We start from the raw sequence: 55581 nt of genomic DNA, 5'->3' as shown, positions 1-55581 counted from the left end.
AGAGGCGCATCCGCTGGCCCCGACTGCAATGGCTCCCGGGGTTAACGTCGAGCCAGATTGAGCCACGGGGCCGCTGAGCGGACCGCAGGGGGTCACCGCTGTCAGGTACAGGGCAGTATCCACTGACTCCAGCTTGGCCGTGATGGCTCCCGGAGTCATCCACGACAGGTCGCCGCCGTCATCGCGTCCTGAGACGCTCACATAGGTGGTGCATGGGGCGGTCGGAACAAACGGTGCACAGGCCACGATCGGTGCCGCGCGGGTCGTCGATAAGGCGGACGGTGAGGGTGACCGCGCTGGCGATGCCTGGGTCTGCGTCGGGTCGGCGCGCCCGGGCTCGGGCGTGGCCACAGGGCCGCTGCCGCACGCCGACAGGAACTGCACCATGGTGACAACGACCAGTGCCATCCACGCTCGGGCAGCCTTCATCTTTCCCCCCTGATGCCGTGTCTGTCCGCGAGAGTATATGGGCCAATCCTCTTCCGCTAGATGCGGTGGCCAGGACAACTGCAGAAGTCGTCCCGAGCCAGACCGTCATCCTGGTCCTGGTTGGTGTTGACGTAGCCAGCCGGACTCAGTCGTCGCGCGGGATAACGAGGTCCTTCAGGGGCGCCGGGTCGGTGTTGGTGGCCTGCTGGAGGAGCCGGTAGAACAGCAGACCGCGGCTTCTGGCGGTGCGCCGGTTGAAGCGGAAGGTGAACTCGTCGAGGTAGTAGGCCAGCTGCTCCCGTGAGATGCCCTGGTGCAGTGTGCCGTCGATCCAGCGCTTGAGCTGGGAGGCAGCCATGTGGACCGCCGGCATGTTCACGTGCGCGGGGATGTCCGAGCCGAGCTGGGTGAAGTACTCGTGCTCGTAGCCGAGGTCGGCGAAGCGCCGCAGCTGCCTCGCCCCGTCGGTGCGGATCGTGGAACCGGGGGCGACGACGCGCTGGCCGAACTTCACCACGGCGAGCCTGCGGTCGAGCGGGCCGGGCTCGAGGCGGATGCGTCCGATCCGGTTGTGGCCCAGGTGCTCGGCGGCGATGAGGACCGAGATCTTGTCGGATCCGAGGCCGGGCATGTCTCGGTGGACCCCGCCGATGAAGCTCTCGTCGACCTCGACCAGCCCAGAGAGCATCTCCCGGTCGGGCCGGACCATGGCCCGGCGGAGCTTGTGCATCCACGCCCACGCCGTCTCATAGGACTTCAGCCCCAGGACCCGCTGCAGCCCAAGGGCGGACACGCCGTTCTTCTGCGAAGTCACGAACCACACCGCGGCGAACCACGTCCGCAGCGGCGTGCGGGTGCGGTCGAAGATCGTCCCTGCCGTCACCGACGTCCGCCGCGAGCAGGCCTTGCACATCCACAGCACAGCGCCCGCGCGCCAGTACTCCCGTCCGCCACACTTCGGGCAGACGAACCCCTCCGGCCAGCGCAGCCTCGCCAGATACTCGAAGCAGGCCCCGTCAGTGCTGAACCAATCCTGGAACTGCCCGAAGTTCTTCGGGTAGTCCACGCCCGCCCGCGGCATCTGCCGCGACAATTCAGCCATGGCCCAAACCTACTTCATCTAAGCAGATACCCAATAACTCAGTTCGATCAGCTGTCAGAGCCGAGAACGGGCGACGCCGGCACCCGGGTGAGTGCCGACGTCGTCCGCTCTTCGCCGCCGCCCCCTACGCATCGACGGCCGGAATCCCCAAGTCGGGGCTTGAAGGCGTGCGCCTCGGCGCCAGCCTCCGTGCTACGGCCGGACGAGCACCTTGAGGGCCTCGCGTGCGTCCATGGCCTTGTAGCCCTCCGGCACCTCGTCGAGGCCAACGGTGCGGTCGAAGACCTTGCCGGGTTGGACGGTCCCGTCGAGCACGGCCGGCAGCAGCTCTTCGATGTACGCGCGGACCGGCGCCGGCCCGCCCGTGAGCGTCACGTTCGGCCCGAAGAGGCTCGCGAAGCCAACGGCGGCGTCGTCGTACTGCGGCACCCCGACGCGGCTGATGACGCCGCCGGGGCGGACGATCCCCACGGCCTGCTCGTACGCGGGCATGTGCCCTACGGCCTCGAGGACCTTTGCGGCGCCGCGGCCGCCTGTGAGCTCGCGAACCTTCGCGATGCCCTCCTCGCCGCGCTCCGCCACGACGTCGGTGGCGCCGAACTCGACGCCCAGATCCGTCCGGACCGTGTGGCGGCCCATGAGGATGATGCGTTCGGCGCCGAGTTGCTTCGCGGACAGGACCGCCATGAGGCCCACCGCGCCGTCGCCAATCACCGCGACAGTGTCGCCCGAGGTGACGCCCGCCCGGATCGCCGCGTGATGGCCGGTGCCGTACACGTCCGAGAGCGTGAGCAGCGCGGGGTACAAGGCCTCGTCGACCGGTTCGGGGACCTTGACGAGCGTGCCGTCCGCGAGCGGGACGCGCACGGCCTCGGCCTGGCCGCCGCCGATCCCGTTGCCGCCCCAGAAGCCGCCATGGAGGCACGACGTCTGGAGGCCCTCGCGGCAGAACTCGCACGTCCCGTCGGACCACGCGAACGGCGCGATGACGAAGTCGCCCCTGCGCAGGGTCGCGACGTCGGAGCCCACCTCCTCGACGACGCCGATGAACTCGTGTCCCATCGGGCGCCCTTCAGGCGCGCTGGGCAGACTGTGATACGGGTGGAGATCGGAGCCGCAGATGCACGCCCGGAGGACGCGCACCACGGCATCGGTGGGCTGACGGATGGCGGGATCGGGGGTCTCCTCGATCCTGACGTCGCCCGCGCCGTACATGAACGTTGCTCGCATGAAGCCTCTCCCAGTGAGTGACCGGTCTGAGTGACCGTAAGTGATCGACCCGGGTGGTCGACGGCCGCCGCGGCCTGGTGGGGCTGCGCGGTCAGGCCACTTCAAGGAGACCGCAGACGACGACGGCGGGGGAGACCCTGCTGAGACAGGTACCGCCAGTGCCTCCTTGCTCAGCCCCCCGGCCGCGCGAGGTACGTGTTCACGGGCCGCCCCGTGGTCCCGTACTCGAGCTTGAGCTCGAGCCGGCCCTTGCGCTCGAGCTCGCTCAGGTAGCGCTGCGCGGTGGGGCGCGAGATCCCCACGAGGTCCGAGACGTCCTGGGCACCGAGCGGCCGCTCCGCCGCGCGCACCGCCTCGAGCACCTTCTGCATGGTCGGCGGGAGGGTGCGCGAGGTGGGTCCCGGGCCGGTAGGGGCGTGGCGCGAAGCGAACAGCGCGTCGACGTCCGTCTGGCCGCCGATGTGCCTGGATTCGGCCTCGGCGCGCCACCGTCGGTACGCGAGGAGCTGGGCGGTGAGCTGCTCGAAGCCGAACGGCTTGACGAGGTAGTACACCGCGCCGCCGCGCATCGCGGCGCGCACGGTCGCGACGTCGCGCGCGGCCGTGATGATGATCGCGTCGACGTCGTGGCCCTCCTCGCGCAGCGTGCGAAGCAGCGCGATCCCGTCCTCGTCCGGGAGGTACACGTCGAGGAGGAGCAGGTCCGGGGCGAGCCGATCCACGGCCTCGCTGGCCTCCGCGGCGGAATGGGCCTCGCCCACGCATTCATAGCCCGGCACGCGCGCGACCTGCGCGGCGTGCAGCCTGGCCACCCGGTAGTCGTCATCGACCACGAGGGTACGGATCATGCCTGCGCCTCTCCTTCGGCTCCCTGCCCCGTTGCGGGGACCCACACCTCAAACCGTCCGCCTGGACCGGCGAACACATCCATCGTCCCACCGGCCCGCCGCACGATCCGCGCGACGAGCGCGAGCCCGATCCCACGTCGCATGCCCGGCCGGGCCTGCTTCGTCGTGTAGCCATCGCGGACGACGTCGTCCACCGCCTCTGCGGGCACGCCCGGACCGCTGTCGGTCACCGAGACGAAGATCCCGGACGAGTCGTCGAGCTGGAGCGTCACCTCGCGCGGTTCGGGCTGGCCGACGACGGCGTCGATCGCGTTGTCGAGCAGGTTCCCCACGATGGTGAGCAGCTCCTGCGCGCCCAGGAACGGCTGGCGCAGCCGGGAGTCGTCCGTGATGGTGAGATGGACGTCCTGCTCGGCCGCGATGGTCACCTTCGCGAGGATGAGGGCGGCGAGTTCGGGCGGCTCGATGCGCGCCCGGAGCCCTTCTCCGAGGGAGCGGGACGTGTCTGCGACGCCCGAGATGAACGTGCGGGCCTGGTCCACCTCGCCGAGCTCGAGCAGCCCGCTCACCACGTGCAGCCGGTTCGCGTACTCGTGCTCCTGGGCGCGCAGCGCCTGGATGAGGCCCTCCATGGAGCGCAGGTCCCGGACGAGCGCCTCGACCTCGGTGCGGTCCCGGATGGTGACGACGGCGCCGACGCTCCGGCCGCCGACGCTCACCGGCATGCGGTTGGCCACCAGGAGGGCGTCGTCGGTGATGACCGCCTGGTCGGCCCCGGTCGCCTTGCCGGTGAGGATGTCGCGAAGCCGCCCGTCCGGGAGGAGCTCCTGGATCGGCCGACCGAGAGCCGTTCCCTCAATGTTGAGCAGCCGCCGGGCCTCGTTGTTGATGACCGTGATTCGTTGGTGGTCGTCGAGGCCGACCATGGCCTCGCGGATGCCGTGCAGGAGCGCCTCACGGTCCTGCAGGAGCGAGGCGATCTCTGCCGGCTCGAGCCCGAATGTGGCGCGTTTGATGCCGCGGGCGAGCAGTACTGAGCCCGTGCTGCCGATCAGGAGGATGAGCGCGGAATAGCCCACGATGAGCCAGGCCTGCTGTCCGAGCTGGGTCAGCACCGCCGTCTCGAGGATGCCCACGGAGACCTCGCCGATCACGTTCCCCTCGGCGTCGAAAATCGGGGCCTTGGCGTTGGCGGAGAGCCCGAGGCTGCCTGGGTCGGTGCCCACATGGGTCTGGCCGTCAAGCACCTCGACGGGTTCCTCGAGCTGCTTGCCGATGAGGGCGGCGTTGGGATGCGAATATCGGATCCCGTCGCGGTCGGTGACGACGACGTAGTCCGTTTGCGCTTGGGAGCGGACCTGTTGCGCGAGGGCTTGGATGCGCTTCGAGGGGTCGTGGGTCTGGAGCGCCGCGGCGATCTCAGGCATCTGGGCGACCGTCGTCGCGACCCCGAGAGCGCGCTGACGGAATTGCTCATCGAGGACCTGCCCCGTGATGCGGTTCGTGACGAATCCGCCCAGGGCGACCGTGAGGAGGAGCAGGCACAACGTCCACACGAGGATCTGGGAGGCGAGCGGGCGCGCCCGCCACCATGTTCGAGCCGGAATCACGTGGTTCTCACCAAACGATCAAAAGGCTCAAAACATGAATGAAAGCTATTAATCCTCGCAATCCGCGCAACTCTGGCTGCACCTCCGCGTCCTTTCTACCGTAGTACCAGACGCTGTGATTCAGCTCACTGGGCATGAAGAAAGGATCCCGCAGGCAATGGCGATCACGCAAATTTTGCCTGGCGCTTTGCCGGTCGAGGCGTAGGAAAGAAATTCCGTCGTTTAAATATCGAAAGACGTAGACGTCTTTCCCACAGGACAGAGAGGTCTTTGAACATGGGTGTGAATCATCCAGACCGCTCCGCGGCCCGAGAGGGCGCGGACGGGCGAGCGCGGATCGACATTGCCGGTCTGACCAAGCGCTACCTGACGCCGAAGGGCGAAACCTTTACCGCCATCCGCGACGTGACCCTCGCCGTCGAGCCGGGCCAGTTCTGCTCGATCGTCGGCCCAACCGGCTGCGGCAAGTCGACTACGCTCGCGCAGGTCTCCGGACTCGAGAGGCCGAGCGCGGGCGGGGTCCGGGTCGGCGCCAACATCGTTGACGGCATCACTGACGGCGTGAGCTACATGTTCCAGGCCGACGCACTCTTCCCATGGAAGAGCGTGCTGAACAACGTGATGATGGGTCCGATCCTGCTCGGCACCCCGAAGAAGGAAGCCACCGTGCTGGCGCTCGACTGGCTCCGCCGCGTGGGGCTCGCCGGCTTCGAGGACCGCTACCCGCACCAGCTTTCGGGCGGTATGCGCAAGCGCGTTGCCATGGCGGCGGCCCTCATCAACAACCCGCGGATTCTGCTCATGGACGAGCCGTTCGGTGCGCTCGACGTGCAGACCAAGGCGATCATGCAGAACGAGCTCCTGAAGCTCTGGGAAGACCTGCGCCCCACGGTGCTGTTCATCACCCACGACCTCGACGAAGCTGTCGCTCTCTCCGACCGGGTCGTCATCATGACGACTAGCCCGGGCACGGTCAAGGACGTCTTCGACATCGACCTTCCTCGCCCCCGCGGGAACGTTCAGCAGATTCGCCACGAGTCCCGCTTCCTCGAGCTGCAGGAGCAGATCTGGGAATCACTCAAGGACGAAGTAACCCGCGCCTATGCGCGAACGGCAGGTGCAGCATGACAACTCTCGCCCAGGGCAGCGCGCAAAGTGGCGCCCCCAAGACCGAAGAATCGGCCGCCCAAATCGCCGCTAGGGGCCGCCAGGCGAGCCAGCGCCGCCAGATCCTGATTTGGGTTGGCAGGGTCCTGCTCGCCGTCGTCATCATCGGCGGGTGGCAGCTGTGCACGAATCTGAAGCCTGATGGCAAGCACCCTTTGGTTGACCCGTTCTTCTTCGGCATGCCGAGTCAGATCTGGGACAGCCTCGTGACGCTCTTCACCAACACGGAAGACGCCTCGTTCGGCTCGATCTGGGAGAACATCTGGGTCACCGGCCAGGAGGCCATCCTCGGCTTCCTCCTCGGAACGGTCGCCGGAATCGTGCTGGGTCTGCTTCTCGGCTCCAACAGATACCTCTCCTCGGTGGTCGGCCCGTACATCCGGATCGTCAACTCGATCCCCCGTATCATCCTCGGCTCGATCTTCATCGTCGCGTTCGGCCTCGGGACCTTCCCGAAGGTCCTCCTCGCCGCCGTGCTCGTCTTCTTCGTGGTCTTCTTCAATGCGTTCCAGGGCGTCCGCGAAGTCGACCAGAATCTTGTCGCGAACGTCCGCGTCCTCGGCGCCTCACCGCTTCAGGTCGCAATTCACGTGACCATCCCGTCCGCCATGACGTGGATCATCGCGAGCCTCCATACGGCCTTCGGCTTCGCGATCATCGGCGCCCTCGTGGCCGAGGTGCTCGGTGCGCAGCAGGGGCTTGGCCTCATCATCAGCCAAGCTCAGGGGAAGTTCGACCCAGACACGGTCTTCGCGTGCATGATCATCATCGCCGTCATCACGCTCCTGGCCGAGTACCTCATCGGGCTTCTCGAGCACTCGCTCCTCAAGTGGCGGCCGCCGAACAAGTCTGAGGCCCAGAGCATCTGAGGCTGCGCACGGCCAGACCAGCAGGGCTGATCCCGAGCAACTTCGGGATCAGCTCCACAATCCCCAGTAACAACAGCCATCAACCAACCGATCCCTCGTGGACCAACAAAGGATGCGTAAAACAATGATGAAGCGCACTATCTTTGCCGCTGCTGCAGTCACCGCCGTGGCTCTCAGCCTCACCGCTTGCGGCGGCTCTAGCAGCCCCGCCGCAAGCGCCGGCGCCGCGGGCAGTTCGGGTGCCAGCGGCCCGATGCCCACCGTGAAGATGATGATCGGCGGCATCGACAAGCAGATCTACCTCCCCTACAAGCTGGCAGAGCAGCTCGGCTACTACAAGGAGCAGGGCGTCGACATGCAGCTTTCCACCGAGCAGGACGGTGGCGTCGGCGCGGAGGACGCTATGGTCTCCGGCCAGGTCGACATGTCGGGCGCGTGGTACAACCACACGTACGACTTCCAGCTCGAAGGCAAGGACGTCATCAGCGTCGTCCAGCTCTCCGGCGCTCCCGGCGAGCGGATCATGTGCAGCCCCAAGGCCAACGTCCACTCGCCTGCCGATATCAAGGGCAAGAACATGGGCGTCACGGACCTCGGTTCGGGCACTGACACCCTCACGCAGTTCATCGCGTCGAAGGCTGGGCTCAAGTCCGGCAAGGACTACAAGACCGTCAAGGCGGGCGCCGGCGCAACGGCGATTGCGGCGATCAAGAACGGTCTCGCCGACTGTGTCATGACCACCCAGCCCACGGTTGCCGCGATGGAGAGCCAGGGGGTCGCCGAGTCGGCGATCGATCTTGCCACGACCGACGGCGCCAACAAGACCGTGGGCGGCAACTGGCCGGCCGCGAGCATCATCGCGAAGAAGGAATGGGTCGACGCCAACAAGGACACCGTCCAGAAGGTGGTCAACGCCCTCGTCAAGACGATGCACTGGATCAACACGCACTCGGCTCAGGAGATCGCGGACAAGCTGCCCTCGGACTACACCACGAACAAGAACGTCACGAAGGCGGACTACGTCAAGGCCCTCACGGCGGACAAGGGGCAGTTCCTTCCTGATGGCCTGATGCCGGCGGGCGGCCCGAAGACGATCGCGGACATGTTCACGACGCTCGGCAAGGACATCTCGAAGATCAAGTACACCGACACGTTCGACAACAGCTTCGCCACCAAGGCGAACCAGACGCTCGGTGAGAAGACCACGACGACGCCTGCCGGCGACAACGGCTAAGCAGCGCGTCATCGAGGCGACTCGGGTCATCTAGGCCCCTCGGGGCGACGCCCCAAGCGCCCCGAGAGAAGAGGCGGGCCCGCACCACAAGGTGCGGGCCCGCCGTCGTTCGTTGAGGCAGAGATGAGCGGCTAACCCTGGTCGATGTGGCTCATGTCGCCGTACCGGGGGCCGACGACGGCGCCGCGCGGCACCGCGTCCTCGAGGGCGGCGACTTCGCTCGGCGAGAGCTCGACGCTCCGCGCGGCAGCGTTCTCCTCGAGGTACTTGACCCGCTTCGTGCCGGGGATCGGCACGACGTCCTCGCCCTGCGCGAGGACCCACGCGAGGGCGATCTGGCCCGGCGTCACGCCCTTCTGCTCCGCAAGCGCCGTGACGTTCGCGACGAGCTGCAGGTTGGCGTCGAGCGCCTCGCCCTGGAAGCGCGGGAAGTACGGCGACTGGCGCGCGTCGGCCTCCCGCCCGACCGATTCCGCGGTGAGCCGCCCCGTGAGGATGCCGCGGCCCAGCGGGGAGTACGGCACGAGGCCGATCCCGAGCTCACGGATCGTGGGCAGGATCTCGTCCTCGAGGTCGCGGGTGAACAGCGAATACTCGGTCTGGAGTGCGGTGATCGGGTGGACCGCGTGGGCCCGGCGGATCGTCGCGGGCGCCGCCTCGGAAAGCCCGAGGTGCCGGACCTTGCCGGCCTGGACGAGCTCGGCCATCGCGCCCACGGTCTCCTCGATGGGGACGTTCGGGTCGACCCGGTGCTGGTAGTAGAGGTCAATGTGGTCCACGCCGAGTCGCTGGAGCGAGGCGTCGCACGCGGAGCGGACGTACTCGGGCGTCCCGTTGATGCCGAGGCGCTCGCCGTTCGGGCCACGCATGTTGCCGAACTTGGTGGCGAGCTGTACCTCGTCCCGTCGGCCCGCGATCGCGCGGCCCACGAGCATCTCGTTCGTGAACGGGCCGTACATGTCCGCGGTGTCGAGGAACGTGACTCCAAGGTCGAGTGCGCGGTGGATGGTCTCGATGCCCGCGGCCTCGTCCGGGAGGCCGTAGAACTCGGACATGCCCATGCAGCCGAGTCCCATCGAGGAGACCGTGAGGGGAGAGGCCGTGCCGAGCGTCCTGGTCCGGGCTGCGGCGGTGTTCTGTGCTTCGGTGTTCTGGGGCGTGGCGTTCTGAGGCGTTGCGTTCTCTGACATGCCTTCAGCCAACCCCTTAGAGCGCGCTCTAAGTCAAGGACTTCCGGTAGAGCTCGATCTTGGACTCCACAGCGCGCAGGTTCTCGGTCACCTCCGCGAGCTGCGCGAGCACGCGCTCGCGGTGCGCCTCCAGGATCTTGAGCCGCTCCTCCTCGTTGCCCTGGCCGTTCCGGACCAGCTCGGCGTACCGCCGGACCTCGCGGACCGGCATGCCCGTGGCCCTCAGCCGCGCGACCATGAGGATGCCGTTGACGTCTTGGTCGGTGTACTCGCGGCGGCCCGAGGGCGTGCGGTCCACGTCGTGGAGCATGAGACCGTCGCGCTCGTAGTAGCGCAGCGTGTGCGGGGTGAGGCCGGTGCGTTCGGAGACTTCGGCGATCGTGAGACCCATGGACCCATTCTGCGCCCCCCGTTCTGTGAAGCGGGTTCGGGAGTGTCAAAATGGCCGCATGCGGACCTTTGGGGCGGAGGAGGAGCTGCTCATCGTGGATCCCTCCACGGGTGCGCCCCTCGCGCTCGCGGACCGGATGCTCGCCGTCGCCGGCCGCCCGGCCGACATGTCCCACGAGTTCAAGCTCGAGCAGGTGGAGGTCCAGACCGCGCCGTGCCGGGACCACGACGAGCTCCTCAGCGGCCTCGTCGTGGGGCGGCGGATCGCCGACCGCGCCGCGAGGGCCTGCGGGGGCCGCGTGGTCGCGATCGCGACGTCGCCGCTGCGGATCGCTACCTCGCTCACACCGGACGAGCGCTTCGCCCGCATGGCCCAGGAGTTCGCCCTCACCTCGCGCGAGCAGCTCACGTGCGGGCTGCACGTGCACGCGGCCGTGTCCTCGGCCGAGGAGGGCGTGGCCGTCCTGGATCGGGTCCGCGAGTGGCTTCCAGTGCTCATCGCGCTCAGCGCGAACTCGCCGTATTGGTTCGGTGCCGACACCGGCTACGCGAGCTACCGCACCCAGGCCTGGAACCGCTGGCCCACGTCCGGGCCGCAGGAGCTGTACGGGAGCGTACAGGCCTACCGCGAGCGGATCGACTCGATGCTCCGCACCGGCTCGATCCTCGACGAGGGCATGGCCTACTTCGACGCGCGCCTCTCGCGGAACCACCCCACGGTCGAGATCCGCATCGCGGACGTCCCGCTCGACGCGGGCGATTCTGCGCTCATCGCCGTCCTGATCCGCGCTCTCGTCGAGATGGCGGCGCGCGAGGCGGACGACGGCGCGGCCCCCTTCGCGACGTCCGTCGCCGTGCTGCGCCTCGCCGCGTGGAGGGCCAGCCGCTCCGGCCTGGGCGGCGAGCTCGTGCACCCCCTCGAGGGGACCCACGTGCCAGCGGCCGTCGCCGTCCAGGCGCTCCTCGAGCATGTGGGGCCCGCGCTGCGCGATTCCGGGGAGCTCGCGCGGACCGAGCAGGCGCTCGCCGAGCTCCTCGCCCGAGGCACGGGGGAGAAGGCGCAGCGGGACGCGGTCGCCACTGGTGGCGGGCTCTCCGCGGCCGTGCGGATGGCGGCGGCGCACACCGTGACGCGCGACGGCAGCTGGGACGACGGCGCCCGGGCCACCCTGAGCTTCGTCCGGCGCGGCTGGGAGCGCGGTCCGGCCATGGCTCCCCGCCGGCGCTGAGCTTCGCGCGGCGCTCGGTGAGCGGCGCCGTCGTCGTTCGCTGGCGGGTGCCGCGAAGGCGGCTACCCCCGGAGCAGGCGCCTGAGCGTCGAGCGGTAGGCGCGCGGCGCGATCCACGCGGCGGCGCGCCCGACGGCGGCCGGGAACCTCGCGAGCCCGAAGTCCTGGACCCAGCGGACGGTCGAGCCGGATGCGCGCGGCGCCACCGAGACCATGACGCCGCCGTGGATGAGCTTGCCGGACTTCGCGATCCGCGCGTGGCCCTCGGTGGCGGAGGTGGGCGGCTCGACTTCCTCGACGGTCATGACGTCGTTGAACCCGAGCCGCCGGCCGCGGAAGCCGACGCCGGGCAGCATCGTGCACGCGACGAACCGGTGCCCCGGCCGCAGCTCGGCCGCCGGGACCATGCCCTCGGTGATGTGCGTGAACGGGATGAGCCGATCGTGGGCCCGGAGATCGAGGATCCGGGCCCAGGCCTCGTGCGGCGGGAGCGGTGTGTCGAGCCGGAACTCGAACCGTCGCAGCTCGCGCTCGGGGTGGCCCTGTGGCTTCTGCCGCACCGTCTCGCCTACCCCCGGAGCGCTCGTTCGAGGTCGCCGACGAGGTCGCCGACGTCCTCGAGCCCCACGCTCAGCCGCAGCACGCCGTCGCCCAGGCCGATCGCGGCCCGGCCTTCGGCGCCCATGGCGCGGTGCGTCGTCGTCGCCGGATGCGTGATGAGCGACTTTGCGTCGCCGAGGTTGTTCGAGATGTCGATGACCCGAAGCCCATTGAGGAGCCGGAACGCCGCGTCCTTGCCGCCGCCTTCGGGCGCGTTGAGCTCGAACGTGAGCACCGTGCCGCCCGCGCTCATCTGCTTCCGTGCGAGCTCGTACTGGGGGTGCGACTTCAGGTGCGGGTACTTGACCCACCTGACCTCGGGCTGCGCCTCGAGCCATTCGCCGATCGCGAGAGCGTTCGCCGACGAGTGCCGCACCCGCAGGCCCAGCGTCTCGAGGCCCTTCGTGAGGACCCACGCGTTGAACGCGCTGAGCGACGGCCCGGTGTGGCGCATGAGCTGCTTGACCGGGCCGTCGATGAAGTCCTTCTTGCCGAGGATCGCGCCCCCGAGCACCCGGCCCTGGCCGTCGATGTGCTTCGTCCCCGAGTACACGATCACGTCCGCGCCGAAGCCGAGGCTTCGCTGCAGGATGGGCGTCGCGAACACGTTGTCGACCACGACCGTCGCGCCCGCGGCGTGGGCGAGGTCGGAGACGGCCTGGACGTCGACGAGCTCCTGCATGGGGTTCGACGGCGACTCGAAGAACACCGCCGTGGTAGGCGCCGAGAGCGCCTCGCGCCACTGATCGAGGTCGGGACCGTCCACGAAGACGGTCTCGACGCCCCAGCGGGGCAGGATCTCGTTGAGGATCACGAAGCACGAGCCGAAGAGGCTCCGCGCGGCGACGACGCGGTCGCCCGCGGCGAGGAGGGCGCCCAGCGCCGTGAACACGGCGGACATGCCGGACGCGGTCGCGAAGCACGCCTCCGTGCCCTCGAGCAGCCGGAGGCGCTCCTGGAACGTCGCGACGCTCGGGTTGCCGTAGCGGGAGTAGACGAAGCGCTCGTCCTCGCCCGTGAACGCCCGCTCGGCCGCCTCGGCCGACTCATAGACGAAGCCCGAATTCAGGAACAGCGCCTCGGACGTCTCGTGGAAGTTGGTGCGGTCAAGTCCGCCGCGCACGGCCTGGGTGTCTTCGCTCCAGCCGGCGGCGTCGATGTTGAAGGTCACTGACTACTCTTGTCCTACGTTCGTGGGGAGCCCCCGGTTCTTCCAGCCGTTGACGTTCCGGAGGCCCTCCGGCCCCGGGGCGCCCTCGAAGCCCTCGACCACATTGAACGCCGTGAAGCCGAGGTTCGTGGCGGCCGACGCGGCGGCAGCCGAGCGCTGGCCCGAGCGGCACAGGAACACGAGCTCCGTGGCGCGGTCCTCGGGCCCCTGCAGCTCGAGCTCGTTGATGAAGTCGGGGTTCGGGATTCCGCCCGCGAAGACCCACGGGATGAAGAGCGGATCGTTGTCCGTCTGGCGCGTGTCCGGGATCCCGATGCTCGCCCATTCCTCCTCGGTGCGCACGTCCACGAGGACCGCGCCCGACTTGAGCTTCTCCCACGCCTCGAGCGGCGTGATGTCTCCCGCGTAGCTCACGCGTGGCCCTCGCCGTCGTACTCGCCGTCGCTCGTGACGCCCTCGGCGAGCTCGTCGACGGCCGACGCCACCGCCGCGTCCGCGCGGGCCACGGCGTGGGGAAGGATGATGGCCTGCGCGACGATCACGTCGGTGCCGTTGAACGTCGCGGCGGGGCTGCCGTGGAGCACGTAGCCTTCCGAGAGGGCTTGCGAGATCCGGGCGCAGAATTCGCGCGTGTCCGGGCCAGTCAGGAGCCGGTAGGCGAGCCGCTCTTCGGAGGGGCTGGCCGGCGCGGCGGGATCGTTGAGCGGCGTGGCGGCCGGCTCTCCCGTCTCGAGGGCAGTGTCGGACATGGCGTGCTCCTTCTGGCTTGCGGTTCGAACGTCGAATGGCCGAGTCGTCACCTGAGGCACCCCGCCGGATGGAGGGTTGCCGGCCAGCAAGTCAGGGCAGTGCCGTAGCGGAGGGAGTCTCCGACGCGGCGCGCTGGCGCTCGTTACTCTGCGTCGAACGTAGCATGTGGGGGCCGGGAGCAGCCACGGGAGGCCGGTAATGATCGGCAACACGCGCGCGAGCCCGGCGCGTGACTCAGCTCACGAAATATGACTTGTTTCACAGGTCGCTGAGAGCATGGGCGCCATGAACCCCGTTATGACCCGCCCGGACACCACCGTGTCCAGCGACAAAGGCTTCTTCGGCCATCCCCGCCTCCTGGCCAACCTCTTCACCGTGGAAATGTGGGAGCGGTTCTCGTTCTATGGCATGCAGGGCATCCTCGCCTACTACATGTACTACTCCGCCACCGACGGCGGCCTCGGGCTCGACAAGACCCTTTCGCTGAGCCTCGTGGGAGCCTACGGCGGCGGCGTGTACCTCTCGACGATCCTCGGCGCCTGGCTCGCCGACCGCGTGTTCGGCTCCGAACGAGTGCTCTTCTTCTCGGCCTGCATCATCATGGCCGGCCACATCGCCCTGGCCCTCGTGCCCGGCGTCGCCGGCCTGACGCTCGGCCTGATCCTCGTGGCGTTCGGCTCTGGCGGCCTCAAGGCCAACGCGACCGCGCTCGTGGGGACGCTCTACGCCGAGAAGGACGAGCGGCGTGACGCCGGCTTCTCGCTCTTCTACATGGGCGTCAACCTGGGCGCCCTCATCGGCCCGCTCGTCACGGGCTTCCTGCAGAGCAGCGTCGGCTTCCATGTGGGCTTCGGCGCCGCTGCCGTCGGCATGGCGATCGGCCTGATCGTGTACGGAGTCAAGCGCAAGGCGATGCCCGAGAGCGCCCATCACGTGGCCAACCCCCTCGCCCCCAGCGAGCGCAAGCGCTACGCACTGATCCTGGGCGCCGTCGTCGTCGTCATCGCCGTGCTGCTGCTGGGCGGTCTCGTGACTGCCAAGAACCTCGCCACCTGGATGGCGTACGTGGCCGTCGGCGCCTCGGTGGCGTACTTCGTCATCCTGATCCGGAGCAAGAAGACCCAGCCGGTGGAGCGCAAGCGCGTCTTCGCGTTCATCCCGCTCTACGTGGCTTCCGCGGCGTTCTGGGCCCTGTTCCAGCAGCAGTTCACGTTCATCGCCGTCTACTCGGACGAGAAGCTGGACCGCCACGTCTTGGGCTGGGAGATGCCAGCCGCGTGGGTGCAGTCGATCAACCCCGTCTTTATCGTGATCTTCGCCGGCGTCCTGGCCGCGCTGTGGACGCGGCTCGGCCCGAAGCAGCCCAGCTCCCCGCTGAAGTTCGCCTTCGGCTTGGGCTTCATGGGCCTCGCCTTCCTCTCCTTCGTGCCGCTGGCCGGCCCGGGCAAGACGCCGCTCCTCGCCCTCGTCGGCATCCTGCTGCTCTTCACGTTCGCGGAGCTGTGCCTGTCCCCGATCGGGCTTTCGGTGTCGACCAAGCTCGCCCCGGTCGCGTTCAAGGCGCAGATGGTGGCCCTGTTCTTCCTGTCCGTGTCGCTCGGGACCACGCTCGCCGGCATTCTCGCCGGCTACTACGACCCCTCCAACGAGCTGCCGTACTTCTTCGGCGTCGGCGTCGTGGCGGTCGTTCTGGGTCTGGCCCTCGCGGCCGCGACCCCCGCGGTGCGCAAGCTCATGAGCGGCGTGCGCTGACGCCGAAAGCGGCGTGACACACAGCCCTGACCACCTCTGACGGGGCCCGGACACCGCATGGCGTCCGGGCCCCTTCCTTTCCGGCCTGCTGACGACGGCGGCGCCCGGCTTAGGTGTAGCCGTTCTCCTCGAGCAGGTGGTTGGGGAGGCGATTGCCTGGGGCGCGGCCTCGGATCTCGAGGAGCTCGCGGGCGTGGGCCCACAGCCGCCTGTCCTCGTCCGAACGGGGGGCCCACGGCGCGATCGGCACGGCGGTGCCGGTCTCGTCGCGGGCCACCATGACCGTGAGGCAGTATGTCGTGAGGTTCAGCTCCGTGCCACGGGGGCTCCCCGAGCGCACGTGGACGGCGACGTGCATCCCCTTGCTCCCGGTGTAGACGAGCCGGGCCTCGACCTCGACGACGTCGCCGATGTGCAGCGGCCGGTAGAAGCGCACGCCGCCGGAGAACACCGCGACAGTGTCCCGGCCGCAGTACCGCGCCGAGCAGACGTACGCGGCCTCGTCGATCCACTTCATGACCGTGCCGCCGTGGACCTTGCCGCCCCAGTTCACGTCGGTGGGCGCTGCGAGGAACCTCAGCACCACGCGTTCGGCGGTGCCCGCGTCCGTGTACTCCTGCCGCTCCATGGACTTCGCGATCTCGTCCCGCACCGCGATCCGAGCGATCGCGTGCGACTCCGCCTCGCGCTCGGCGTCCGTGCCCGGCACGAACTTCGGCACCTCGATGGGGCGCCCATCGGCTCCCACCGCCACGAAGATCACGAGGCACTGGCTCCGCATGGTCGGAGCCCCGCCCTTGGGGTCGCCCGAGGAGACGACCGTGCGGATATGCATCGACGAGCGGCCCGTGTAGACGATCGTCGCGGTCACCTCGACCATGTCGCCCACGACCACCGGGTCGGCAAAGTGGATGTTCCCCACGTACGCCGTCACGCAGTACGACTTCGCCCAGCCGACCGCCGCGGCGTAGGCCGCCTTGTCGACCCACTCGAGGACGGTTCCAGCGTCGACCGAGCCGGAATGCCCGACGTCGGTGGGCGCGGCAAGGAAGCGCAGGGTCACCTCGTTGTCGGGGGCCGGCGAGGCGCCGGACACCCGGCTGGGCTCAGTTTTGGAAGGTGACATGGCGCCGTCGTCCGTTCAGCCCCAGAGCCGCTGGGTGGCGAGGCGCGCGCCCTCGGAGAGCGCCTCGAGCTTGGCCCACGCGATCTGCGGGTGGATGCGGCCGCCGAGGCCGCAGTCGGTCGAGGCGATGACGCGCTCGCGGCCCAGGATCTGGGCGAAGCGCTCGATCCGGTCCGCGACGAGCTCGGGGTGCTCCACGACGTTCGTCGCATGGGAGACGACGCCTGGCACCACGGTCTTCTCCTCGGGCAGCGTGAGCTCGCGCCACACTTTCCATTCGTGCTCGTGGCGCACGTTGGCGGCCTCGAAGGAGTACGAGCCCGCGTTGATCGAGAGCATGGTCTGCGCGAGGTCCTTGAACGGCAGGTCCGTGGTGTGCGGGCCGTGCCACGAGCCCCAGCACAGGTGAAAGCGGATCTGGTCTTGCGGGAGGTCGCGGATCGCGTAGTTGAGCGCTTCGACCCGCAGCTGCGTGAACGCGAGGTAGTCCTCGACGCTCGGCTCGGGGTTGATCATGTCCCAGTTCTCGGCGATCGAGGGGTCGTCGATCTGGACGGTGAGGCCGGCGTCGATGATGGCCTGGTACTCCTCGCGCATCGCGTCGGCGCACGCGAAGACGAGTTCTTCGTCCGTCGCGTAGTGCTCGTTGGCGAGGCGGGACGCCGATCCGGGGGAGAGCGCCGGGAGGAAGCCGGTCTCGAAGCCGTTCTCGGCAAGCGCCTTCTTGAGGTGGTCGATGTCGCGCTGCACGGACGCGTGGCCGATGTACGTGATCGGGCCGGTCACGGTGGGCTGCGAGCCGGGCTTGCGGCCCGTGAGGATCCCGGAGGTCGGGTCGTTGTAGGCCTCGTTGAACCGCTGCCGGTCGCGGCGGTCGGTGAAGCTCGTGAGCCGGACCTTGCCGGGCTCCGACCGGACCTGATCCGTGCTCTGCCACCGGTCCACGCCGCCCGGCGTGAGCCCGCTCAGCCGGGAGAACGAGTAGTTCCACCAGGCGCCGTAGTCCACGGAGTTCGACATCGTGTGGCCGTACTCGCCGTCGTTCGGGAGCGTGATACCCACCTCGCGCTGCTTCGCGACGATGCCCTGCACGGACGCCGCAAGGAGCGCCTCGAACGACTCCGCATCCCCGGGGTTCTCCGCCTGGGCCGCGTTCGCGGCGAGGAGCTCGGGGGTGCGGGGGAGGGAGCCCGCGTGCGTCGTCTGGATGTAGTCCGTGTTGTGCATGGGGCCAGTCTTGCCCACGCGGGTGCAGTCCCGCGATTGTGTCTCGCGGCCGCAATACTCGCCGCTCGCGCGGGCTACTAGCGCGGGTGCTGGCGCGCTGCTCAGTCGCGGTCTGGGTCGCCGAAGCCCGTGTGCGTGTGTCCCTCGGAGTCCGGGATCCCCGCCGCGCCCACCGAGCCGAGCCCCAGCCCGATCCCGCTCACGCGGCGGCGCCGCTCCCGGTGTGGGGGCTCCTTCGCGGTCGTGCTGTCCTCCAGATCGCCGTCCTCGTCCGGCTGGTGGAGGAGGAAGGACTCCTGGTTGTGGCCGTACCCCGGGTCCTGGTTGTAGCCCTCGTCGAGCCCCGGGTCGTCGCCATAGGGCTCAGCGGGCGGGACACCGTCGCTCTGTTCCATAGAGGCACGGTAGACGGACGACGGCGGCGCGCGCCAGAGGTGTCCAGCGGGCCGCCGTCGGGGGAGCCAATGCGACGCGGGCGCGTCACGGTCGTGGCTCCCGTTCGGGCAGACGGCGGTCCCCAGGAGAAGGCGGACCGCCGGGCACAGTCGCTCAGACGAAGGCGGACCGCCCCGTGACGGCCCGGCCGACGATGAGCGAGTTGATCTCGTAGGTGCCCTCATACGTGTAGAGCACCTCAGCGTCGCCGAACAGCTTCGCCATCTCGAAGTCGCTCGAGATGCCGTTCCCGCCCAGGAGGGAGCGTCCGAGCGCCACGGAGGACCTGGCCAGCCTGGTTGTCGTCGCCTTGGCGAGGGCGGATTGGGGCATCTCGAGGAAGCCGTCCTGCTGGAGCCGCGCGAGCTCGACCATGAGCGTGAGCGAGGCGTGCGCGTTGCCGAGGATCTCGGCGAGCTGCTGCTGGACGAGCTGGAACGTGGCGAGCTCGCGCCCGAACTGCCGCCGCTCAAGGGCATAGGCGCGGGCGATATCGAATGCGGCGAGCTGGATCCCCGCCGCCTGCCAGCCGACCCACGCGCGGGAGTCGCGCAGGAGCTCGTTCGCTCGCGAGAAGTCGGTGGCGCCGGGCAATCGGTTGGCTTCCGGCACGCGCACGTCAGTGAGCGTGAGGTCCGCGTTCTGCATGATGCGGAGGCCGATCTTGTTCGAGATCTTCGCCGCCGTGAATCCGGGGCTGCCGGCCTCGACGATGAACGCCTTGACCTGCTGATCCGCGGTGTCCCGGGCCCACACGAGCGCGAAGTCCGCGATCGTGCCGGAGCCGATCCACCGCTTGGCCCCGTTGAGGATCCAGCCGTCGCCGTCCCGCCGCACGGTCGTCTCGAGCCCGCGGGCCACGTCGGAGCCGTGCTCCGGCTCCGTGAGTGCGAACGCGCCGAGCGCCGTGAACCGTTCGAGGCCCGGCACCCAACGACGCTTCTGTTCCTCCGAGCCGAGGGCGTCGATCATCCCGAGGATGAGCTCGTTGTGGATGCCCACGAGGGCGGAGAGGGAAACGTCCGCCCTCGCGACCTCGGTGTACATGAGGCCCTTGAAGAGGGTCGAGGATCCGTCCGTCTGGAGCCGCGCGAGGCCGCGCTCCGCGAGCCCCGGGAGCAGCTCTGCGGCGAACTCCTCGCGATTCCAGTACCCGATGCTCGCGGGACGTACTTCGGCCTGGAGGTAGTCCCGCGTCTCGCGGTACCGCCTCCGTTCGTCGTCAGGCAGGAGTTCGACGACGCGGAACAGGTCCGCGTCCGCGAACGGCGGCGCTGCGGGCGCCCCCTCGGATGCCGGTGTCTCCGTGGCCGGTGTGTCCGACTCTGTCTCCGGTGCAAGTGCGTTGAGCATGTGACGCCTCTGTCCCGTCGCTGTCCATCGCCCCGATCGCGTCGCTGCGGCGAGGCTTCCGAACCCTTGGACGTCCTAGTATATTTCACCGTGACGTCGATCACTAAACTGGGGCAACCGGGCCTGGGCGTCCGGTCCGCGGACGCGAAAGGCTCACCATGACCGTCACCGACGACTTCCGGGCAGCGCGCGACAGGCTCCTGACCCTGCGAGAGGACTACGAGCAGGCGCGCCTGGACTTCGAGTGGCCCCGGTTTGACGAGTTCAACTTCGCGTCCGACTGGTTCGACGCGCTCGCCGCGGACCCCGAGCGCGGGACGCAGGCGGCCCTCGTGATCGTTGAGCAGGACGGCACCTCGACGCGCCGCACGTTCGCCGAGCTGTCCGAGCGCTCGCGCCAGGTCGCGTCGTGGCTCCGCGAGCAGGGCGTGCGCCGCGGCGACCACGTGATCATCATGCTCGGCAACCAGGTTGAGCTCTGGGAACTCATCCTCGCGTGCATCCGGCTCGGCGCGGTCATGATCCCCACGACGACGCTCATGGGCCCGCGCGACCTCCAGGACCGCGTGGAGCGCGGTGCCGCGCACTGGGCCGCCGTCGGCGCGGCGCACCTCGCGAAGTTCGACGACGTCGACGGCGACTACACGCTCATCCGCGTGGGCGAGCAGAGCCCGAGGAAGGACGACGACGGCGGCCGGGCGGGCGCCGTCGTGCGTTCCGTGCTCGACTATGCGGAGTCCGCTCAGGCCAGCCCCGATTTCACGCCCGAGGCCCCCACGCGCGGCGACGACACGCTGCTCCTCTACTTCACGTCCGGCACGACGTCGAAGCCCAAGCTCGTGGAGCACACGCACGTCTCGTACCCCGTGGGGCACCTCTCGACGATGTACTGGATCGGCCTCGAGCCCGGGGACGTCCACCTCAACGTCGCGTCGCCGGGGTGGGCCAAGCACGCGTGGTCGAACGTCTTCGCGCCGTGGATCGCCGAGGCGACCGTGTTCATCTACAACTACGAGCGCTTCGATGCCGCAGCGCTCATGGACAACATGGGCCGCGAGGGTGTCACGAGCTTCTGCGCCCCGCCCACGGTGTGGCGCATGCTCCTCCAATCCGATCTCACGCGGCTCACCGCGCCGCCCCGCAAGGCGGTCTCGGCAGGGGAGCCGCTCAACGCCGAGGTCATCGGCCAGGTCCAGCGCGGGTGGGGCGTGACCATCCGCGACGGCTTCGGGCAGACCGAGACCACGGTCCAGGTCGCGAACACTCCCGGCCTGCCCGTCACCGCCGGCGCGATGGGGCGGCCGCTGCCGGGCTACGACGTCGTCCTCGTCGACCCGGCGACCGGGGACGAAGGCGACGAAGGCGAGCTGTGCCTTCGCCTCGACCCGCGCCCCGTGGGGCTCATGGCCGGGTACTACGGCGACCCCGACCGCACGGCCGAGGCGTTCCGCGACGGCTACTACCACACGGGCGACATGGCGAGCCGCGGGAACGGCGGGGTCATCACCTACGTGGGCCGCGGCGACGACGTCTTCAAGTCCTCCGACTACCGCCTCTCGCCGTTCGAGCTCGAGAGCGTGCTCATCGAGCACCCCGCGGTCGCGGAGGCCGCCGTGGTGCCCTCGCCCGATCCCGTCAAGCTCTCCGTGCCGAAGGCGTTCGTCGTGCTCTCCGCGGGCTACGAGCCGAGCGCCGCGCTCGCCGAGGAGATCCTCCGGTACGCGCGCGCCCACCTCGCGCCGTTCAAGCGCATCCGGCGGCTCGAGTTCAGCGAGCTCCCCAAGACGATCTCCGGCAAGATCCGGCGCGTCGAGCTTCGGCACGGCGAAGTGGCGCGGCACGCGGGCACCGGCCTGCCCGACGGGGCTGGCGTCGAGTACACCGAAGCCGACTTTCCCGGCCTCAAGGACTGACCGTGGCCTCCCCTCTTCCGCGCGACCCCATCGCCGACGCCCGGCGCAACTGGGAGCGGCACGGGTGGGGGGACGTCGCCGCGCCCATGGCGGCGATCACCGCGATCATGCGGACGCAGCAGATCCTCCTCGCTCGGATCGAGGATGTGCTCAAGCCGTTCGGGCTCACGTTCGCCCGCTACGAGCTGCTCGCCCTCCTGAGCTTCGCGCGAGGGGGGTCGCTGCCCATGAGCCGCGCGAGCGCGCTCCTTCAGGTTCACCCGACCTCGGTGACGAACGCCGTCGACCGCCTCGAGCAGGCGGGGCTCGTGGCGCGCTCGCCGCACCCCACGGACGGGCGCACCACGCTCATCGGGCTCACCGCCGCCGGCCGCGCCTTGGTCCGGCGGGCGACGGCGGCGCTCAACTCCGAGGTCTTCGCTCACTCGGGCTTCACGGACGACGACGTCGAGCAGCTCATCAGCGTGCTCGGCGGCTTCCGCCGCCGAGCGGGCGACTTCACCGACCCCTAGGTGTTTCTGTACCCGAGACGTAGGAAGCGGGTGAGTTTCTGTACCCGAGACGTCGGAGGTGGGTGAGTTTCTGTACCCGAGACGGTTAGGGGTGGGAGGAGCGGTCGCGGATGTCGGTGATGATGCCGGAGAAGTCGCGGACCGCGCCGCCGGCCGCCGCGAACTCGTCGTAGATCCGCGACGCGAGGGGGCCCATCTGCGCGGCGACGCCGGTGCTCTCGATGGCCTGGAGCGCGAGCTTGAGATCCTTCGCCATGAGCGCCCCTGAGAACCCAGGCTGGTAATCGCGGTTCGCCGGGCTTGTCGGCACTGGGCCGGGCACAGGGCAGTTCGTGGTGAGGGCCCAGCACTGGCCGGACGCGTGGGCGGCGACGTCGAAGAGCACCTCGTCCTTGAGGCCCAGATGCTCGCCGAGCACGAACGCCTCAGACACCGCGATCATCGAGACTCCGAGGATCATGTTGTTGCAGACCTTGGCCGCCTGGCCGGCGCCGTGGCCGCCGCAGTGGACGATCCGCTTGCCCATGAGCTCGAGGACCGGGTGGATGGCCGCGAAGTCCGCGTCGTCGCCGCCCACCATGAACGTGAGCGTCGCGGCCTCCGCGCCGACTACGCCGCCCGAGACCGGCGCGTCGACGAAGCGGTGGCCGGCGTCGGTGGCCGCGGTCGCGGCCTCGCGTGCCTCGACGACGTTGATCGTCGAGCAGTCGAGGAACAGCGTGCCGGGCGCGGCGCCCGCGAGCAGGCCCGGTTGGCCGTCCTTGCCCCGGTAGAGGTCGAGGACCTGCTGGCCGGCCTGCAGCATCGTGAGAACCACAGAGGCGCCGGCGGCGGCCTCCTCGGCCGAGCCCGCGACCTCGACGCCATGCGCCCGGGCCGCGTCCGCGGCGGCCGGGAAGGGGTCGAAACCCACCACCTCGTGGCCGCCCTTGACGAGGTTCGCGGCCATCGGGCCACCCATGTGCCCGAGGCCGAGGAATGCGATCCGGCCCGTTGAGGTCCCCTGATCCGTCACGTGACTAGCTCCCTTCCGGCATGATGAAGTGCGCGCCCTGGCGGATTCCTGAGGGCCAGCGGCTCGTGACCGTCTTGGTCTTGGTGTAGAAGCGGAAAGCGTCGGGGCCGTGCTGGTTCAGGTCGCCGAACCCCGAGGCCTTCCAGCCGCCGAACGTGTAGTACGCGATCGGCACCGGGATCGGCACGTTGATGCCGACCATGCCCACCTCGACCCGGCTCGCGAAGTCGCGCGCCGAGTCGCCGTCGCGCGTGAAGATCGCGACGCCGTTGCCGTACGGGTTTTCGCTGCAGAGGCGCAGCGCCTCCTCGTAGTCCTCGGCGCGGACAACGCTCAACACGGGTCCGAAGATCTCGTCGCGGTAGATGCTCATCTCCGGGGTCACGCGATCGAACAGCGTGGGGCCCACCCAGAAGCCGCCCTCATAGCCGTCGACCTTCGCGCCGCGGCCGTCCGAGACGAGCGAGGCGCCCTCGTCGACCCCGGCCGCGATGTAGCCCTCGATCCGCTCCTTGGCGGCCGCGGACACCACCGGGCCGAAGTCCGAGCCCTTGTCGAGGCTCGCGCCGACCGTGAGGCCCTTGATGCGGTTCTGGAGTGCGGCGATGAGGCGGTCTCCCGTCTCCTCGCCGACGGGGACGGCCACCGAGATGGCCATGCAGCGCTCGCCGGCCGAGCCATACGCGGCCCCGATGAGTGCGTCCGCGGCCATGTCCAGATCGGCGTCCGGCATGATCACCATGTGGTTCTTCGCGCCGCCGAAGCACTGCGCGCGCTTGCCATGCGCCGCTGCGGTCGCGTAGATGTACTGCGCGATCGGGGTCGAGCCCACGAAGCCGATCGCCTTGACCCGAGGATCCTCTAGCAGCGCGTCCACGGCCTCCTTGTCGCCGTTGACCACGCTGAAGACGCCGTCCGGCACGCCCGCCTCGGTGAACAGCTCCGCGAGGCGGAGCGGCACCGAGGGATCGCGCTCCGACGGCTTGAGGATGAACGCGTTGCCCGCCGCGAGCGCGGGCCCGCACTGCCACAGCGGGATCATGGCGGGGAAGTTGAACGGCGAGATGCCGGCCACGACGCCGAGCGGCTGGCGCAGCGAGTGGACGTCGATGCCCTTGCCGACACCGTCGGAGAACTCGCCCTTGAGCAGGTGCGGCGCCCCCGCGGAGAATTCGATGACCTCGATGCCGCGCTGCACGTCGCTGCGCGCGTCCGCGAGGGTCTTGCCGTGCTCCTTCGAGAGCAGCGTCGCGATCTCGTCGAGGTGTTCGTTGACCAGGTCCACGAACTTGAGCAGGATCCGCCCGCGGCGCTGGGGGTTGAGGGCTGCCCATTCGGACTGGCCCTTCTCCGCGGCCGCGATGGCAGCGCTGACCTCGTCGGTGCTCGCGAACGGGACCCGGCCCTGGACTTGGCCGGCACAGGGGTCGTAGATGTCGCCGAAGCGGCCCGACGTGCCCTCGACCCGCTGCCCGCCGAAGTAATGGGAAAGTTCGTACACCATGGCGAAGCGCTCCTTTGCGGCCGTGGTTGTGATCCACGTCTCTTGGGGATCTAGCTCCGAAGATACTCGGACTTCCAACTAATTGCCAGAGCCTATGCCGTCGGGGTGGCCTCTCGAGGTCGGCTGTTTGCCTGTCGAGGGCGGCTTTCAGGGGAGGCCTCTCGGGGGCGGCTGTCAGGGGAGGACGGCACCCCGTTCCAAGCGGATCACCCGGTCGGCCGCCGCGATGTCGGCACGGTCATGGGTGACGCATACGACCGCAACACCCCGAGAGGCCTCCTCGGCAAGGATCGCGCGGGTGCGAGTCTGGCTTTCGGGGTCGAGGCCGGCAGCGGGTTCGTCGAGCAGGAGGATGCGGGCCGAGCGAGCTAGTCCTTGAGCGAGGAGGGCGCGTTGGCGCTGGCCCCCGGAGAGGGTGGAGAAAGACCGCCGCTCGAGGCCGACCAGGTCGGCGCGCGCGATGGCGGCCCTCACGGCGCGGGCTCGATCGGCTCTCGAGCGTGGGGCAGGCCCAAGGCGGCGGGCGCCCCACGTGCCCATGGTGACGACGTCCCAGACCGTGACGCAGAGGGCTTCGGGAGCCGCGGGCCGCTGGACGACGAGGGCCACGTCTGCGTCACGTTCGATGACTCCTCGAGAGGGGCGGCGAACGCCTGCGAGCAGTTCCATGAGCGTGGACTTCCCTGCGCCATTGGAGCCCGTCAAGGCCGTCACTGCGCCCCAAGGCACGTCCACGCTGACCTCGTCGAGCACCTGGTTGCCGCCAAAGGCGTAGCAAAGCCCCCTCGCTCTAATCGCCGCAGACATCACATAGCTCCTCGTTTTGATAATGAGTGTCATTAATTATAAGGTCCGAATCATGCCCCCGCTCGCCGATCCCCCCATCTCGGACTTTCTCCTCCGTGCGCTGTCCGGCGGAATGCTGGCCGCGTTGATCTGCGGGGTGGTCGGGACGTGGGTGGTGATCCGCGGGATGGCCTTCTTTGGAGAAGCCATCGGCCACGGCATGCTGCCGGGAGTCGCTGTCGCCACGGTGCTCGGCTGGCCGGTCCTCGTGGGCGGTGCAGTCAGTTCGATAGCGATGAGCGGAATGATCGCGCTGCTTCAGCGCCGCGGGCGCCTTTCGTACGACACGAGCATCGGCCTGCTGTTCGTCGGGATGCCCTCCGTGGGGGTCATCGTCGTCTCACACTCGGGCACCTTCGCCACTGACGCGACGGTGATGCTGTTCGGAGACATCCTCGCCATCGGCGCGAGCGACATCCTGGTGCTCGCGGTCACGGCCATGGTGACGATCACGATCGCGGCCGCCTTCCACCGGCCGTTCGTCGCCGCGGCTTTCGACGAGCGGATTGCCCGGTCACTCGGGCTACGACCGCAGCTCGCGAAGGTGCTCCAGGTCGGCCTGGTCACGCTGGCGGTCGTGGCGTCCTACAAGGCCGTCGGGTCACTGCTGGTGGTCGGTCTCCTGCTGGCGCCAGCGGTGGCGGCGAGCCCTTGGACGACCAGGATTCCCCTCCGGATGTGCGCAGCCGTCGGCTTCGGAACCGCCGCAGTCGTTCTGGGTTTGACCGTCTCGTGGTACGCGAGCACCGCTGCAGGGGCCTCGATCGCTGCGTCGGCCATCCTCCTCGCTTGCTGCTCCGCCATCGCCCACGGGTTCTGGGAGCGTCTCGCCTACCGCCGCGCTGCGCGTCCCGGCCAGGCCAGTCCCGGCCAGGCCAGTCCCGGCCAAGCCAACCCGTTGACCGAACGCAAGAGGGAAGAGTGCTCATGAAACCCCGCCTCCCCACCGCACTGTCTGTGCTGGTGCTCATCGCCTTGTCGGCGTGCTCGAGCACGACCTCGCCAGCCCCGGTCCCTTCGAGCTCCGCCGCCCTATCCGGCCCCGGCCACGGAGCCGTATCGGGGGCAGTGGAGGTCGCCGAGCCCCAGTTGCACCTCGTGACCATCGATCACACCGGCGACGTGGGGATGCTCAACCTCCTCGAGAACGGCGAGACGAAGATCGGCACTATCGGGTCGCCGTCGGCCGCTGCGACCGATGGGCGATACGTCTTTGCCGGGACCCCGAAAGGGACAGAGATCATCGACAGCGGGGTGTGGACCTGGGACCACGGTGACCACTTCCATTACTACCGTGCCGCCCCCGCGGTGCTCGGCACGGTCCTCGGCCGCGGTACCGCAACGGTCTCAACAGGGATGCTGTCGACGGCGGGCGGCACCGGCCTGTTCTTTCCCGAATCGGGCGATGCCGTGCTCCTCGACAACGCGGCGCTCTCGAAGGGCGAGATCAGGGAGAGGTTTCGAGTCCAGTTGCCCGCGCATGAGGGGGTCGCCGTCCCGCTCGGGGAAGGTGCCGTCGTGACTACGCCGGATGCCGCCGGAAGGCCGGCAGCGCTGCAGTATTACGACGGCGGGGGCAAGGCTCTCGAGGGCGCGCGGGCCGATTGCCCCGAGGCGCGAGGCCGCATCGTCACGCGCGTCGCCGGGGTGGTGGGCTGCAGCGACGGCGCTGTGCTGATCACGCTGCAGGGGGAGACCCCTTCCCTGGAGAAGGTGCCGTATCCGGAGGGGACGTCGGCCAGCCCGGCAGTGAAGTTCGACGCGCGCAAGGGGCGCCCAACAGTGGCCGGGGTGGGAAGCAGTCCCGGGGTGTGGCTGCTGAATACGCGTCAGCGCGCCTGGCAATGGATGCCAACCGCCGTGCCGATGCTGCGCGCCGCTGCCGTCGATGACCAGAAGGGCCACGTCGTCACCCTCGACGCGGAAGGCCGGGTGCACGTCTACGTTGCGAAGACCGGAGCGGAGGTCGGCGGGACCGAACCATTGCTACCGAAGGCCCTTTCCGCGTCGTCGTCGCTCGATGCCGTGAGCCTGACGGTCGATGCACAACGCGCCTACCTCAACGCTCCTGCGGAAGGACGTGTCTACGAGATCGACTTCGCGGACGGGGCCCGGATCGCGCGCACGCTCTCACCGTCCGTCCACCCGGCGTTCGTTGCGGAGACGGGCCGGTGAGACGTCTCCTCGCCGTCGCCCTCGCGCTCGTCATGTCAGCCGTGGCCCTGTCCGGCTGTGCTTCCAGTGGCGGCGGTGCCAAGCCGCAGATCGTCGTGACCACCAACATCCTCGGCGACGTCGTGCAGCAAATCGTCGGCGGCGAGGCCAACGTCACAACGCTCATGAAGCCGAACGCAGATCCACATTCGTTCGAGATCTCCGCGCAGCAGGCCGCCCGGATGAGCGAGGCGGATCTCGTCGTCGCCAATGGGCTCGGGCTCGAAGAAGGCCTCCAGCAGCATCTGAATCGTGTGACCCAACGCGGCGGCAAGGTGTTCGCCGCGGGAGACCACCTGCGTCCGCTTCCCTATTCGTCGGGCGAGGCGGCGGGAACTCCCGACCCGCATTTCTGGACCGACCCGGCCCGGATGATCGAGGTCGTCAACGCGCTCGAGGAGGCGTTTTCGAACATCGACCGAATTGAGCCGAACGGTCTGAGGGAGCGTGCAGCCTCCTATCGCGGCCGGCTCGAGCAGCTCGATCGCGAGATGCGGGAGTCCTTCGCCTCGATCCCCGTCAGCCAGCGCGCCCTCGTGACCAATCACCACGTCTTCGGCTACCTCGCGGAGCGTTTCAACTTCCGGGTGATCGGCGCGGTGATCCCCGGCGGCACCACCCTCGCCGCTCCCAGCGCCGCGGACCTGCAAGCCCTTGCCGACGCGATCAGGCAGGCAGGCGTTCCTGCGATCTTCGCCGAATCGTCGCAACCGGACCGGCTCGTTCAAGTGCTGGCCCGGGAGGCAAAGATCGACGTCGCCGTCGTGGCCCTCTACACGGAATCCCTCTCCGAGCCCGGCCAGGAAGCAGACAGCTATCTCGCGATGATGCGCACCAACACCGACCGAATCAGCACCGCACTCACCAAAGGATCCGCACCCAAGAGAGGAACACCATGAACAGAACACGATCCATACGCCTTGCCAGCGCTTCAGCGGCCGCCGTGGCAACGCTCGTCCTCAGCGCCTGCGCAAGCCCGGTCTCCGAAAGCTCTCCGAGCTCCGGGGCGACAGCCGAGACCAGCGGACGGGTGGCCGTGACGTACAAGAACGGCATCGCTGTACTCGACGCCAAGACCCTCAAGGTCGTGGGGACCTTCTCGACCGAGGACTTCACCCGAGTGAACGCGGTAGGGGACGGCCGGCATGTCCTCGTCACGACCTCACAGGGGTTCCAGGTCCTCGACACCAGCAAGCCGGCCCTCACCGACGCCGTCTTCAAGGCCACCACCCCTGGCCACGTGGTCCGCCACGCGGATCACACGGTCCTCTTCGACGACGGAACCGGGACCACCACGATCTTCGGCACGCGAGCGCTTCTCAGCAGCGATGGCAAGCTGTCGAGCGCCGAGACCTATACAGCCGCGGCACCGCACCACGGTGTCTCCATTCAGCTGAGCGACGGGACGCTTCTCACGACCGTGGGAGACAAGAAGGGGCGCAGCGGGGCGGCAGCCCTCCGTCCCAACGGCGGGAAATGGGACAAGGTCTCCGAGAACAGCCAGTGCTCCGGAATCCATGGCGAGGGGGCGGCAGCCGACGAGGCCGTCATCTTCGGGTGCGAAGACGGCGCGCTCCTCTACCACCACGGAACGTTCGAGAAGTTCAAGGCCCCGGACGCCTACGGCCGGATGGGCAACGCCTACGTCTCGGAGACAAGCTCGCTCATCGTCGGGGACTACAAGAACAACCCGGACGCCGAAGGCTATCTCCTCAATGCGGTCACGCTCATCGACACCGCGAAGCACTCCTACCGGGTTCTGAACCTGCCGGACGATGTTCGGTACACCTGGCGGGACATCGCGCGCGGTCCCGATGACCTCGCCTACATCCTGTCCACGGACGGATCGATCCACGTGCTTGACCCCGCCACAGGACAGATCGTCAGGAAATACCCGGTGATCGCGCCGTGGCAGGGTCCCGCCCATTGGCAGGACCCTCACCCCGCGATCACGGTGAAAGGCAGCACTGGCTACGTCACCGAACCCGCCACCAGCACCGTGCAGGCGATCGACCTCCGGACCGGCGCAAAGCTCGGGTCGGTGACGCTGTCCGCTGCGCCGAACGAGATTGCCGTGGCCCAAGGCTGACCGGTCGGCGCCCGCCTACGCGATGCGGTCGAAGAGCCCCGCGAGCTCGTCAGTGAGTGCCTTGACCAGCGCTGGGTCGGCGCCGATCGGCTTGCCGTCGATGTGGTTCACCGGCGTGAGCAGCCGGACGGAGGAGATGAGCCACACGGCGTCGGCGTTGAAGAGGTCGTCCGGCTCGAGGGGCCCGTAGCCGAGCTCCCATCCGGACGCCTCCGCCGCGGCGAAGAGTGCACCCTGCGACGTTCCGGGCAGGATCCCGGAGTCGAGCTGCGGGGTGACGAGCCGCTTCGAGGTGACCCGGCCGCCGTCGTCCGTTTCCGCATGGGCGACCAAAACGGTCGAGGTGGGACCCTCGAGGACCTTGCCGTCGGACGAGGTGAAGATGACGTCGTCGGCGCCGCGGTCGTTGGCGAAGCGCAGCGCCGCCATGTTGACGGCGTAGCTCAGCGTCTTCGCGCCCAGGAGGAGCCACGGCGCGCGGTCCGCGAGGTCGGAATCGTAGCCGCGGTCCAGGAGCAGCACGTCAATGCCGTGCTCGCGCTGCCGCTTGGCTGAGGGCGCCGGCGGGAACGCCGTGACCCAGCACGTGGGCGTGTGCGTGCCTTCGACCCCGCGCGTCGCGACGAGCCGCACCACGACCTCGTCGAGCACGCCGACGGTGCGCTGGTACTCCGCGAGGGCCGTGACGATGGCGCGCTCCCACGCCTCGTGCTCGGGCAGGTCGAGGCGCATCATGCGCCCGCTCGAAGCGAGCCGCGAGAGGTGGGCCGGAAGCTTGCGCACGTGCCCGTCGAGAACGAGGAGCGTCTCGAACACGCCGTCGCCGCGGGAGACTCCGAGGTCTGTCGCGAACAGCGTGGGCCGGCTGGCGTCCTCGATGCGTCCGTCGGGCTGGGAAGGGTCGAGGAAGACAAGCACATGCGGGGTCATGGGGACAGCTTAGGCTGTGCCCATGGTCTTCCAGCTGCCTCTCGTGTGGGTCCTGCCCAACTGGTTGACGTTGCTGATCGCAGTCATCGACCTCGTGATCCGCGTCGCGGTGGTGGGCATCATCCCGGGGAACCGGCGTCCGACCACCGCGATGGCCTGGCTCCTCGCGATCTTCTTCGTCCCCACGGTCGGCCTGCTCCTGTTCCTCATGTTCGGCAACTTCCGCCTGTCCCGGAAGCGGCGCGAGCAGCAGCGGGACATCGACGTGCGAGTGCGCGCGCTTGTCGCCCAGACGGACGACGACGACGCGGCCTTCCCGGGTGCCGAATGGCTGCATTCGGCGGCGCAGCTCAACCGGCAGCTCGGCTCGCTGCCCATGGTCGACGGCAACTCGGTGCGCCTCATCTCCGACTATGAGGAGGCCCTGGCCGATATGACCGAGGCCGTCCGCGGGGCGAAGCGCTTCGTCAACGCCGAGTTCTACATCATGAGCTCCGACGACGTGACGAACGACTTCTTCACGGCCCTCGAGGACGCTGCCGCGCGCGGCGTCGAGGTACGGCTCCTGTACGACCACATCGGCACCGCGCGCATCCACGGCTACCGCGGGCTCCTGCGGCGGCTCCGCGCGTCGAAGATCATGTGGCGCCGCATGCTCCCGCTGCTTCCTGTCCTCGGGCAGTGGCGCCGGCCCGACCTCAGGAATCACCGCAAGATCCTCGTGGTCGACGGCGAGGTCGCGTTCACGGGCTCGCTCAACCTCATCGAGCGTTCGTACCGGAACCCGCGCCACCGCCGCACGGGGCGGAAGTGGGTCGAACTCATGGCCCACATCGAGGGCCCGGCGGTGACCACGCTGAACGTCGTCTTCGCTACCGACTGGCTAGGCGAGACGGGCCAGCTGCTCGGGGAGCAGATGGAGCCGCCGGCCCCCGTCGGAGACGAGCTCGCCCAGGTGGTGCCGAGTGGTCCCGCCTTCGCGAACGAGAACAACCTGCGGCTCTTCAACACGCTCATCTACTCGGCGCAGCACCGGCTCTCGATCTGCAGCCCGTATTTCGTCCCCGACGACTCGCTGCTCTACGCCGTCACGACCGCGGCCCAGCGCGGTGTGGACGTCGAGCTGTTCGTCTCCGAGCAGGGCGACCAGTTCCTGGTCCACCACGCGCAGCAGTCCTACTACGAGGTGCTGCTGGCAGCAGGCGTGAAGATCTACCGGTACCCGAAGCCGTACGTCCTGCACGCGAAGCACTTCACGGTCGACGACGACGTGGCCGTCCTCGGCTCCTCGAACATGGACATGCGCTCGTTCTCGCTCAACATGGAGGTCTCGCTCATGCTGCCCGGGGCAGGGATCGTCGCCCAGATGCGTCAGGTCGAGGACCAGTACCGAGCCGTGAGCGTGCCGCTCGAGCTCGACGCCTGGCGGCGCCGCTCGATCCTGAGCCGCTACGTGGACAACGTCGCGCGGCTCACCGCGACGGTGCAGTAGGACGGTGCAGTAGGCCGGTGCAGTAGGCCGTCGGGATCGCCCGGGAAAACCCGGTCAGTCCGGAAACGACGAGCCGAGCGTGCTGAGCACGGCGAACGCCTTGGCCCGGATCTCGTCGTATTCCTCGTCCGGGTCTGAATCCGCGACGACGGCGCCCCCCACCCCGAGCGAGAGCCGCGTCCCCGCGGCCGTCTCCTCGGCGACGAGCGTGCGGATCACCACCGAGAGGTCCGCGGCGCCGGTGCGCGAGAAGTAGCCGATTGCGCCCGAGTACACGCCGCGCGGCCCGACCTCGAGGCGGTCGAGGATGTCCATCGTGCTGATCTTGGGTGCGCCGGTCATGGACCCGGGCGGGAAGGCGGCCGCGACCGCCTCGGCGCGCGACTCCCGGGGCCGCAGCCGCGCGTCGACCGTGCTGACGAGTTGGTGCACCGTCGCGTAGCTCTCCACGGCGAAGAGCCGCGATACGGCGACCGAGCCGGGGACCGCGTGGTGGCTCAGGTCGTTGCGCAGGAGGTCCACGATCATGAGGTTCTCGGCGCGGTCCTTGGGGTTCGCGGCGAGCTCCGCGCGCACGCGCTCGTCCTCGTCCGGGTCCGCGGCCGGGGATCGGCGGCGGGTTCCCTTGATCGGCTCGGCGCGGAGCGCGCCGTCGGCCGCGATGCTCAGGAAGCGCTCGGGGGAGGAGCTGACGACGGCGAGCGGGCCGAAGCGAGCGAACGCCGCGAACGGCGCGGGGCTGCGCCGCCGGAGCGCCCGGTAGGCGGTCCAAGGGTCGAATCGCACGTCTCCGGCCGCGGTGTCGCCCGCGGGACCCGCGGGACGGACTGAGGGGATGAGGGCCTCGAGCGTGGTCGTGAGGCAGACCTCGTAGGTGTTGCCCTCGGTGATCTCCGCCTTCGCGGCGCGCACCTTGGCGCGGTAGGCGTCGGCAGAGTCGCGAGCGACGAACGACGGCGCGCTGGCAGCCGAGTCGGCTGCGTCCGGCTCGGGAGCGCCGGCCGTCGCCGTGACCGCTGCCTCCGCAGCGTCGAGCCACGCGTCGGCGTCCGGCGCGTCGAGGGCCAGGAGCCACACCTCGCCGAGGGCGTGGTCGAAGACCACCGCTCGGGACGCGAAGACGAGCTGGGCATCGGGCGTCCCGCCACCCGGCGCCGCGCCCTCGACCGGCCCCGTCCGGACGTCGTTGCCGCCGCACTCCCGCTTGAGCTCGTACCCGAGATAGCCGAGCCAGCCGAGCGCGAACCCGCAGTCGAGGCCGCCGGGCGCCTCGGCCGCGGCTCCGGGGCGCCCCCACGCCGAGTCGAGCCAGCGGAAGAACGGCTGGTCGAACCGCGCCGTCGCGGGGGATGCAGTTGCGGGACCGAACGCGACTTCCGTCGCTCCGCCCCGGTGGGCCATGTGCCGGCCGCGCGCGCCGCCGTCGTCCGCCATGATGCTGAAGCGGCTGCGCAACGCCGGCCCATGCGGCCCGGGAGCCGCGCCCGCCCCGAGCGGGCCTTCGGCGCGGACCCCCGGCCCGCGCACGGCGTCCGACGCGTCGAGCCACACCGCGCGGTCAGAGGAACCGAAGAGTGCGGCGAACACGTCGTCCGCTTCCGGAGCCGCCACGATCCGCCGGGCCAGGACGGCGCCCGACTCCCGCGCCGCGCGCTCGGGAGCGAGCGCCTCGCGGAGCGCGGGAAGCTCGGCGAGCGCATCGATGACGCGGTCGGTCGCGTCGTCGGGCCGCGAGGGGCCGGCATGGACGGCGAGGGTCACGGCAGCGGCGGTGGGGACGTCGTCGGCGGCGAGCCACGCTTCCTCCTGCGCCGCCCAGCGGTCCCAGTGCGGGGCGTACGCCTCGCCGTCGCGCTCGAGGGCCCGGTGCCTGCGGTCCTCGGCCTCGGCGTCGATCCACACGACCGCGTCGCACAGGGCGCGGAGGGGCTCGGCGCCCGCGCCGACGCCCTCAAGGACCACGATGTCCGCGGGCTCGGTCAGGCGTTCCTCGCCGTCGGACGCTGCGGCCCAGTCCCACGCGCGCCAGCGCGCGGTTCGCCCGGCGCGAAGCGGGCCGAGGACCGAGGCTGCGCAGCGCTCGATGCCTTCGACGAGGCCGTCCCAGCCCGGGTACAGGTCCTCGAGGTGCACGAGCGTCACCGAGCGGTGCTCGCGCAGCCTCGCGGCGAGCTCGACGGCGAGGGAGGTCTTGCCCGCGCCCGAGCGGCCATCGATCGCGATGACGGCCGGGCGCGCGGGGCGGGGCGGGGTCACGCCCCCGCGAAGACCGGCGGGCGCCGCGTGAGTTCGGAGCGTACGTGCTCGACGATCCCCGGGACGGCGGCGTGGATGAGCTCCCACGTGAGCTCGAAATCGCTCTGGCCGCCGAACCACGGGTCTTCGATCCCCTGATCGAGGTGGTCCAGACGGGCGACGGCGGGGTCGAACTCCCGCAGCATGCGCACCTTGTGCTCCGTCCCGGCGGGCGCGAGCTCGCGGAGGTGGCCGTAGTGGTCGACGTCGAGCGCGAGGATGAGGTCCCGCTCCACGAACCACTCGGTCCGGAACTTGCGCGCGGCGTGCTGGTGCGAGGGCACGGCATGGGCGTCGAGCACACGCGCGGCGCGCGGATCGATAGGCCGTCCGACCTCGTAGTCTGTGGTGCCTGCCGAGTCGACCTCGGCCCGGTCATCGAGGCCAGCTCTGTGCAGGGCGTCGGTGAGCATGAACTCAGCCATAGGCGATCGGCAGATGTTCCCGGTGCAGACCGTGATGATCCGGTAGGGGCTCGCCGTCGAGTTCATTGCACAAGCATAGGGTCCACCGCGCCCGCTGCCGGAATCGCGATCCGATCCGGCCGGAGGGGGCGCATAAAGGCTGCTAGAGGACCGCTAGATGACGGCGAGGAGCGTGCCGACCCCGACGAACAGCGCCCCGAACACGCGGTTGAGCACGCGCTGGCCGCCCTCGTCCCGCGTGAAGCGCTGGAAGCTCTTCGCTGCGAGCGCAAAGAAGAACCACATGACCGCGACGTCGACGCCCACGATCGTCGCACCGATCACGACGTACTGGCTCCACAGGGGAATCTCCGGCCGGACGAAGCCCGGAATGAACGCGAGGAAGAAGACGATCGCCTTCGGGTTGAGCAGGTTGACCCACAAGCCGCGCTGGAACATCGACCGCGCGGGCTCGTTGACCAGCGCCGCGGCCGCCTCGTCCGAGACGTCCGGCTTCCGCAGGAACTGCCGCACCCCGAGGTACATGAGGTACGCGGCGCCGAGGTAGCGGATGACGTTGAACGCGACGGGGGAGCTCGAGACGAGGACGCCGAGCCCGGCCGCGACGATCGCGAGGTGGATCACGAGGGCCGCCTGCTGCCCGAGCACGCCCCAGATGGCGCGGCGGAAGCCCGCGTTGAGCGAGTTGCTCATCGTGTTGATGGCGCCAGCGCCGGGGGTGAGGCTGATGAGGAGGCACGCGCCGAGCAGGGCAGCCCAGAGGGAAAGAGGCACCCCTTCAGATTAAGGCCGCGAGCGGCGCAGGTCCGTCGGTCGCCTCAGGCCCGCCCGATGACCTCGCCGTTCGGGATGAGGAACCACCCGTCTGCGGACGAGCCCCAGCGGTGCCACCCGGAAGCGACGCGCTCGAGGTCCTCGCGGTCGGCGAACCCGTAGGCGACCGCCTGCTCGGCGAAGGCCGAATGCAGCACCCGCTCGTTCCACACGCGCGCCTGCCACGCGCGCTGCTGGGGCGTCGCGTAGAGCCAGTTGCTGCTCGACGGTGCCACGTCGGTGAATCCCGCTTCCTGCATCCAGCTCACGAGCCGCCGGCCGGCGTCGGGTTCGGCCCCGTTCTGCCGCGCGATCCGCTGGTACAGGTCCATCCACTCGTCGAGCTCGGGGATCTCGGGGTACCAGCTCATGCCGTGGAAGTCCGCGTCGCGCACGGCGACGATCCCGCCCGGCTTCGCGACGCGTCGCATCTCGCGGACCGCCGCGACGGGGTCGGTGAGGTGCTGGAGGACTTGGTGGGCGTGGACCACGTCGAACGATTCGTCCTCGACGTCGAGGTCGTACACATTCCCCATCACGAACCGCACGTTCTCCACGCCGCGTTCCTCGGCAAGGGCGCGAGCCTGCGCCACCACATCCTCCGAGCGGTCCAGGCCCACTACCTGACCCGGCGCCGTGAGCGCCGCGAAGTCGCACGTGATGCTCCCCGGCCCGCACCCGACGTCGAGCACGCGGGAGCCGGGCGTCAGGTGGGGGAGGACGAACGCCGCCGAATTCTGGGCGGTCCGAGCGGCGTGGGCACGCACGACGCTCTCGTGGTGGCCATGGGTGTACACGTCGTCGGGGGTGCTCTGCTGGCCGTCCATGGAACAACGTTACGCGCGGCCCGCTCTCACTTGGTGATAGGCGCGACACGCCCGTGTGAGCTTGGCTACGAAAACCGGTATCTCGGCAAAACGCCCAACAATACCGCCCTAGGCTTGTTACGACAAATGACCGATTCCATGGCGGGCAACGAGGCCCCTGGGCAGCGAAAGGAGCACCTCATCATGTCCCTCCTGGATCAGAGCCACACCCGCAGCCGTCTCTTCGGCCGGCGCACGATGCATCTCGGCGAAGACATCCTCTTGGCTCGCCACGGCGCGCACATCCACCTCCTGGAGCACGATCGCCGCAACGGTCGCATGGTCGCCGTGCTCCGCGACGGGACGGTCGACTATGCGTCGAACGCCCGGTTTGCGCCCGCCGCCCCGACCCCGCTCGAGCGGCTCTCCCGCCAGCTGCAGGACGTCCGCGACGATGTCGCGCCCGTCTCGAAGGCGGACCTCAAGATCCTCGGCTGGTTCACGGCCGGATGGGCCGTCGTCTCGGCACTCTTCATCGTGGGCATGATTGTGCTCTCGACCGTGACGGGCGCGCAGGCCTTCGCGCAGGCGGCGACGATCTTCCCCTCGTACTGAGGCCGACCGGCTCCCTACGTTACGTCCCCAACCGTCCGTCGGGTCCGGCTCAGTCCCTCAAGTCCCTTTCCGTCCGTCAAGTCCGTGTTCGGCAGGCGGACGCCCTGACGCCGGGTGGGAGCGCGCGGATAGTCTGAGTTGGTGACCCCGCCCCCGCCACCCGAGCCCTCGCCGTCGTCCGCTCCTGCCGCCGAAAGCACCGCCGCGCCGTGGAGCCCGCGGCTTGCGCTGCTCGTCGCCGCGACGTACTTCATGGAGTTCCTGGACGGCACGGCGCTCTCGACGGCGCTCCCCGCGATCGGCAACGACTTCCACGTGGTCCCCGCGGACGTCAACGTGGCGATGACCGCGTACCTCGTGGCGGTCGCCATGGGGATCCCGTTCAGCTCGTGGCTCGCGGAGCGCTTCGGCCCGCGGCGCGTGTTCTGCTCGGCGATCGCGGTCTTCACGCTCGCGTCCCTGCTGTGCGCGCTGAGCCCGAACCTTGGCGTGCTCACGGCGTTCCGCGCGCTCCAGGGCTTCGGCGGCGCGATGATGGTTCCGGTCGGATCGCTCGTGGTGCTGCGCGGCACCCCGAAGGATCAGCTCCTCAAGGCGACCGCCTACCTCGTGTGGCCCGGCCTCCTCGCGCCCGTCCTCGCGCCGCTCGTGGGCGGCGCGCTCACGCAGTACCTCTCGTGGCACTGGATCTTCCTCGTCAACCTGCCGCTCGGGCTTGCCGCGTTCGTCGCCGCGCTCCGGCTGGTGCCGAGCGTGGGCGGGGACCACGGGCGTCGCCTCGACTGGCCCGGCCTCGCGCTGACGACGGCGGGCGTCGCGGCGGTCATCGTGGGCCTCGAGCTCCTGAGCGAGGGGCGCACGGCCGGATGGTCGACGGCGGCGCTCGCCGGGGGTGCCGTGGCCCTCGTCGCGGCGGTGTGGTGGATGCGCCATGCCCGCCGGCCGCTCTTCGACTTCCGCGTGCTCCGCGTCCGCACGTTCCGGGCGACGCAGACCGGCGGCTTCGTCTACCGGCTCACGATCATGGCCGTCCCGTTCCTCCTCCCGCTCATGTTCCAGGACGGCTTCGGCTGGGACCCCGTGCGCTCGGGCCTCCTCGTCGCGGCCGTGTTCGTGGGCAACATCGGGATCAAGCCGGCCACGTCTCCCCTTATCCGCCGCTTCGGCTTCAAGCCGGTGCTCGTGGTCGCGGCGGCCGTCTCCGCGGCCACGTTCGCGGGGTGCGCGCTCCTCACGCCGTCGGTGCCCGACCTGCTCATCGCCGCGCTCCTGCTCGTCTCCGGGGCCTTCCGCTCGATCGGCTTCTCCGCCTACATGAACGTCCAGTACGCCGACGTCTCCGCGACGCAGCTGCCGAGCGCGAACGCGATCGCGAACACGCTCGTGCAGCTCGCGGCCGCGCTCGGGGTGGCCGTCGGGGCGCTCCTGGTCCGCACCGGGATCGCGTTCGCCCCGACCGGTGCCGACCACGCGTCGGCCTACCGCGTCGCGTTCTTTGCCATCGCGGGCCTCATGCTCGTGAGCGTCGCGGACAGTCTCCTGCTTCCGCGGCACGCGGGCACGGAGGTGAGCGGGCGGCGCTGAGCCGCCGCGCGCCGTCGTCCGTTGCTTGGGTGACCCCTCGAAGCCGAACTTGAGCGTACTCGACTCAAGTCGATTTGACACGGGGAGATCGCTGCGTAGAGTTGAGTGCAGATCGCTCAACTTGACCGGATGGGCTCCGCAGCCCGACGGGCAGGTGGGCCTCTCACGGCACTACCCAAACAGCAGGAGGAACTATGTCCCGTGCAGTCGGCATCGACCTGGGAACCACCAACTCCGTCGTTTCCGTCCTCGAGGGCGGGGAGCCGACGGTTATCGCGAACGCCGAGGGTGGCCGCACCACGCCGTCCGTCGTCGCGTTCTCCAAGACCGGCGAGGTTCTGGTGGGCGAGATCGCGAAGCGCCAGGCCGTCAACAACATCGAGCGCACCATCGCCTCGGTCAAGCGCCACATGGGCACGGACTGGACGATCGACATCGATGGCAAGAAGTACACGCCGCAGGAAATCTCGGCGCGCATCCTCATGAAGCTCAAGAACGACGCCGAGTCGTACCTGGGCGAGAAGGTCACCGACGCGGTTGTCACCGTGCCGGCCTACTTCAACGACGCCGAGCGCCAGGCCACGAAGGAGGCCGGCGAGATCGCGGGCCTCAACGTGCTCCGCATCATCAACGAGCCCACCGCGGCCGCGCTCGCCTACGGCCTCGACAAGGGCAAGGAAGACGAGCTCATCCTCGTCTTCGACCTCGGCGGCGGCACGTTCGACGTGTCCCTCCTCGAGGTCGGCAAGGACGAGGACGGCTTCTCCACCATCCAGGTCCGCGCGACCGCCGGCGACAACCGCCTCGGCGGCGACGACTGGGACCAGCGCATCGTCGAGTACCTGCTCGGCCAGCTCAAGGTCAAGGGCATCGACCTCTCGAAGGACCGGATCGCCCTCCAACGTCTGCGCGAGGCCGCGGAGCAGGCCAAGAAGGAGCTTTCGTCCTCGACGAACACCAACATCTCGCTGCAGTACCTCTCGGTGACGCCTGATGGCCCCGTCCACCTCGACGAATCGCTGTCCCGCGCGAAGCTCCAGGACCTCACGAAGGACCTCCTGGATCGCACCAAGAAGCCGTTCCACGACGTCATCGCCGAGGCCGGCATCAAGGTCGCGGACATCGACCACGTGGTGCTCGTGGGCGGCTCGACCCGCATGCCCGCCGTCTCCGACCTCGTGAAGGAGCTGACGGGCGGCAAGGAGCCGAACAAGGGCGTGAACCCGGACGAGGTCGTCGCCGTCGGCGCTGCCCTCCAGGCGGGCGTCCTCAAGGGCGAGCGCAAGGACGTCCTGCTCATCGACGTGACCCCGCTGTCGCTCGGCATCGAGACCAAGGGCGGCGTCATGACGAAGCTCATCGAGCGCAACACGGCCATCCCGACCAAGCGTTCCGAGACGTTCACGACCGCGGACGACAACCAGCCGTCCGTCTCGATCCAGGTGTTCCAGGGCGAGCGCGAGTTCACGCGCGACAACAAGCCGCTCGGCACGTTCGAGCTGACCGGCATCGCCCCGGCCCCGCGCGGCATCCCGCAGATCGAGGTCACGTTCGACCTCGACGCGAACGGCATCGTGCACGTGTCCGCGAAGGACAAGGGCACGGGCAAGGAGCAGTCGATGACCATCACGGGCGGCACCGCGCTGTCCAAGGATGACATCGAGCGCATGGTCGCCGACGCCGAGGCCCACGCGGCCGAGGACAAGAAGCGCCGCGAGGCCGCGGACACGCGCAACACCGCCGAGCAGCTGGCCTACTCGGTCGACAAGCTCATCGCCGACAACTCCGACAAGCTGCCGGAGGAGGTCAAGACCGAGGTGCAGGCCGACGTCGACGCCCTCAAGAAGGCACTCGAGGGCACCGATGAGGAGGCCGTGAAGACGGCGTTCGAGAAGCTCCAGCAGTCGCAGTCGAAGCTCGGCGAGGCCATCTACGCGGGCTCGCAGGGCGCGGCGGCTTCCGACGGCTCCCACACGGGCGCCGGCGGCGCGAGCGGTGCCTCGGCCGGTGCGAAGGACGAGGACATTGTCGACGCCGAGATCATCGACGAAGACGAGAAGAAGAAGTAAGCGATGGCACCCCACCACGGCAACGAGGAAGAGCACGAGGTCCGGGGCGAGCCGCGCAAGCCCGTGGTCCGGGACAACCGCAAGGTTGATCCCAGCACCGGCAACGTGCGGAAGCCCAACCCGGAATCGGCGGGGCACACGCCCGAGGCCGGTGCCGCGGATCAGGGCGCTGGCGAGGCCGGCGCGGAGCACCCCGAGCACGAGGAGCTCCGCCCGGTGGACGAGGCGCACGACGCCGAGGACGTCCTCTCGCAGGCCGAGCGGATCCTGAGCGAGGCGGAGGACGTCCAGAACGAGGCCGCCGAGCTTCGCCTGGACCTCCAGCGGCTCCAGGCCGAGTACGTCAACTACCGGAAGCGCGTGGACCGCGACCGTGCGGTCGCGGGGGAGGTCGCCGTCATGGGCGTCCTGTCCTCGCTGCTCCCGGTGCTCGACGACATCGACGCCGCGCGCGCCCACGGCGACCTCGCCGACGGTCCGTTCGCGTCGATCGCGGCCAAGCTCGAGGGGATCCTCACGAGCCACGGCCTCGAGCGCATCGATGCAACCGGCGTGGAGTTCGACCCGAACATCCACGAGGCCCTCATCCAGCAGCCCGGCGAGGGCATCGAGGTGGACACGGTGCTCCAGGTGCTGCGCTCCGGCTACCGGACCCAGGCGCGGGTGCTGCGCGCGGCGCAGGTCATCGTCGCCGTCCCGTAGTCGCACCGCCACGGACGACGGCGCCTCGGACGACGGCGCCACGGACGACGGCGGGCGCCCACCCGCCGTCGTCCGCCCACCCGCCGTCGTCCCCTCCGTTTCGGGTACAGATAATCCCCTTCGGAGGCGTTTCGGGTACGCAAGCCTGGCGGTTCGCGTACCCGAAACGAAGAATCAGGAGATTATCTGTACCCGAAACGATAAGAATGATGCAGGGACGAAAAGGAGGCCTTAGTGGCTAGTCAGGACTGGGTGGAGAAGGACTTCTACTCCATTCTCGGCGTGTCCAAGGACGCCTCCGACGCCGACATCAAGAAGGCCTACAGGAAGCTCGCCCGGAAGTACCACCCGGACCAGAACCCGGGAGACGCCGAGGCCGAGAAGAAGTTCAAGGACATCACCGAGGCGAATTCGGTCCTGAGCGACGCCGAGCAGCGGCAGCAGTACGACGCCATCCGTGCGATGGGCGGCGCGCGCTTCTCGGCGGGCGGCCCCGGCGCGGGTGCCGGCACTGCCGGCTTCGAGGACCTCTTCGGCGGCCTGTTCGGCGGGGGAGCGGGCCGGCATTCGCGGGGCTTCGGCTCGAGCAACCTCCCGCCCGAGTTCGCTGACCTCTTCGGCGGCTTCAGCTCGGGCGGCGGCTTCCAGGCCCCGCCGCAGAAGGGCGCCGATCGCGAGGCCTCCACCACGATCTCCTTCGCGGGCTCGATCCGGGGGACGACCGTGGGCCTGCGCGAGCAGAACGGCGACGTCATCGACGTGCGGATTCCGGCGGGGATCCGCGATGGCCAGAAGGTCCGCGTCCGCGGCAAGGGCGGCCCCGGTTCGGCCGGCCCCGGAGACCTCATCGTGACGGTCCATGTGACGCCCCACGAGTTCTTCACGCGGGACGACGACAACATCCGCATCCACGTCCCCGTGAGCTTCGACGAGGCGGCCCTCGGGGCGCAGATCGAGGTTCCCACGCTTGACGGGCGTTCGGTGCGGATGAAGGTCCCCGCCGGCTCGAACTCGGGCCGCACGCTGCGCGTCAAAGGCCAGGGCGTCAAGTCCTCGAGAGGCCAGGGCGACCTCCTCGTGACGATCGACGTCGTGGTCCCGCAGAATCTCTCGAAGGAAGCCGAGGACGCCGTGCGCGCCTTCGCGGCTGCCACGAGCAAGAACTCCGAGTCCAACCCGCGGGCCGGGCTCGCGGCCAAAGCGAGGCTCTAGGCCATGGCCATCGATCCGTACGCTCCGATCTTCGTGATCTCCGTTGCTGCGGAATTGGCCGAGATGCACCCCCAGACCCTCCGCCAGTACGACCGGCTGGGACTCGTCTCGCCCTCGCGGCAGTCGGGCCGCCAGCGGCGCTACTCGCAGCACGACGTCGAGCTCCTGCGGGAAGTCCAGCGGCTCTCGAAGGACGGCGTCTCGCTCGAGGGGATCCGACGGATCCTCGAGCTCGAGAATCAGGTTGCGGCACTCCGCTCGCGCGTCATGGAGCTCGAGCAGGAAGTCTCCGAGGCCCGGCGCCGCGGTGCCGCAGACCCACTCCGGGTGTTCGCGGCAGGGATGGGCGGCGACGTCGTAACGCTCGCGCGCGGGCAGCGGCCAGAGCCGCGTTCGCAGGCCGTCGTCGTGTGGCGGCCGCGTGCCAATCAGGCCCCCGGGCTCTACTGAGCCGGGGTGCCGCGCGTCCGCTCAAGGTTCGCCCAACGTTCACCTGAGCCTTGCAGGTCGGGGAGGGGCGCCCGCGTACGGTCGAAACCGTAGCCGGCCACCCGAGCGAGGAGCGTCATGAGCACCAACCAGCACCCGGTCGTCCTGCCCGCCGAGGCCCTTGAGGGCTCGGATGGAGAGGTCGTCGACGCGAATATCGATGTGGTCAACGCGATGTATTCCGAGCTCCTCGGCGAGGAGGAGATCGCTACCAACGCGCTGCGCAGCTACTACGTGGACTTCTATCTCACGGAAGCGCTCGACGGCGGGTTTGCCCAGTATGTGGTGAGCGCCGGCGAGCGCGAGGAGATCGACGACCTGGTGCGCGACGGCCTCCGCGAGATGGGCGCGGTCAAGCACCTTGGCCTCTTCGACGAGACTTCCGCTGCGTTCGATGCCCTGACCGACGAGGACGCCGAGGCCTACCTCGAGGGGGACGACGAGCCGTCCGAGGCGGTCAAGGCGCTCGAGACGCTCGACGAGCGCTTCGAGGAAACGCTCGACGACGAGGACCTCGTGGCGCTCAACGCGGCGTGGCTTCGGGGCCAGGAGGGCCTCCTCGCGCTGGACGACGACGCGATCGAGCAGGAGATCGCCCGCCGCGTGGGTCTCATCCCGGACCTCGAGGAGCGCCGCGCCGAGGCGGAGCTACTCGACGACGGCTTCGACGACGCGTACGACGACGACGATGAGGACGCAGCCTACGACGAGGACTCCGTGGAACTCGAGGACGGCGACGCCCACGATCCACACGAGGCGCACACGCACGAGGCACACACGCACGAGGTGCACGCCCACGAAGCCGAGGGCGCGGCGAAATAGCCTCTACAAGGTGCTGGCGCCCCTAGGGCGCCAGCACCTTGAATCAGCCGAGAATCAGACGGCGGCCCGGAACTGCGGGCACGCCTCGTTCGAGCAGCCCTGGTCGCGCGGAATCCACTGACCGCCATCCTCGCGCCAGACGATGTGCCGATGCTGGCCGCAGAGCTCGCAGCTCGGAGCGACGTAGCTGTGCTTCTCCTCTTCCGTGTAGCTGCGGAAGCCTGACATGACTCCTCCTCGCCTCGGGGACAATCCAGAATCTACCTCTGGGGAGTTACCCGGGCCAGAGCCCGCCAACCCTCCCTGCAGCACTGAATCCCAGCGTTTGGCGCCCAGCGGTCCTGAGGCTCAGCGGTTCTGGTCGAGGGCCGCGGCGAGGAGCGCGAAGAATTCGTCGTCCACATCCTCAGTGCTGCGCAGGCGGACGCGCCACGTGAAGGGGTCGTCGCCCCGGACCGCGACGGGTTCGAGCCGCTCCGCGGGCGGGCCCTCCCAGCGGAGCGTGACGTCCACGGCCGACTTGGTCCCGGCCGTGACCTGGGCGAACTTCCGTCGAGGCGATTGGAGCGAGACGTACGTCTTGCGCAGCTGGATCGTGACGCCGTCGGCCGTTTCCGCCCACACGAGGATCGCCTCGGCGAGGGGCCTGAGATGCCCACGGTCGGCGTACTGGCCGTCGAAGAGCTCGTCGGCGCCGCGGAGCATGAAGTCCGGGTAGCCGAAGACCTCCCACGAGACGGCGGACTCCGAGTAGCCGGTGACGCCGTGCTCGTCGCGCAGCCACGCCGCGAGCGCGGCGTTGTCCGCGAAGCCCTGCCGCCTTGCGAGCTCCGCCCACCAGTAAACATCATGTCCGGTCTTGCGCAGGAGCAGCCCCTGCATCCAGTCGACCATTTCCCGCCAGGTCCGTGGCGCTTCACCCATAGGGGCGATCGTACGCGGGCCTGGCCCCGGCGCCGCTGCTCAGTAGCCCGACGTGTTCGGCGAGCCCGACGAACCCGTGAGCGGCGTCTGGATCATGTTGCCGTCGGCTCCCACGACGTACCACACGCCAGCGGTGCCCTGGCCGTTCGTCTGTCCGGGCGCGGTGTCCTTCGAGTAGTAGTAGATGGGCATGCCGTTGATGGTCACCTGCGTCTTCCCGCTGGCGGTCGTGATCGTGCCGAGCTTCCCGGTGATGCCCTTGAGCGTCGGCGTCATGTCGCTCGTGACCGCGGGCCAGAGCGTCGCGCAGCCGCCCGTGCACGCGCTCGTCGTGGCGCCCGGGTTGTCCCGCGTGTAGACGTAGACCGTGTTGCCCTTGTTGTCGACGATGATCGTCTGGCCGCCCACCGAGGACGTCATGAGCGAGAGCTCGGCGGACGATGGGCTCGAGGACGCCGTGCTGGGCGGCGCCGAGCTCGTCGACGCTGAGCTCGAGGGCGCTGAGTTCGACGGCGCCGCGGACGACGACGATGAGCCGCTCCCAGCGTTGTTTCCACACCCGGCGAGGGCCAGGGCAGACGCCGCGGAGAGCGCGGCCAAGACGAGTGCTGCTCGTTGGTGCATGATTCCGCCTTCCGATGCTAGGCGGCCGTTCGCCGCTGACCATGAGACGCCGCCGGGTGCCTCCCGGTTCATCCGGCGGGAGAATGTCCCTGAACCGTTATGGCGCCGGTGACGTCTTGATGGCGAAGAAGGGTGATTGAGTCAGCCGGAGGCACCATGCCCATGGACGAGGACGCGGTCGCGGCCATCTATCGCGACCACGGCGCGGCGCTGCGGCGCTTCGCGCGAAGCGCCGTGGGCAGCGACGAGCAGGCCGAGGACATCGTGCAGGAGGCGATCATCAGGGTCTGGCGGCATGCGCCCGACGCCCCGGTGGGGCTCCGCGCGTACCTCTACCGGACCGTCCGGAATCTCATCGTGGACCAGCACCGGCAGCGGGCGCGCAGGCCGCGCACCGTCACGTTCGCCGGCACGGAGGGCTTCGACGCCGCGGTCGACGCCGAGCGAATCGACGAACTCTTGGACCGCGTCGTCATGGAGGAGGCACTCATGCGGCTCACGCACGAGCACCGGCAGGCACTCGTCGCGGTGCACTACCGGCGGCTCAGCGTTGCGGAGGCCGCCGCCGAGCTCGGCGTCCCGGCCGGGACCATCAAGTCGCGCTGCTTCTACGCGCTCAAGGCGCTGCGCGCCGCGCTCGACGAGCTGGGGGTGGAGCGATGAACCTCGACCACAGGGAACTGCGCCTCTCGATCGGTGCCTACCTCTTGGGCGGCCTCGCCCCCGAGGAGGCACGGGCGCTCGAAGACCACCTTGCCTCGTGCGCCGAATGCCGCGCCCAGATCGAGCAGCTCGAGCTGCTTCCGGCGATGCTCGACGTCGTGCCCGCGTCTCGCGCCGAGGACCTCGTGGAGGTACCGCCCGCCGTCACGGCAGAACCCGCGCCGGGGAGGCTGCTCGCGAAGGTGAGCGCGCGCCGTCGTGCGCTGCGGCTTCGGTGGGCCGCCGCGGTGGCGGGTGCCGCCGCCGCGTCCCTCGCGGGAGGGCTCGCGCTCGGGCCGATCCTCGTGCCGACGCCGGATCGGGACGGGACGCCGAGCGAGGTGCCGACCTCGCGGCCGTCGCCGGCGGCGACCTACTCCCTGAACTCCGCCGACGGCGCGCAGGTGGACCTCGCGCTCGTCCGGAAGGGTTGGGGCACCGAGCTCGACCTCGTGTGCCGCGGCATGCCGGACAGCGGCATCTTCAGCGTGTGGGTGGTGACCGTGGACGGGGCGCAGGAGAAGGCGGCGAGCTGGAGTTCCAGCGGGTACCAGGGGCGCGCGGTGCTGACGGGCTCGACGTCGTATCAGCTCGCGTCAATCCGGACCATCGAGATCCGGGACGCGGCCCAGAAGACGATCACGAGCGTCCAGCTCAGCTGAGCAGTGCTCGCGGGGACGGGCTCGCCGGGACGTCAGTGGGCCGCGGCTACACACGCACGCGAAGAGGCCGCTCGGGCGCGGTTCCGGCGGCCCTCGACGCCGTCCCCGCCGGAGCTGGCGCCGCGGATGGCCGTGCCGCGGTCCGGCTGCCCCGGTGGATTGCGATGATCCCCGCGATCACCACGAGGCAGCCGAGCGGCTGGTTCCAGGTGAGGGTCTCGCCGAGCACGAGCGTCCCGAGCGCCACCCCGACGAGCGGTGCCACGTACGTCACCGTCGAGGCCGCGACGGCGCCCCACGCCCGCACGATCGCGGTGTTCCAGAGGTATGCGACACCGGTGCCGAACACGCCGAGCACCGCGAGGGCCACGAGCGCGACGGGTACGAGGGTGGGCGCAGGCAGGGGGCCGGCAGCGAGGATCGGCGAAAGCGCGAGCGCCACCGCGGCGGCGAGCGTGACCTGCACGGTCGAGACGGTGAGGCTGTCGTAGTCGTACCGAGCCACGACGAAGCGCCGCATGTACGCGAAGCCGAGTCCGTAGCAGGCCGTCGCGCCGAGGCACGCGAGCTCGGCAAGGGTCGGAGAGGCCGGTGAGAAGAAGTCGTACCCGAAGGCGGCCTGGCCGGGCGGGAGGGCGCCCGCGTGCCCCCACGGACCTACCACGAGGACGACGCCGAGGCCCCCCACCGCGACGCCGATCGCCTGCCGCGGGGTGAGCCTCTCGGCCGGGACGATCGCGGCCGTCCAGAGCGCGGTCATGAGCGGCGTCGACGAGTTCAGAATCGCGGAGAGCCCCGACGGCAGGGACTCGCCCGCCCACGCGAAGAGGCTGAACGGGACGACGCAGAACAGCAGGCCGACCACGGCCATGTGGCCCCAGAAGCGCGGCTCGCGCGGCCACGCGCGGTCGGCGACGACCATGATGGTCCGGAGGGTGATGGCGCCGAACACGATCCGGCCCACGGCCACCTGGCCCGGCGTGAAGCCCAGAAGGGATTCCTTGATGAGCAGGAAGCTGGACCCCCAGACGAGGGCCAGTGCAATGAAGGTGGCCGTGAGGCCGAGCCGACGGGTCGTCATGCCGATACTGTCGCGCCGTGCGAGCTATGAATCAAATACATTCGATGCACTTGGGCATACCATGAATGCATGGCACCGACCGTCCCGCAGCTGCGCACGCTGCTTGCCGTCGTCGAGACCGGCTCGTTCACCGCGGCCGCCCAGTCGCTCGGGGTGAGCCAATCGTCTGTGTCGCGGACGCTGCGCGCCCTCGAGGAAGACCTCGGCGGCAATCTCCTGGACCGCGACCGCTCCAACGCGCCCACAGCGCTCGCAGGGGAGCTGCTCCCGCACGCGCGCGCGGCCGTCGCCGCCCTCGATGCGCTCGAGGGGAGCGTCCGGGCACGGTCGGGTGTGCCCGAGGGCCGAGTCCGTCTCGGCGCCGTTCCGACCGTGTGCCAGGGCCTCGTCCCGGGTCTGCTCGGCGTGTGGTCGGCGCGCCTCCCCAAGGTCGAGGTGAGCCTCTTCGAGGGCGACGACGACGAGATCCCGGAGTGGCTCGAGAACGGAACCGTCGATGCCGCGATACTCGTCGACCCGCATCCCGACCCTCCCGGTTCCGTGCTCGTGGGCGCGGACGAATACTGCGCGATGGTCCGCCGAGACCACCCGCTCGCGGGGGAGAAGGCGATCCCGCTCGGGGAGCTGCAGGAGGATGGGCTCATCGTGAACACCGGCGGGTGCGAGAACGAGGTGCGGAGGATCCACGCAAAGGCAGGTCTCCCGTTCGAGATGCGCCAGCGCGTCCGTGAGCTCGCGACCCTCATGATGATGGTCCAGGAGGGCGTGGGCGTCGCGATCATGCCGGGCCTCGGCGAGGTCATGCTGCCGAAGACTCTCAAGATGGTTCCGCTCGAGCCCACACTCGGCCGGCGGCTCGTGCTGAGCGGCCCCACGAACCGGGCCTGGAGCCCGCTCACGGAAGCGCTCGTCCGGGCCACCCGCGTCGAGACCGGACACTAGGCCCGAGACCGCAGGTTCTACCCTCCGGTTTCGGACCGGACCCTCCGGTCTCGTGGGAGGCCGGCTACAGTCGCACGGCCTCGAGGTCGAAGATCACGCGCCCGGCCTTGAGCGCCTTGTTCTCGAAGCTCGTGAGCACTCGGCCCTCGAAGCCCGGCGCCCACCCGCCGCCGTCGTCCGATTCCCCTGTCGGCTCGCAGTCGACTCCGGAGGCCCACGCCGCCGTGAGGGGGCTCGCCGCTCCCGCGCGTTCGCCGTCGTGCGCGTTGCGGAAGTCCGGCGACGCGGCGACGACGTCGCGCATCTGCTGCGCGTAGCCGGACCAGTCGGTCGCGAGCCGCCAGACGCCCCCCGGAGCGAGCGCGCGGGCGGCGAGCTCCGCGAACGAGTCCTTCACGAGGCGCCGCTTGTGGTGCTTGGTCTTGTGCCATGGATCCGGGAAGAACACCCACAGCTCGCTCACCGAGCCCTCCGGGAGCATGCTTCCGAGCACCTCGGGCGCGTTCGCCTGCGCCACGCGTACGTTCGTGAGGCCGCGTTGGCCGATGCGCAGGAGCGTGTTGGCGAGCCCCGGGCGGTAGACCTCGACGGCGAGGAAGTCCCGCTCGGGGCTCGCCTCCGCGGCCGTGACGATCGCCTCGCCGAGACCCGAGCCGATCTCGACGACGAGCGGCGCCTCGCGCCCGAACTCCGCCGTCGCGTCGAACACGTAGTCCGGGTGGACCGAGGTGTCCGCGACGTGCCGCGGGATGTCGACGACGAACGACGGCGCGTGCTCCTCCCAGGCTTGCTGCCGCCGCCCCTGGAGCCGCGTGCCGCGGCGTACGAAGCTCACCGGCTGGCTGCGGTAGGTCCCGAACGAGGCCTGGCTTCCGGGAGTGATCGGGTTGCCGTGGCCCGGCTGCGGTTCGGTGGGGGATTCGGGGTGCTCGCTCATCGCCCTCAAGCCTACTCAGCCGCGGGGCCTGCCCCGTCAGGAGCAGGCCCCGCGTCAGCCGGCCGACGAGGCGAGGCCGCCTCAGCCGCTAGCTGCTGAGGTCCTTGCCCTTTGTCTCGGGGAGGCCCAGGACCACGAGGATCGAGACCACGATGAGAGCCACGGCGTAGCCGTTGAACAGCCACGGCTGCTTGACCACGTCCGTGAAGAGCGTCTGGAGGTAGGGCGCGGTGCCGCCGAAGGCCGCGACGCAGATCGAGTACGGGACGCCCACGCCCACCGTGCGGATGTGAGCGGGGAACAGCTCGGCGTAGGCCGCGGGCGCGATCGCCGCGCCGGCTGCGATGAAGAACAGCATGACGGACATCGAGACGGCGAGCTGCCAGGCCGAGTCGCGGAGGAGCCACGTCATGGGGAAATGCAGCAGCGCGCTGCCCGCCGCGCCCATGATGAGCACGGGCTTGCGCCCGATCCGGTCGCTGAGCTTGCCCCAGAACGGCAGCGCCGCGAGGAACACGACGTTCGCCGCGATGCCGGCCCAGAGGGCCTGGCCCGCATCGATCTTGAGGCTCGTCGCCGCGTACGTCGGGGCCACGACGGCCCACAGGTAGTAGATGACCGTGAGGCCGACCGTCATGCCGATGACCTGGAACGCCTGCTTGCGGTGCTCGACGATCGACTTCCACAGCGAAGGTGCACGCCGCTCGCCGGGTGCCTCGGCCTCTTCCTTGATCCCCTCGAAGGCCTCGGTCTCGGGCATGCGGGCCCGCATGACGAGGCCGTAGAGGCCGATCACCGCGCCCACGATGAACGGGATGCGCCAGCCGAACGCGGCCATCTGGGCCTTGCTCAGGACGCCCGTGAGGACGGCGCCCATGAGCGTGCCCGCGACGATCCCGAGCGTGCCCGAGAAGTAGATGAGCGTGGACCAGAAGCCGCGCCGCTCCCGCGGCGCCATCTCGGAGAGGTACGTCTGCGAGGACGGGAGCTCGCCGCCGTGGGCGAGGCCCTGGATGAGCCGGGCCACGAGCAGCACGAGCGAGGCGAAGGCCCCGACCGCGCCGAAAGTCGGCGCGATGCCGATGAGCAGGCTGCCGACCGAGGCGAGGCCCACGGCGAGCGTCATCGACGTCTTGCGGCCGAGCTTGTCGCCGATCCACCCGAACACGAAGCCGCCGAACGGGCGGGCCACGAAGCCGACCGCGAAGATCGCGAGCGTCGAGAGGATCGCCGAGGTTGCGTCGGCCGGGTTGAAGAGCTCCTTCGAGAAGAACGGGGCGAACGTCGCGTAGATGGCCCAGTCGTACCACTCGGCGGCGTTGCCGATCCCGGTGCTGACGAGGGTGCGGCGCGCTGAGGGGACGACGACGGCGGGGCCTGCCGTGCGCGTGCTGTCGGTGTTGGCGCTCATGGTGCGGTCTCCGTGTGTTGTGGGGTCTGCCGTGGCGTTGGGGTCTCCGCCCGCTCAGCGGGCCGCGAGCTCCGCCGTCTTCGCGAGTGCGAGCTGGGCGTAGAGGGCCGCGCCGTCGGCGAGGACGGCGTCGTCGAACGTCGCGAACGGCGAGTGGTTGAACGCGCTCGTCGCGTGGTCGACGCCCGCCGGCACGGCGCTCAGCCCAATGAAGCTGCCCGGCACCCGCGCGAGCACGCGGGAGAAGTCCTCCGAGCCGCTGAGCGGCTGGGGGAGCCGCGCGTGGCGCGCTCCGACGGGATCGAACAGTTCCGAGATCGCGGACTCGGCGAACTCGGTCTCGGCCTGGTCCGTGATCGTGAGTGGGTACTCGGCGGCGTACCGGACGTCCACCTCGAGGCCGTGCGCGTGCGCGATCCCCTCGAGAAGGCGCGGGATCGCGGCCTGCATCCGGTCGCGGTTCGCCTCGGAGAACGTGCGGATCGTCGCGTCGAACTCGGCCGTGTCGGGGATGACGTTGCGCTTCGTTCCGGCCGCGAGGCGACCGACCGTCACCACGGTGGGGTCGAACATGTCGAACTGGCGCGTGACCATGGTCTGGAGCGCGAGGACCATCTCGGCTGCGACCGTCACGGGATCCTTCGCGGCGTGCGGCGCCGAGCCGTGGCCGCCCGCGCCGCGCACGGTCACGAAGAGCCCGTCCGAGGCGCTCATCATGACTCCGGGGCGCGTCACGAACTGCCCGTGCGGCGCCATCGAGGAGAAGACGTGGAGGCCGAACGCGGCGTCGGCGCGGCGGCCGGCGGCGTCGAGCACGCCTTCGCGGACCATGACGCTCGCTCCGTCGTACCCTTCCTCCCCGGGCTGGAACATGAGGACGACGTCGCCGGCGAGCCGATGGCGGTTGTCGGCCAGGAGCGTCGCGCCGCCCAAGAGCATCGAGGTGTGGAGATCATGGCCGCACGCGTGCATCGCGCCGTCGACGCGGGAGCTGAAGGACGCACCCGTGCGCTCCTGCACGGGAAGCGCGTCCATGTCGGCGCGCAGGAGCACGACCGGCCGCTGGCCGTCATCGGCCGCCCCGCCGTCGTTCGCCGCCCCGCCGTCGCTGGTCTTGCCGAGCCCCGCCGTGCCGCGGAGCACCGCGGTGACCGATGTCGTGTCCGTCCCGGTGCTGATCTCGAGCCCGAGGCCGTCGAGCGCCTCGAGGACCTTCTCCTGGGTCCGCGGGAGGTCGAGGCCGATCTCCGGCTCCTGATGGAGGGCATGCCGCCACTCGGTGAGCGTCTCCTGCAGTCCGCGGGCCTCGTCGATCAGTTCCACCGTCTCTCCTCCTGTGGCCTACGCCACATCGATTACGTCGGAATCGAGTGTGCACGCACCGGGCTCTTCCTCAGGCTGAGATGCAATAATCATTCACATGCCGCTGCCAGCACAGCGTTTAGTTTCATTTGGCGCCCCCGTCGTCGAGCTCTCCGAGGAAGACCTCGCGCTCTTGCATGCGCTTCAGATCGCGCCGCGCGTTCCGTGGCTCGAGGCCTCCGAGATCCTCGGCGCGCATCCGGCGACGCTCGCGCGCCGATGGGAGCGGCTGCGCGCCGCGGGCCTCGCGTGGATCACCGCCCATCTCCGCGGGGACCCTGCGGAGATGGTCGTCGCGTTCGTCGACGTCGAATGCGACCCCGGCCGGCGCGATGAGGCGGTGGCGGTGCTTGCCGCGATCCCCGAGGCCCAGACGATCGACGTCGCGACGAGCCATCCCGACCTCTCGCTCACCGTCTTCGCGCGCTCGCTCGTGGACTGCGCGGAGCGCGTCCTCCCGCAGATCGCCGGGGCGCCCGGCGTCAATCGGATCCAGAGCGAGCTGTGCACGCGACTGCACTCGGGTGGCCACTCGTGGCGCCTCGCCGCGCTTGACCGCGCCCAGGTCGCCGCCTTCGCGGAGCTCGGGCGCGTGGAGCCGTACACGGGGGCCCTCCCCGCGGCGTGCTTCGACCTCCTGCCGCTGCTCGTGCGGAACGGGCGCGCGGCCGCCGCCGAGATGGCCCGCGAGCTGGGCCGCAGCCCTGCGACCGTGCACCGTCAGCTCGCGAAGGTGCTCGGCAGCGGGCTGCTCTCGTTCCGGTGCGAGGTAGCGCAGGGTCCCGCCGGATACCCAGTCGCGTGCAAGTGGCTCGCCAAGGTCCCGCCGGGCCAGCATGCGCAGGCCGCGGCTGCGATCAGCGGCCTCCGCAACGTGCGCCTCGTGGCCTCGACCACGGGGCAGACCAACTTCACGATCATGATGTGGCTGCGCACGGTCGCGGACGTCATGACCGCGGAGGTCACCATCCAGGACCGCGTTCCCGGCATCGAGCTCGTCCAGAGCACGGTCATGCTGCGCGCGGTCAAGCGCGTGGGCTTCATGCTCGGGCCGGACGGTGCCGCGACGGGGGACGTGGTCAACTCGCCCGCCCTGCTAGACTAGGTGAATTGGGCTTCAGGCGTGCGCGCCGTGAGGCCCGGCGTCGATGAACGCGTTGACAGGCCCGCCCCGCTGCCTTTTGGCCGGGGAGACTTGCGGGCTGGCTCCCTTTCCTCGGCGAACCCGCTGGCCGAACCCGGCCCCCGGGACAGTCCGATGCTGGAGTTGCCGAGCTTATGCCTGCCCCCACGTTTGTTTCCCTTGGCGTGCCCGCCGTCCTTGATCGCGCCCTCGCGCTTCAGGGCATCGAGGCCCCGTTCCCCATCCAGTCCGCCACGCTCCCGGACACGCTCGCCGGCCGCGACGTGCTCGGCCGCGGCCGCACGGGCTCGGGCAAGACCCTTGCGTTCGCGATCCCGCTCGTTGCGCGCCTCGACGCGGCGGGCGCTGGGAACTCCCGCGTGCCGCGCCGCCCGCTGGGCCTCGTGCTCGCCCCGACCCGCGAGCTCGCCACCCAGATCAACGCGACGGTCGAGCCGCTCGCGCGCGCCGCCGGCCTCACCACGACCGTCATCTACGGCGGCGTCCCCCAGCAGCGCCAGGAGCGCGCGCTCAACGCGGGCGTCGACATCGTCATCGCGTGCCCGGGCCGCCTCGAGGACCTCATGCGGCAGCGCCTCGTGGACCTCAGCCACGTCAAGGTCACCGTGCTCGACGAGGCGGACCACATGGCCGACCTCGGCTTCCTCCCGGTGGTGCGCCGCCTCCTCGACACGACGCCGAAGAACGCCCAGCGCCTCCTCTTCTCCGCAACGCTCGACAACGGTGTGGACAAGATTGTGGACCGCTACCTCCACTCGCCCCTCACGCACTCGGTCGACGAGGCGCGGGCCGCCGTCACGACCATGGAGCACCACGTCCTCGTGGCCTCGGACGCTGCCGCGAAGAAGAACCTTGTGCACGCCCTCGCCTCGGGCACGGGCCGTCGCGTGCTGTTCATGCGCACCAAGCACCACGCGAAGCGCCTCGCGAAGCAGCTCACCCAGGCGGGCATCCCCGCCGTCGACCTTCACGGCAACCTCTCGCAGAACGCGCGCGACCGCAACCTCGCCGACTTCTCGTCCGGGGCCGTTCGCGTGCTCGTCGCCACGGACGTTGCGGCCCGCGGCGTCCACGTCGACGACGTCGAGCTCGTGGTCCACGTCGACCCGCCCGCCGAGCACAAGTCCTACCTGCACCGCTCAGGCCGCACCGCGCGCGCCGGTTCGGAAGGCACTGTCGTGACGCTCGCGCTCCCCGAGGAGCAGCAGGAGGTGCGCCAGCTCCTGCGCCACGCGGGAGTCAAGGTCGAATTCCAGACCGTCACGTCGTCGTCGCCCGCCGTCGCGGCCCTCGTGGGCGAGCGCGCGGAGCTCGTCGACCCGGACGAGCGCGCCGCCGCTGTCGCCGCGAAGCTCCCGCGCCAGGGCGGCGGCACCTCGACCGGTGCCAACGCGCAGCGCAAGCGGGCCCGCCGCGGCCGGGGCGGCTCCGGCACCGCTGGGGCGCCGTCGGCGGGCCGTGGGGACGGTCGCGGAGGCGAGCGTGGCGCCAAGGCCCGCAACGGTGAGCGTTCTTCCGCGCCTCGCAACGGTGAGCGCTCTTCCGCGCCCCGCGGTGGCGGGCAGAAGGGCGAGTCGCGCGGCGGCGAGGCGCGCCGGTCCACGCCGCGCGCGGGCAGCGGTGCCGTGTGGAGCACGTCGACTGGCGGCACGTCCGGCGGGAGCTTCGCCGGCGGCCGCGGCGCCGGGGCGGACTCCGGATCGCGCGGCGGTGCGGCGCGTCGGGGCGCGGAC

Annotated in this window: 54 protein-coding genes and 1 riboswitch (1 of these 55 only partly in view); of the genes, 24 read left to right on the top strand and 30 right to left on the bottom strand. The window is 69.8% G+C overall.

Annotated elements, in window-relative coordinates; genetic code table 11:
- The 5 genes from E6A26_RS16605 to E6A26_RS16585 form a co-directional block, all read right to left on the bottom strand.
- Positions 1 to 429: the 5' portion of a hypothetical protein gene (locus E6A26_RS16605; protein WP_136612318.1), read on the bottom strand. It extends 126 nt beyond the left edge of the window; the window shows 429 of its 555 coding nt (coding positions 1–429); it begins with the start codon at positions 427 to 429; its stop codon lies off the left edge, out of view.
- A 145-nt stretch (positions 430 to 574) separates the two neighbouring features.
- The gene (locus E6A26_RS16600) at positions 575 to 1531 is read right to left on the bottom strand and encodes an IS1595 family transposase (RefSeq protein ID WP_136612317.1); all 957 of its coding nucleotides are present in this window, start codon (positions 1529 to 1531) and stop codon (positions 575 to 577) included.
- A gap of 192 nt (positions 1532 to 1723) precedes the next feature.
- Positions 1724 to 2761 (bottom strand): zinc-dependent alcohol dehydrogenase family protein, encoded by a 1038-nt coding sequence (locus E6A26_RS16595; RefSeq protein ID WP_136612316.1) that lies wholly within the window; start codon positions 2759 to 2761, stop codon positions 1724 to 1726.
- 170 nt (positions 2762 to 2931) lie between these two features.
- Positions 2932 to 3609: a response regulator gene (locus E6A26_RS16590; RefSeq protein ID WP_136612315.1), complete on the bottom strand. Its 678-nt coding sequence runs from the start codon at positions 3607 to 3609 to the stop codon at positions 2932 to 2934.
- Positions 3606 to 5219: an ATP-binding protein gene (locus E6A26_RS16585; protein ID WP_211129206.1), complete on the bottom strand. Its 1614-nt coding sequence runs from the start codon at positions 5217 to 5219 to the stop codon at positions 3606 to 3608. The genes E6A26_RS16590 and E6A26_RS16585 overlap by 4 nt, the downstream gene beginning before the upstream one ends.
- A 276-nt stretch (positions 5220 to 5495) precedes the next feature.
- Between E6A26_RS16585 and E6A26_RS16580 the strand changes: the two genes are divergently transcribed.
- The 3 genes from E6A26_RS16580 to E6A26_RS16570 all read left to right on the top strand — a co-directional run bounded on the left by E6A26_RS16580 (position 5496) and on the right by E6A26_RS16570 (position 8489).
- Complete coding sequence (locus tag E6A26_RS16580) at positions 5496 to 6347, top strand: ABC transporter ATP-binding protein (protein ID WP_136612314.1); 852 nt, start codon at positions 5496 to 5498, stop codon at positions 6345 to 6347.
- Positions 6344 to 7255, top strand: a complete 912-nt coding sequence (locus E6A26_RS16575) for an ABC transporter permease (RefSeq protein WP_136612313.1) — start codon at positions 6344 to 6346, stop codon at positions 7253 to 7255. The genes E6A26_RS16580 and E6A26_RS16575 overlap by 4 nt, the downstream gene beginning before the upstream one ends.
- Before the next feature lie 124 nt (positions 7256 to 7379).
- Positions 7380 to 8489 carry an ABC transporter substrate-binding protein gene (locus E6A26_RS16570; RefSeq protein ID WP_211129204.1) on the top strand — a complete coding sequence of 370 codons (1110 nt, stop codon included), beginning with the start codon at positions 7380 to 7382 and terminating at the stop codon, positions 8487 to 8489.
- A gap of 131 nt (positions 8490 to 8620) precedes the next feature.
- Here the strand turns inward: E6A26_RS16570 and E6A26_RS16565 are convergent, their stop codons facing one another.
- Positions 8621 to 9565 (bottom strand): aldo/keto reductase, encoded by a 945-nt coding sequence (locus tag E6A26_RS16565; protein WP_234865618.1) that lies wholly within the window; start codon positions 9563 to 9565, stop codon positions 8621 to 8623.
- A 142-nt stretch (positions 9566 to 9707) separates the two neighbouring features.
- Positions 9708 to 10070: a MerR family transcriptional regulator gene (locus E6A26_RS16560; protein ID WP_136612311.1), complete on the bottom strand. Its 363-nt coding sequence runs from the start codon at positions 10068 to 10070 to the stop codon at positions 9708 to 9710.
- A gap of 58 nt (positions 10071 to 10128) precedes the next feature.
- Between E6A26_RS16560 and E6A26_RS16555 the strand changes: the two genes are divergently transcribed.
- The gene (locus E6A26_RS16555; protein ID WP_168928770.1) at positions 10129 to 11298 is read left to right on the top strand and encodes a glutamate--cysteine ligase; all 1170 of its coding nucleotides are present in this window, start codon (positions 10129 to 10131) and stop codon (positions 11296 to 11298) included.
- Positions 11299 to 11360: 62 nt separating this feature from the next.
- On the opposite strand, the gene E6A26_RS16550 is transcribed toward E6A26_RS16555, so the two are convergent.
- Genes E6A26_RS16550 through E6A26_RS16535 form a run of 4 tightly spaced genes read right to left on the bottom strand, consistent with a single transcriptional unit; the run spans position 11361 to position 13818 of the window.
- Positions 11361 to 11858, bottom strand: a complete 498-nt coding sequence (locus E6A26_RS16550; RefSeq protein WP_234865609.1) for an SRPBCC family protein — start codon at positions 11856 to 11858, stop codon at positions 11361 to 11363.
- Positions 11859 to 11866: 8 nt separating this feature from the next.
- Complete coding sequence (locus E6A26_RS16545; protein WP_136612309.1) at positions 11867 to 13069, bottom strand: O-succinylhomoserine sulfhydrylase; 1203 nt, start codon at positions 13067 to 13069, stop codon at positions 11867 to 11869.
- A gap of 3 nt (positions 13070 to 13072) precedes the next feature.
- Entirely contained in the window at positions 13073 to 13483 is a 411-nt protein-coding gene (locus tag E6A26_RS16540) for a rhodanese-like domain-containing protein (protein WP_136612308.1), read from the bottom strand.
- Positions 13480 to 13818, bottom strand: a complete 339-nt coding sequence (locus E6A26_RS16535) for a DUF1737 domain-containing protein (RefSeq protein ID WP_136612307.1) — start codon at positions 13816 to 13818, stop codon at positions 13480 to 13482. The genes E6A26_RS16540 and E6A26_RS16535 overlap by 4 nt, the downstream gene beginning before the upstream one ends.
- A gap of 8 nt (positions 13819 to 13826) precedes the next feature.
- Positions 13827 to 13966, bottom strand: a riboswitch (SAM riboswitch).
- Between the two features lie 138 nt (positions 13967 to 14104).
- On the opposite strand from E6A26_RS16535, the gene E6A26_RS16530 reads away from it, so the two are divergent.
- Complete coding sequence (locus E6A26_RS16530; protein ID WP_136612306.1) at positions 14105 to 15571, top strand: peptide MFS transporter; 1467 nt, start codon at positions 14105 to 14107, stop codon at positions 15569 to 15571.
- A gap of 109 nt (positions 15572 to 15680) precedes the next feature.
- Here the strand turns inward: E6A26_RS16530 and E6A26_RS16525 are convergent, their stop codons facing one another.
- The 4 genes from E6A26_RS16525 to E6A26_RS16510 all read right to left on the bottom strand — a co-directional run bounded on the left by E6A26_RS16525 (position 15681) and on the right by E6A26_RS16510 (position 19712).
- Positions 15681 to 16697: an acyl-CoA thioesterase gene (locus E6A26_RS16525; protein WP_136612305.1), complete on the bottom strand. Its 1017-nt coding sequence runs from the start codon at positions 16695 to 16697 to the stop codon at positions 15681 to 15683.
- Between the two features lie 15 nt (positions 16698 to 16712).
- Positions 16713 to 17924 (bottom strand): cobalamin-independent methionine synthase II family protein, encoded by a 1212-nt coding sequence (locus tag E6A26_RS16520; protein ID WP_136612304.1) that lies wholly within the window; start codon positions 17922 to 17924, stop codon positions 16713 to 16715.
- Between the two features lie 101 nt (positions 17925 to 18025).
- Positions 18026 to 18319 (bottom strand): hypothetical protein, encoded by a 294-nt coding sequence (locus tag E6A26_RS16515; RefSeq protein ID WP_136612303.1) that lies wholly within the window; start codon positions 18317 to 18319, stop codon positions 18026 to 18028.
- 154 nt (positions 18320 to 18473) lie between these two features.
- Positions 18474 to 19712 carry an acyl-CoA dehydrogenase family protein gene (locus E6A26_RS16510; protein ID WP_136612302.1) on the bottom strand — a complete coding sequence of 413 codons (1239 nt, stop codon included), beginning with the start codon at positions 19710 to 19712 and terminating at the stop codon, positions 18474 to 18476.
- Between the two features lie 158 nt (positions 19713 to 19870).
- Between E6A26_RS16510 and E6A26_RS16505 the strand changes: the two genes are divergently transcribed.
- Positions 19871 to 21625 (top strand): AMP-binding protein, encoded by a 1755-nt coding sequence (locus E6A26_RS16505; protein ID WP_136612301.1) that lies wholly within the window; start codon positions 19871 to 19873, stop codon positions 21623 to 21625.
- A 2-nt stretch (positions 21626 to 21627) separates the two neighbouring features.
- A complete protein-coding gene (locus E6A26_RS16500) occupies positions 21628 to 22137 on the top strand; it encodes a MarR family winged helix-turn-helix transcriptional regulator (RefSeq protein ID WP_136612300.1) in 510 nt (169 codons plus the stop codon).
- Positions 22138 to 22222: 85 nt separating this feature from the next.
- On the opposite strand, the gene mmsB is transcribed toward E6A26_RS16500, so the two are convergent.
- From mmsB to E6A26_RS16485, 3 genes are all read right to left on the bottom strand, one after another.
- Positions 22223 to 23152 carry a 3-hydroxyisobutyrate dehydrogenase gene (gene mmsB / locus E6A26_RS16495; RefSeq protein WP_136612299.1) on the bottom strand — a complete coding sequence of 310 codons (930 nt, stop codon included), beginning with the start codon at positions 23150 to 23152 and terminating at the stop codon, positions 22223 to 22225.
- A 4-nt stretch (positions 23153 to 23156) separates the two neighbouring features.
- The gene (locus E6A26_RS16490) at positions 23157 to 24656 is read right to left on the bottom strand and encodes a CoA-acylating methylmalonate-semialdehyde dehydrogenase (protein ID WP_136612298.1); all 1500 of its coding nucleotides are present in this window, start codon (positions 24654 to 24656) and stop codon (positions 23157 to 23159) included.
- A gap of 174 nt (positions 24657 to 24830) precedes the next feature.
- Complete coding sequence (locus E6A26_RS16485) at positions 24831 to 25463, bottom strand: ATP-binding cassette domain-containing protein (protein ID WP_136612297.1); 633 nt, start codon at positions 25461 to 25463, stop codon at positions 24831 to 24833.
- A 52-nt stretch (positions 25464 to 25515) separates the two neighbouring features.
- Between E6A26_RS16485 and aztB the strand changes: the two genes are divergently transcribed.
- The 4 genes from aztB (at position 25516) to aztD (ending at position 29805) form a co-directional block, all read left to right on the top strand.
- Positions 25516 to 26433: a zinc ABC transporter permease AztB gene (gene aztB / locus E6A26_RS16480; protein WP_136612296.1), complete on the top strand. Its 918-nt coding sequence runs from the start codon at positions 25516 to 25518 to the stop codon at positions 26431 to 26433.
- A gap of 137 nt (positions 26434 to 26570) precedes the next feature.
- Positions 26571 to 27677 (top strand): ABC transporter, encoded by a 1107-nt coding sequence (locus E6A26_RS16475; RefSeq protein ID WP_234865606.1) that lies wholly within the window; start codon positions 26571 to 26573, stop codon positions 27675 to 27677.
- Positions 27674 to 28615, top strand: coding sequence for a zinc ABC transporter substrate-binding protein AztC (aztC, locus tag E6A26_RS16470; RefSeq protein ID WP_136612294.1), 942 nt, complete (start codon positions 27674 to 27676; stop codon positions 28613 to 28615). The genes E6A26_RS16475 and aztC overlap by 4 nt, the downstream gene beginning before the upstream one ends.
- A complete protein-coding gene (aztD, locus tag E6A26_RS16465; protein ID WP_136612293.1) occupies positions 28612 to 29805 on the top strand; it encodes a zinc metallochaperone AztD in 1194 nt (397 codons plus the stop codon). The genes aztC and aztD overlap by 4 nt, the downstream gene beginning before the upstream one ends.
- A gap of 15 nt (positions 29806 to 29820) precedes the next feature.
- On the opposite strand, the gene E6A26_RS16460 is transcribed toward aztD, so the two are convergent.
- Positions 29821 to 30735 (bottom strand): aminodeoxychorismate lyase, encoded by a 915-nt coding sequence (locus tag E6A26_RS16460; RefSeq protein ID WP_136612292.1) that lies wholly within the window; start codon positions 30733 to 30735, stop codon positions 29821 to 29823.
- Positions 30736 to 30757: 22 nt separating this feature from the next.
- Here E6A26_RS16460 and cls point away from each other — a divergent pair, with 22 nt between their 5' ends.
- Positions 30758 to 32227 (top strand): cardiolipin synthase, encoded by a 1470-nt coding sequence (cls, locus tag E6A26_RS16455; protein ID WP_136612291.1) that lies wholly within the window; start codon positions 30758 to 30760, stop codon positions 32225 to 32227.
- Positions 32228 to 32281: 54 nt separating this feature from the next.
- Here cls and E6A26_RS16450 read toward each other — a convergent pair whose 3' ends face one another.
- From E6A26_RS16450 to E6A26_RS16435, 4 genes are all read right to left on the bottom strand, one after another.
- Positions 32282 to 34483 (bottom strand): chorismate-binding protein, encoded by a 2202-nt coding sequence (locus E6A26_RS16450; RefSeq protein WP_136612290.1) that lies wholly within the window; start codon positions 34481 to 34483, stop codon positions 32282 to 32284.
- Complete coding sequence (locus E6A26_RS16445; protein ID WP_136612289.1) at positions 34480 to 35013, bottom strand: low molecular weight protein-tyrosine-phosphatase; 534 nt, start codon at positions 35011 to 35013, stop codon at positions 34480 to 34482. The genes E6A26_RS16450 and E6A26_RS16445 overlap by 4 nt, the downstream gene beginning before the upstream one ends.
- Positions 35014 to 35100: 87 nt before the next feature.
- Positions 35101 to 35721 (bottom strand): LysE family transporter, encoded by a 621-nt coding sequence (locus tag E6A26_RS16440; RefSeq protein WP_136612288.1) that lies wholly within the window; start codon positions 35719 to 35721, stop codon positions 35101 to 35103.
- Positions 35722 to 35765: 44 nt separating this feature from the next.
- Positions 35766 to 36587, bottom strand: coding sequence for a methyltransferase domain-containing protein (locus E6A26_RS16435; protein ID WP_136612287.1), 822 nt, complete (start codon positions 36585 to 36587; stop codon positions 35766 to 35768).
- A gap of 126 nt (positions 36588 to 36713) precedes the next feature.
- Here E6A26_RS16435 and E6A26_RS16430 point away from each other — a divergent pair, with 126 nt between their 5' ends.
- From E6A26_RS16430 to E6A26_RS16400, 7 genes are all read left to right on the top strand, one after another.
- A complete protein-coding gene (locus tag E6A26_RS16430) occupies positions 36714 to 37181 on the top strand; it encodes a hypothetical protein (protein WP_136612286.1) in 468 nt (155 codons plus the stop codon).
- 141 nt (positions 37182 to 37322) lie between these two features.
- On the top strand, positions 37323 to 38765 hold the full coding sequence (locus tag E6A26_RS16425) for an MFS transporter (protein WP_407695392.1): 1443 nt from the start codon (positions 37323 to 37325) through the stop codon (positions 38763 to 38765).
- Between the two features lie 194 nt (positions 38766 to 38959).
- Complete coding sequence (gene dnaK, locus E6A26_RS16420) at positions 38960 to 40834, top strand: molecular chaperone DnaK (protein WP_136612285.1); 1875 nt, start codon at positions 38960 to 38962, stop codon at positions 40832 to 40834.
- Between the two features lie 3 nt (positions 40835 to 40837).
- Complete coding sequence (locus E6A26_RS16415) at positions 40838 to 41536, top strand: nucleotide exchange factor GrpE (RefSeq protein ID WP_136612284.1); 699 nt, start codon at positions 40838 to 40840, stop codon at positions 41534 to 41536.
- 234 nt (positions 41537 to 41770) lie between these two features.
- Positions 41771 to 42748, top strand: a complete 978-nt coding sequence (locus E6A26_RS16410) for a DnaJ C-terminal domain-containing protein (RefSeq protein ID WP_136612283.1) — start codon at positions 41771 to 41773, stop codon at positions 42746 to 42748.
- Positions 42749 to 42751: 3 nt separating this feature from the next.
- Positions 42752 to 43198: a heat shock protein transcriptional repressor HspR gene (locus tag E6A26_RS16405; RefSeq protein WP_136612282.1), complete on the top strand. Its 447-nt coding sequence runs from the start codon at positions 42752 to 42754 to the stop codon at positions 43196 to 43198.
- 117 nt (positions 43199 to 43315) lie between these two features.
- Complete coding sequence (locus E6A26_RS16400; RefSeq protein WP_136612281.1) at positions 43316 to 44059, top strand: DMP19 family protein; 744 nt, start codon at positions 43316 to 43318, stop codon at positions 44057 to 44059.
- Between the two features lie 54 nt (positions 44060 to 44113).
- On the opposite strand, the gene E6A26_RS17680 is transcribed toward E6A26_RS16400, so the two are convergent.
- The 3 genes from E6A26_RS17680 to E6A26_RS16390 all read right to left on the bottom strand — a co-directional run bounded on the left by E6A26_RS17680 (position 44114) and on the right by E6A26_RS16390 (position 45607).
- Positions 44114 to 44287 (bottom strand): hypothetical protein, encoded by a 174-nt coding sequence (locus E6A26_RS17680; RefSeq protein WP_168928769.1) that lies wholly within the window; start codon positions 44285 to 44287, stop codon positions 44114 to 44116.
- 120 nt (positions 44288 to 44407) lie between these two features.
- Positions 44408 to 44983, bottom strand: a complete 576-nt coding sequence (locus E6A26_RS16395; RefSeq protein WP_234865603.1) for a DUF5655 domain-containing protein — start codon at positions 44981 to 44983, stop codon at positions 44408 to 44410.
- A 39-nt stretch (positions 44984 to 45022) separates the two neighbouring features.
- Positions 45023 to 45607: a COG4315 family predicted lipoprotein gene (locus E6A26_RS16390; protein WP_136612280.1), complete on the bottom strand. Its 585-nt coding sequence runs from the start codon at positions 45605 to 45607 to the stop codon at positions 45023 to 45025.
- Positions 45608 to 45763: 156 nt separating this feature from the next.
- Between E6A26_RS16390 and E6A26_RS16385 the strand changes: the two genes are divergently transcribed.
- A complete protein-coding gene (locus E6A26_RS16385; protein ID WP_136612319.1) occupies positions 45764 to 46270 on the top strand; it encodes a sigma-70 family RNA polymerase sigma factor in 507 nt (168 codons plus the stop codon).
- The gene (locus E6A26_RS16380; protein WP_136612279.1) at positions 46267 to 46971 is read left to right on the top strand and encodes an anti-sigma factor family protein; all 705 of its coding nucleotides are present in this window, start codon (positions 46267 to 46269) and stop codon (positions 46969 to 46971) included. Before E6A26_RS16385 ends, E6A26_RS16380 begins: the two co-directional genes overlap by 4 nt.
- A gap of 46 nt (positions 46972 to 47017) precedes the next feature.
- Here E6A26_RS16380 and E6A26_RS16375 read toward each other — a convergent pair whose 3' ends face one another.
- Positions 47018 to 48052, bottom strand: a complete 1035-nt coding sequence (locus E6A26_RS16375) for a DMT family transporter (protein WP_136612278.1) — start codon at positions 48050 to 48052, stop codon at positions 47018 to 47020.
- A 69-nt stretch (positions 48053 to 48121) separates the two neighbouring features.
- On the opposite strand from E6A26_RS16375, the gene E6A26_RS16370 reads away from it, so the two are divergent.
- On the top strand, positions 48122 to 48994 hold the full coding sequence (locus E6A26_RS16370) for a LysR family transcriptional regulator (protein ID WP_136612277.1): 873 nt from the start codon (positions 48122 to 48124) through the stop codon (positions 48992 to 48994).
- A gap of 64 nt (positions 48995 to 49058) precedes the next feature.
- Here the strand turns inward: E6A26_RS16370 and trmB are convergent, their stop codons facing one another.
- The 3 genes from trmB to E6A26_RS16355 form a co-directional block, all read right to left on the bottom strand.
- Entirely contained in the window at positions 49059 to 49931 is an 873-nt protein-coding gene (gene trmB, locus E6A26_RS16365; RefSeq protein WP_136612276.1) for a tRNA (guanosine(46)-N7)-methyltransferase TrmB, read from the bottom strand.
- An 88-nt stretch (positions 49932 to 50019) separates the two neighbouring features.
- On the bottom strand, positions 50020 to 51342 hold the full coding sequence (locus E6A26_RS16360; RefSeq protein WP_136612275.1) for an MFS transporter: 1323 nt from the start codon (positions 51340 to 51342) through the stop codon (positions 50020 to 50022).
- Positions 51343 to 51396: 54 nt separating this feature from the next.
- Positions 51397 to 52665, bottom strand: a complete 1269-nt coding sequence (locus E6A26_RS16355) for a M20 metallopeptidase family protein (RefSeq protein WP_136612274.1) — start codon at positions 52663 to 52665, stop codon at positions 51397 to 51399.
- A gap of 97 nt (positions 52666 to 52762) precedes the next feature.
- On the opposite strand from E6A26_RS16355, the gene E6A26_RS16350 reads away from it, so the two are divergent.
- Together E6A26_RS16350 and E6A26_RS16345 are read left to right on the top strand one after the other, a co-directional pair.
- Positions 52763 to 53809, top strand: a complete 1047-nt coding sequence (locus tag E6A26_RS16350; RefSeq protein WP_136612273.1) for an Lrp/AsnC family transcriptional regulator — start codon at positions 52763 to 52765, stop codon at positions 53807 to 53809.
- Between the two features lie 173 nt (positions 53810 to 53982).
- On the top strand, positions 53983 to 55581 hold a 1599-nt coding region (locus tag E6A26_RS16345), incomplete at its 3' end, for a DEAD/DEAH box helicase (protein WP_136612272.1).

Source organism: Sinomonas albida (assembly GCF_004919045.1).
Classification (GTDB): Bacteria; Actinomycetota; Actinomycetes; order Actinomycetales; family Micrococcaceae; genus Sinomonas; species Sinomonas albida.
The sequence above is the reverse complement of the archived record's forward strand: the minus strand, read 5'-3'. Positions and strand labels throughout refer to the sequence as shown.

What these genes read in the sequence shown, in the direction of transcription:
- E6A26_RS16390 (WP_136612280.1), bottom strand. Translation starts at nt 45,607, where the DNA reads ATGCACCAACGAGCAGCACTCGTCTTGGCCGCGCTCTCCGCGGCGTCT.
- E6A26_RS16555 (WP_168928770.1), top strand. Translation starts at nt 10,129, where the DNA reads ATGCGGACCTTTGGGGCGGAGGAGGAGCTGCTCATCGTGGATCCCTCC.
- E6A26_RS16530 (WP_136612306.1), top strand. Translation starts at nt 14,105, where the DNA reads ATGAACCCCGTTATGACCCGCCCGGACACCACCGTGTCCAGCGACAAA.
- aztD (WP_136612293.1), top strand. Translation starts at nt 28,612, where the DNA reads ATGAACAGAACACGATCCATACGCCTTGCCAGCGCTTCAGCGGCCGCC.
- E6A26_RS16595 (WP_136612316.1), bottom strand. Translation starts at nt 2,761, where the DNA reads ATGCGAGCAACGTTCATGTACGGCGCGGGCGACGTCAGGATCGAGGAG.
- E6A26_RS16515 (WP_136612303.1), bottom strand. Translation starts at nt 18,319, where the DNA reads ATGGAACAGAGCGACGGTGTCCCGCCCGCTGAGCCCTATGGCGACGAC.
- E6A26_RS16600 (WP_136612317.1), bottom strand. Translation starts at nt 1,531, where the DNA reads ATGGCTGAATTGTCGCGGCAGATGCCGCGGGCGGGCGTGGACTACCCG.
- E6A26_RS16580 (WP_136612314.1), top strand. Translation starts at nt 5,496, where the DNA reads ATGGGTGTGAATCATCCAGACCGCTCCGCGGCCCGAGAGGGCGCGGAC.
- E6A26_RS16460 (WP_136612292.1), bottom strand. Translation starts at nt 30,735, where the DNA reads ATGACCCCGCATGTGCTTGTCTTCCTCGACCCTTCCCAGCCCGACGGA.
- E6A26_RS16370 (WP_136612277.1), top strand. Translation starts at nt 48,122, where the DNA reads ATGGCACCGACCGTCCCGCAGCTGCGCACGCTGCTTGCCGTCGTCGAG.
- dnaK (WP_136612285.1), top strand. Translation starts at nt 38,960, where the DNA reads ATGTCCCGTGCAGTCGGCATCGACCTGGGAACCACCAACTCCGTCGTT.
- E6A26_RS16430 (WP_136612286.1), top strand. Translation starts at nt 36,714, where the DNA reads ATGACCGATTCCATGGCGGGCAACGAGGCCCCTGGGCAGCGAAAGGAG.
- E6A26_RS16415 (WP_136612284.1), top strand. Translation starts at nt 40,838, where the DNA reads ATGGCACCCCACCACGGCAACGAGGAAGAGCACGAGGTCCGGGGCGAG.
- E6A26_RS16525 (WP_136612305.1), bottom strand. Translation starts at nt 16,697, where the DNA reads ATGTCACCTTCCAAAACTGAGCCCAGCCGGGTGTCCGGCGCCTCGCCG.
- E6A26_RS16375 (WP_136612278.1), bottom strand. Translation starts at nt 48,052, where the DNA reads ATGACGACCCGTCGGCTCGGCCTCACGGCCACCTTCATTGCACTGGCC.
- E6A26_RS16350 (WP_136612273.1), top strand. Translation starts at nt 52,763, where the DNA reads ATGCCGCTGCCAGCACAGCGTTTAGTTTCATTTGGCGCCCCCGTCGTC.
- E6A26_RS16360 (WP_136612275.1), bottom strand. Translation starts at nt 51,342, where the DNA reads ATGAGCGCCAACACCGACAGCACGCGCACGGCAGGCCCCGCCGTCGTC.
- E6A26_RS16385 (WP_136612319.1), top strand. Translation starts at nt 45,764, where the DNA reads ATGCCCATGGACGAGGACGCGGTCGCGGCCATCTATCGCGACCACGGC.
- E6A26_RS16560 (WP_136612311.1), bottom strand. Translation starts at nt 10,070, where the DNA reads ATGGGTCTCACGATCGCCGAAGTCTCCGAACGCACCGGCCTCACCCCG.
- cls (WP_136612291.1), top strand. Translation starts at nt 30,758, where the DNA reads ATGGTCTTCCAGCTGCCTCTCGTGTGGGTCCTGCCCAACTGGTTGACG.
- E6A26_RS16400 (WP_136612281.1), top strand. Translation starts at nt 43,316, where the DNA reads ATGAGCACCAACCAGCACCCGGTCGTCCTGCCCGCCGAGGCCCTTGAG.
- E6A26_RS16535 (WP_136612307.1), bottom strand. Translation starts at nt 13,818, where the DNA reads ATGTCCGACACTGCCCTCGAGACGGGAGAGCCGGCCGCCACGCCGCTC.
- E6A26_RS16565 (WP_234865618.1), bottom strand. Translation starts at nt 9,565, where the DNA reads ATGGGACTCGGCTGCATGGGCATGTCCGAGTTCTACGGCCTCCCGGAC.
- E6A26_RS17680 (WP_168928769.1), bottom strand. Translation starts at nt 44,287, where the DNA reads ATGTCAGGCTTCCGCAGCTACACGGAAGAGGAGAAGCACAGCTACGTC.
- E6A26_RS16590 (WP_136612315.1), bottom strand. Translation starts at nt 3,609, where the DNA reads ATGATCCGTACCCTCGTGGTCGATGACGACTACCGGGTGGCCAGGCTG.
- E6A26_RS16520 (WP_136612304.1), bottom strand. Translation starts at nt 17,924, where the DNA reads ATGCACAACACGGACTACATCCAGACGACGCACGCGGGCTCCCTCCCC.
- E6A26_RS16490 (WP_136612298.1), bottom strand. Translation starts at nt 24,656, where the DNA reads ATGGTGTACGAACTTTCCCATTACTTCGGCGGGCAGCGGGTCGAGGGC.
- E6A26_RS16485 (WP_136612297.1), bottom strand. Translation starts at nt 25,463, where the DNA reads ATGTCTGCGGCGATTAGAGCGAGGGGGCTTTGCTACGCCTTTGGCGGC.
- E6A26_RS16445 (WP_136612289.1), bottom strand. Translation starts at nt 35,013, where the DNA reads ATGAACTCGACGGCGAGCCCCTACCGGATCATCACGGTCTGCACCGGG.
- E6A26_RS16405 (WP_136612282.1), top strand. Translation starts at nt 42,752, where the DNA reads ATGGCCATCGATCCGTACGCTCCGATCTTCGTGATCTCCGTTGCTGCG.
- E6A26_RS16435 (WP_136612287.1), bottom strand. Translation starts at nt 36,587, where the DNA reads ATGGACGGCCAGCAGAGCACCCCCGACGACGTGTACACCCATGGCCAC.
- E6A26_RS16570 (WP_211129204.1), top strand. Translation starts at nt 7,380, where the DNA reads ATGATGAAGCGCACTATCTTTGCCGCTGCTGCAGTCACCGCCGTGGCT.
- E6A26_RS16510 (WP_136612302.1), bottom strand. Translation starts at nt 19,712, where the DNA reads ATGCTCAACGCACTTGCACCGGAGACAGAGTCGGACACACCGGCCACG.
- trmB (WP_136612276.1), bottom strand. Translation starts at nt 49,931, where the DNA reads ATGAGCGAGCACCCCGAATCCCCCACCGAACCGCAGCCGGGCCACGGC.
- E6A26_RS16575 (WP_136612313.1), top strand. Translation starts at nt 6,344, where the DNA reads ATGACAACTCTCGCCCAGGGCAGCGCGCAAAGTGGCGCCCCCAAGACC.
- E6A26_RS16395 (WP_234865603.1), bottom strand. Translation starts at nt 44,983, where the DNA reads ATGGGTGAAGCGCCACGGACCTGGCGGGAAATGGTCGACTGGATGCAG.
- aztB (WP_136612296.1), top strand. Translation starts at nt 25,516, where the DNA reads ATGCCCCCGCTCGCCGATCCCCCCATCTCGGACTTTCTCCTCCGTGCG.
- E6A26_RS16505 (WP_136612301.1), top strand. Translation starts at nt 19,871, where the DNA reads ATGACCGTCACCGACGACTTCCGGGCAGCGCGCGACAGGCTCCTGACC.
- E6A26_RS16380 (WP_136612279.1), top strand. Translation starts at nt 46,267, where the DNA reads ATGAACCTCGACCACAGGGAACTGCGCCTCTCGATCGGTGCCTACCTC.